Origin of the sequence: Paenibacillus sp. J53TS2 (assembly GCF_018403305.1) — a bacterium.
Classification (GTDB): domain Bacteria; phylum Bacillota; class Bacilli; order Paenibacillales; family Paenibacillaceae; genus Fontibacillus; species Fontibacillus rhizolycopersici.
Window position 1 is genome coordinate 56,906 of the sequence record NZ_BOSK01000010.1, and the last position, 57,671, is coordinate 114,576.

At 50.9% G+C, this 57,671-nt stretch carries 51 protein-coding genes (2 of these 51 running past the window's edge); 44 read left to right on the top strand and 7 right to left on the bottom strand.

The genetic code is table 11. From position 1 onward, the window contains the following. The 18 genes from purK to KJS42_RS19255 form a co-directional block, all read left to right on the top strand. Positions 1–431, top strand: partial view of a 5-(carboxyamino)imidazole ribonucleotide synthase gene (purK, locus tag KJS42_RS19170; protein ID WP_244868549.1) — the final stretch only. 790 nt of this gene lie to the left of the window's left edge; the window shows 431 of its 1,221 coding nt (coding positions 791–1,221); its start codon lies beyond the left edge, outside the window; it ends in the stop codon at positions 429–431. Next, on the top strand, positions 428–1,723 hold the full coding sequence (gene purB / locus KJS42_RS19175; RefSeq protein WP_155606689.1) for an adenylosuccinate lyase: 1,296 nt from the start codon (positions 428–430) through the stop codon (positions 1,721–1,723). The genes purK and purB overlap by 4 nt, the downstream gene beginning before the upstream one ends. 35 nt (positions 1,724–1,758) lie before the next feature. Further along, positions 1,759–2,658 carry a phosphoribosylaminoimidazolesuccinocarboxamide synthase gene (locus KJS42_RS19180; RefSeq protein ID WP_213623822.1) on the top strand — a complete coding sequence of 300 codons (900 nt, stop codon included), beginning with the start codon at positions 1,759–1,761 and terminating at the stop codon, positions 2,656–2,658. Positions 2,659–3,280: 622 nt separating this feature from the next. Then, a complete protein-coding gene (gene purS, locus KJS42_RS19185) occupies positions 3,281–3,526 on the top strand; it encodes a phosphoribosylformylglycinamidine synthase subunit PurS (RefSeq protein WP_155606687.1) in 246 nt (81 codons plus the stop codon). A gap of 3 nt (positions 3,527–3,529) precedes the next feature. Continuing rightward, entirely contained in the window at positions 3,530–4,219 is a 690-nt protein-coding gene (purQ, locus tag KJS42_RS19190) for a phosphoribosylformylglycinamidine synthase subunit PurQ (protein WP_155606686.1), read from the top strand. Further along, positions 4,197–6,440 carry a phosphoribosylformylglycinamidine synthase subunit PurL gene (gene purL, locus KJS42_RS19195; RefSeq protein WP_193415746.1) on the top strand — a complete coding sequence of 748 codons (2,244 nt, stop codon included), beginning with the start codon at positions 4,197–4,199 and terminating at the stop codon, positions 6,438–6,440. The genes purQ and purL overlap by 23 nt, the downstream gene beginning before the upstream one ends. After that, positions 6,425–7,906: an amidophosphoribosyltransferase gene (purF, locus tag KJS42_RS19200; protein WP_155606684.1), complete on the top strand. Its 1,482-nt coding sequence runs from the start codon at positions 6,425–6,427 to the stop codon at positions 7,904–7,906. Before purL ends, purF begins: the two co-directional genes overlap by 16 nt. Before the next feature lie 352 nt (positions 7,907–8,258). Continuing rightward, positions 8,259–9,302, top strand: a complete 1,044-nt coding sequence (gene purM, locus KJS42_RS19205) for a phosphoribosylformylglycinamidine cyclo-ligase (protein WP_213623823.1) — start codon at positions 8,259–8,261, stop codon at positions 9,300–9,302. Continuing rightward, positions 9,302–9,919: a phosphoribosylglycinamide formyltransferase gene (purN, locus tag KJS42_RS19210; RefSeq protein WP_213623824.1), complete on the top strand. Its 618-nt coding sequence runs from the start codon at positions 9,302–9,304 to the stop codon at positions 9,917–9,919. Before purM ends, purN begins: the two co-directional genes overlap by 1 nt. A 131-nt stretch (positions 9,920–10,050) precedes the next feature. Further along, positions 10,051–11,598: a bifunctional phosphoribosylaminoimidazolecarboxamide formyltransferase/IMP cyclohydrolase gene (gene purH / locus KJS42_RS19215; RefSeq protein WP_213623825.1), complete on the top strand. Its 1,548-nt coding sequence runs from the start codon at positions 10,051–10,053 to the stop codon at positions 11,596–11,598. A gap of 491 nt (positions 11,599–12,089) precedes the next feature. Then, positions 12,090–13,361 (top strand): phosphoribosylamine--glycine ligase, encoded by a 1,272-nt coding sequence (gene purD / locus KJS42_RS19220; RefSeq protein ID WP_213623826.1) that lies wholly within the window; start codon positions 12,090–12,092, stop codon positions 13,359–13,361. Positions 13,362–13,476: 115 nt separating this feature from the next. Next, entirely contained in the window at positions 13,477–13,710 is a 234-nt protein-coding gene (locus KJS42_RS19225) for a hypothetical protein (protein ID WP_155606681.1), read from the top strand. A gap of 138 nt (positions 13,711–13,848) precedes the next feature. After that, the gene (ilvA, locus tag KJS42_RS19230) at positions 13,849–15,111 is read left to right on the top strand and encodes a threonine ammonia-lyase IlvA (RefSeq protein WP_213623827.1); all 1,263 of its coding nucleotides are present in this window, start codon (positions 13,849–13,851) and stop codon (positions 15,109–15,111) included. A gap of 405 nt (positions 15,112–15,516) precedes the next feature. Next, a complete protein-coding gene (locus KJS42_RS19235) occupies positions 15,517–16,497 on the top strand; it encodes an ABC transporter ATP-binding protein (RefSeq protein WP_430148148.1) in 981 nt (326 codons plus the stop codon). Further along, positions 16,490–17,248 carry an ABC transporter permease gene (locus KJS42_RS19240; RefSeq protein ID WP_213623829.1) on the top strand — a complete coding sequence of 253 codons (759 nt, stop codon included), beginning with the start codon at positions 16,490–16,492 and terminating at the stop codon, positions 17,246–17,248. The genes KJS42_RS19235 and KJS42_RS19240 overlap by 8 nt, the downstream gene beginning before the upstream one ends. A gap of 47 nt (positions 17,249–17,295) precedes the next feature. Then, positions 17,296–17,670 carry a GntR family transcriptional regulator gene (locus tag KJS42_RS19245; protein ID WP_193415733.1) on the top strand — a complete coding sequence of 125 codons (375 nt, stop codon included), beginning with the start codon at positions 17,296–17,298 and terminating at the stop codon, positions 17,668–17,670. 18 nt (positions 17,671–17,688) lie between these two features. Further along, complete coding sequence (locus tag KJS42_RS19250; RefSeq protein ID WP_155606677.1) at positions 17,689–18,387, top strand: ABC transporter ATP-binding protein; 699 nt, start codon at positions 17,689–17,691, stop codon at positions 18,385–18,387. Continuing rightward, positions 18,384–19,142, top strand: coding sequence for a hypothetical protein (locus tag KJS42_RS19255; protein WP_155606676.1), 759 nt, complete (start codon positions 18,384–18,386; stop codon positions 19,140–19,142). Before KJS42_RS19250 ends, KJS42_RS19255 begins: the two co-directional genes overlap by 4 nt. Positions 19,143–19,216: 74 nt before the next feature. Here the strand turns inward: KJS42_RS19255 and KJS42_RS19260 are convergent, their stop codons facing one another. After that, positions 19,217–19,939: a DUF1129 family protein gene (locus KJS42_RS19260; protein ID WP_213623830.1), complete on the bottom strand. Its 723-nt coding sequence runs from the start codon at positions 19,937–19,939 to the stop codon at positions 19,217–19,219. 251 nt (positions 19,940–20,190) lie between these two features. Between KJS42_RS19260 and KJS42_RS19265 the strand changes: the two genes are divergently transcribed. The 3 genes from KJS42_RS19265 (at position 20,191) to KJS42_RS19275 (ending at position 22,288) form a co-directional block, all read left to right on the top strand. Next, complete coding sequence (locus KJS42_RS19265) at positions 20,191–20,412, top strand: hypothetical protein (RefSeq protein ID WP_193415731.1); 222 nt, start codon at positions 20,191–20,193, stop codon at positions 20,410–20,412. Positions 20,413–20,557: 145 nt separating this feature from the next. Further along, the gene (locus tag KJS42_RS19270; RefSeq protein WP_213623831.1) at positions 20,558–21,382 is read left to right on the top strand and encodes an alpha/beta hydrolase; all 825 of its coding nucleotides are present in this window, start codon (positions 20,558–20,560) and stop codon (positions 21,380–21,382) included. Between the two features lie 117 nt (positions 21,383–21,499). Continuing rightward, the gene (locus tag KJS42_RS19275; RefSeq protein WP_155606672.1) at positions 21,500–22,288 is read left to right on the top strand and encodes a DODA-type extradiol aromatic ring-opening family dioxygenase; all 789 of its coding nucleotides are present in this window, start codon (positions 21,500–21,502) and stop codon (positions 22,286–22,288) included. A 101-nt stretch (positions 22,289–22,389) separates the two neighbouring features. Here the strand turns inward: KJS42_RS19275 and KJS42_RS19280 are convergent, their stop codons facing one another. Beyond that, entirely contained in the window at positions 22,390–22,872 is a 483-nt protein-coding gene (locus tag KJS42_RS19280; RefSeq protein WP_155606671.1) for a DoxX family protein, read from the bottom strand. Between the two features lie 227 nt (positions 22,873–23,099). Between KJS42_RS19280 and KJS42_RS19285 the strand changes: the two genes are divergently transcribed. The 4 genes from KJS42_RS19285 to corA all read left to right on the top strand — a co-directional run bounded on the left by KJS42_RS19285 (position 23,100) and on the right by corA (position 27,146). Next, positions 23,100–24,173, top strand: a complete 1,074-nt coding sequence (locus KJS42_RS19285) for a DUF3048 domain-containing protein (RefSeq protein WP_213623832.1) — start codon at positions 23,100–23,102, stop codon at positions 24,171–24,173. A gap of 193 nt (positions 24,174–24,366) precedes the next feature. Continuing rightward, positions 24,367–24,981 carry a DUF47 domain-containing protein gene (locus KJS42_RS19290; RefSeq protein WP_155606669.1) on the top strand — a complete coding sequence of 205 codons (615 nt, stop codon included), beginning with the start codon at positions 24,367–24,369 and terminating at the stop codon, positions 24,979–24,981. Between the two features lie 80 nt (positions 24,982–25,061). Further along, a complete protein-coding gene (locus KJS42_RS19295; RefSeq protein ID WP_155606668.1) occupies positions 25,062–26,051 on the top strand; it encodes an inorganic phosphate transporter in 990 nt (329 codons plus the stop codon). Between the two features lie 135 nt (positions 26,052–26,186). Further along, positions 26,187–27,146 carry a magnesium/cobalt transporter CorA gene (gene corA, locus KJS42_RS19300; protein ID WP_193415725.1) on the top strand — a complete coding sequence of 320 codons (960 nt, stop codon included), beginning with the start codon at positions 26,187–26,189 and terminating at the stop codon, positions 27,144–27,146. 43 nt (positions 27,147–27,189) lie between these two features. Here the strand turns inward: corA and KJS42_RS19305 are convergent, their stop codons facing one another. Continuing rightward, on the bottom strand, positions 27,190–27,693 hold the full coding sequence (locus KJS42_RS19305) for a hypothetical protein (protein ID WP_213623833.1): 504 nt from the start codon (positions 27,691–27,693) through the stop codon (positions 27,190–27,192). Positions 27,694–28,036: 343 nt separating this feature from the next. On the opposite strand from KJS42_RS19305, the gene KJS42_RS19310 reads away from it, so the two are divergent. From KJS42_RS19310 to KJS42_RS19335, 6 genes are all read left to right on the top strand, one after another. Continuing rightward, the gene (locus KJS42_RS19310) at positions 28,037–28,327 is read left to right on the top strand and encodes a YerC/YecD family TrpR-related protein (protein WP_059047100.1); all 291 of its coding nucleotides are present in this window, start codon (positions 28,037–28,039) and stop codon (positions 28,325–28,327) included. Positions 28,328–28,358: 31 nt separating this feature from the next. Then, positions 28,359–29,180, top strand: a complete 822-nt coding sequence (locus tag KJS42_RS19315; protein WP_193415882.1) for a sirohydrochlorin chelatase — start codon at positions 28,359–28,361, stop codon at positions 29,178–29,180. A 28-nt stretch (positions 29,181–29,208) separates the two neighbouring features. After that, positions 29,209–30,099: a diacylglycerol kinase gene (locus KJS42_RS19320; protein ID WP_213623834.1), complete on the top strand. Its 891-nt coding sequence runs from the start codon at positions 29,209–29,211 to the stop codon at positions 30,097–30,099. A gap of 687 nt (positions 30,100–30,786) precedes the next feature. Beyond that, a complete protein-coding gene (gene rlmD / locus KJS42_RS19325; protein WP_244868553.1) occupies positions 30,787–32,202 on the top strand; it encodes a 23S rRNA (uracil(1939)-C(5))-methyltransferase RlmD in 1,416 nt (471 codons plus the stop codon). Positions 32,203–32,965: 763 nt separating this feature from the next. Continuing rightward, positions 32,966–34,216 carry a flagellar filament capping protein FliD gene (gene fliD, locus KJS42_RS19330; RefSeq protein ID WP_213623835.1) on the top strand — a complete coding sequence of 417 codons (1,251 nt, stop codon included), beginning with the start codon at positions 32,966–32,968 and terminating at the stop codon, positions 34,214–34,216. A gap of 370 nt (positions 34,217–34,586) precedes the next feature. Further along, positions 34,587–35,156 carry an SF0329 family protein gene (locus KJS42_RS19335; protein ID WP_213623836.1) on the top strand — a complete coding sequence of 190 codons (570 nt, stop codon included), beginning with the start codon at positions 34,587–34,589 and terminating at the stop codon, positions 35,154–35,156. 61 nt (positions 35,157–35,217) lie between these two features. On the opposite strand, the gene KJS42_RS19340 is transcribed toward KJS42_RS19335, so the two are convergent. Then, positions 35,218–35,574, bottom strand: a complete 357-nt coding sequence (locus KJS42_RS19340; protein WP_155606583.1) for a putative zinc-binding protein — start codon at positions 35,572–35,574, stop codon at positions 35,218–35,220. Positions 35,575–35,918: 344 nt separating this feature from the next. On the opposite strand from KJS42_RS19340, the gene KJS42_RS19345 reads away from it, so the two are divergent. From KJS42_RS19345 to KJS42_RS19375, 7 genes are all read left to right on the top strand, one after another. Then, positions 35,919–38,990 (top strand): EAL domain-containing protein, encoded by a 3,072-nt coding sequence (locus tag KJS42_RS19345; RefSeq protein WP_213623837.1) that lies wholly within the window; start codon positions 35,919–35,921, stop codon positions 38,988–38,990. Positions 38,991–39,105: 115 nt separating this feature from the next. Continuing rightward, on the top strand, positions 39,106–41,253 hold the full coding sequence (locus tag KJS42_RS19350; RefSeq protein ID WP_213623838.1) for a sensor histidine kinase: 2,148 nt from the start codon (positions 39,106–39,108) through the stop codon (positions 41,251–41,253). A gap of 174 nt (positions 41,254–41,427) precedes the next feature. Further along, the gene (locus KJS42_RS19355) at positions 41,428–41,991 is read left to right on the top strand and encodes a CBM96 family carbohydrate-binding protein (RefSeq protein ID WP_213623839.1); all 564 of its coding nucleotides are present in this window, start codon (positions 41,428–41,430) and stop codon (positions 41,989–41,991) included. A 147-nt stretch (positions 41,992–42,138) separates the two neighbouring features. Further along, positions 42,139–43,122 carry an alpha/beta hydrolase gene (locus KJS42_RS19360; RefSeq protein ID WP_213623840.1) on the top strand — a complete coding sequence of 328 codons (984 nt, stop codon included), beginning with the start codon at positions 42,139–42,141 and terminating at the stop codon, positions 43,120–43,122. A gap of 112 nt (positions 43,123–43,234) precedes the next feature. After that, the gene (locus tag KJS42_RS19365; protein ID WP_213623841.1) at positions 43,235–45,598 is read left to right on the top strand and encodes an S-layer homology domain-containing protein; all 2,364 of its coding nucleotides are present in this window, start codon (positions 43,235–43,237) and stop codon (positions 45,596–45,598) included. Beyond that, entirely contained in the window at positions 45,583–45,717 is a 135-nt protein-coding gene (locus KJS42_RS23380) for an S-layer homology domain-containing protein (RefSeq protein WP_368858226.1), read from the top strand. The genes KJS42_RS19365 and KJS42_RS23380 overlap by 16 nt, the downstream gene beginning before the upstream one ends. A 225-nt stretch (positions 45,718–45,942) precedes the next feature. Next, on the top strand, positions 45,943–46,635 hold the full coding sequence (locus KJS42_RS19375) for a response regulator transcription factor (RefSeq protein ID WP_155606577.1): 693 nt from the start codon (positions 45,943–45,945) through the stop codon (positions 46,633–46,635). Positions 46,636–46,750: 115 nt separating this feature from the next. Here KJS42_RS19375 and KJS42_RS19380 read toward each other — a convergent pair whose 3' ends face one another. Next, positions 46,751–48,550, bottom strand: coding sequence for a chitobiase/beta-hexosaminidase C-terminal domain-containing protein (locus tag KJS42_RS19380; protein WP_244868550.1), 1,800 nt, complete (start codon positions 48,548–48,550; stop codon positions 46,751–46,753). A gap of 297 nt (positions 48,551–48,847) precedes the next feature. On the opposite strand from KJS42_RS19380, the gene KJS42_RS19385 reads away from it, so the two are divergent. The 3 genes from KJS42_RS19385 to KJS42_RS19395 all read left to right on the top strand — a co-directional run bounded on the left by KJS42_RS19385 (position 48,848) and on the right by KJS42_RS19395 (position 53,175). Further along, positions 48,848–49,594, top strand: a complete 747-nt coding sequence (locus tag KJS42_RS19385; RefSeq protein WP_213623843.1) for a carbohydrate-binding protein — start codon at positions 48,848–48,850, stop codon at positions 49,592–49,594. Positions 49,595–49,793: 199 nt separating this feature from the next. Beyond that, the gene (locus tag KJS42_RS19390; RefSeq protein WP_213623844.1) at positions 49,794–50,312 is read left to right on the top strand and encodes an effector binding domain-containing protein; all 519 of its coding nucleotides are present in this window, start codon (positions 49,794–49,796) and stop codon (positions 50,310–50,312) included. 250 nt (positions 50,313–50,562) lie between these two features. Next, positions 50,563–53,175, top strand: coding sequence for an S-layer homology domain-containing protein (locus tag KJS42_RS19395; protein WP_213623845.1), 2,613 nt, complete (start codon positions 50,563–50,565; stop codon positions 53,173–53,175). A 53-nt stretch (positions 53,176–53,228) separates the two neighbouring features. Here the strand turns inward: KJS42_RS19395 and KJS42_RS19400 are convergent, their stop codons facing one another. Continuing rightward, positions 53,229–53,876, bottom strand: a complete 648-nt coding sequence (locus tag KJS42_RS19400) for a glycosyltransferase (protein WP_193415712.1) — start codon at positions 53,874–53,876, stop codon at positions 53,229–53,231. 163 nt (positions 53,877–54,039) lie between these two features. On the opposite strand from KJS42_RS19400, the gene KJS42_RS19405 reads away from it, so the two are divergent. After that, positions 54,040–55,035 (top strand): tRNA dihydrouridine synthase, encoded by a 996-nt coding sequence (locus KJS42_RS19405; RefSeq protein WP_213623846.1) that lies wholly within the window; start codon positions 54,040–54,042, stop codon positions 55,033–55,035. An 82-nt stretch (positions 55,036–55,117) separates the two neighbouring features. Here the strand turns inward: KJS42_RS19405 and KJS42_RS19410 are convergent, their stop codons facing one another. Beyond that, positions 55,118–55,696 (bottom strand): TetR/AcrR family transcriptional regulator, encoded by a 579-nt coding sequence (locus KJS42_RS19410; protein ID WP_213623847.1) that lies wholly within the window; start codon positions 55,694–55,696, stop codon positions 55,118–55,120. Between the two features lie 108 nt (positions 55,697–55,804). On the opposite strand from KJS42_RS19410, the gene KJS42_RS19415 reads away from it, so the two are divergent. Beyond that, positions 55,805–57,229 (top strand): MDR family MFS transporter, encoded by a 1,425-nt coding sequence (locus KJS42_RS19415; protein ID WP_213623848.1) that lies wholly within the window; start codon positions 55,805–55,807, stop codon positions 57,227–57,229. 161 nt (positions 57,230–57,390) lie between these two features. Beyond that, on the top strand, positions 57,391–57,671 hold the 5' end (the start) of the coding sequence (locus KJS42_RS19420) for an ATP-dependent helicase (RefSeq protein ID WP_213623849.1). 1,858 nt of this gene lie beyond the right edge of the window; 281 of the gene's 2,139 nt are visible here — the first part of the coding sequence; its start codon is at positions 57,391–57,393; its stop codon lies off the right edge, out of view.

Genomic DNA, 57,671 nt, shown 5'->3' on the forward strand with positions numbered 1-57,671 from the left:
GCCTGCTGGCGGTGGAGATGTTCCTGACCGCGGAGGGCGAGCTGTTCGTCAATGAACTGGCGCCGAGACCACATAATTCCGGCCATTACACAATGGAGGCCTGCACGACTTCGCAATTTGAGCAGCATGTGCGGGCGATCTGCAATTTGCCGCTGGGTCCCGTGGAACTGCTGACGCCCGTCGTGATGGTGAACGTGTTGGGCGAGCATTTGGAGGACGTCCGCAAGGCGGTTGTGACCGGCACTTGGTATGGCGATGGCGAGGACGAGGGGTCAACTGGATTCCCGGCGATCCCCAAAGTACACTTATATGGAAAGCACGGAGCCGCTCCGAAACGGAAAATGGGGCATATCAACCTGATCTGCCGCGACGTAGAGGACGGGCTTCGTTGGATAGAGCAAACCAACATTTGGAGGAATGAACGTAAATGATCGAACGCTACAGCAGACCGGAAATGAGAGCGATCTGGACGGAGGAGAACAAATTCAAGGCCTGGTTGGAAGTGGAGCTCTGCGCCTGTGAAGCTTGGGCTGAGCTCGGCGTGATTCCGAAGGAAGACGCAGCGACGCTGCGCGAGAAGGCCTCGTTCGATATCGATCGGATCTATGAAATCGAGCAGGAAACTCGCCATGACGTCATCGCGTTTACCCGTGCCGTATCGGAAAGCCTGGGCTCCGAGCGCAAATGGGTGCACTACGGCCTGACTTCCACGGACGTGGTGGACACGGCGCTGGGGTATTTACTGAAGCAGGCAAATGAAATTTTGGAACGGGATATCGTGAATTTCATCGAGATTTTGAAGGATAAGGCCTTGGCCTATAAAGATACCCCGATGATGGGCCGCACGCACGGCGTGCATGCTGAACCGACGACCTTCGGCCTGAAGATGGCGCTCTGGCACGAGGAAATGAAGCGGAATCTGGAGCGTTTCCGCCGGGCAGCAGACAATGTCCAGTTCGGTAAAATCTCCGGCGCAGTCGGCACTTACGCGAACATCGATCCATTTGTGGAAGAATTCGTTTGCCGTAAACTGGGCACGAGCCCCGCGCCGATTTCGACGCAAACGCTGCAGCGCGATCGTCATGCCGAGTACATGTCGACATTGGCTTTGGTCGCAACGTCGCTCGACAAGTTCGCTACCGAAATTCGCGCCCTGCAAAAGAGCGAGTTCCGCGAGGTAGAGGAAGCCTTCGCCAAAGGACAAAAAGGTTCGTCGGCGATGCCGCACAAGCGCAACCCGATCGGCTGCGAGAACATCTCCGGCTTATCCCGCGTGATCCGCGGGCATATGATTTCGGCTTACGAAAATGTTACGCTGTGGCATGAACGCGACATCTCCCACTCCTCGGTGGAACGGGTGATTCTGCCAGACGCCACGATGCTGCTCAACTATATGCTGAACCGTTTCGGCAATATCGTGAAGAACCTGACGGTATTCCCGGAAAATATGAAGCGCAACATGGGCCGCACGTACGGCGTACCGTTCTCCGGTCGCGTGTTGACAAAACTCATCGACAAAGGTTTCAGTCGCGAGCAAGCGTACGATACGGTGCAGCCGCGGGCAATGCAAGCGTGGGAAACGCAACGCCAGTTCCGCGACATTATCGAGGAGACGCCGGAAATTACCGCGGTCTTGAGCAAGGAAGAGATCGACGATGCGTTTGATCCGTCTTGGCATTTGAAGCATGTGGATACGATTTTCCGGAAGCTGGGCTTGATTTAATCGAATAGAGTTTGGGATAGGGGAGGAGAACTTTCATGGCGGTACCGGCAATTTCCACGGCGGCGGATTTGGTGAATGCCCCGTTGCTGTACAAAGGTAAGGTCCGGGAGTTGTACGATCTTGGCGAGTTTTTCTTGATCGTGGTCACCGACCGCATCTCCGCGTTTGACTACATTCTGGCACCGGCGGTGCCGGACAAGGGGAACGTGCTGAACCGGCTGAGCGCGTTTTGGTTCGACAAGACGCGGCATGTGCTGGATAACCACGTGATTCATACGGACGTTGACCGGCTCGGGGACGTGATTCCGGCGGAGCATCGCGAGGTACTGCGGAACCGGATCATGGTGACCCGCAAGGCGGAGCGTATCGACATCGAATGCGTGGTACGCGGTTACGTGACCGGCGGAGGCTGGCGGCAGTATGAGCAGACCGGTGCGATTAACGGCATTCAGTTGCCGGAAGGGCTGCGCAAGAACGCAAAGCTGGCGGCGCCGATCTTCACCCCGGCGGCCAAGAACGACATCGGCCACGACGAGGACATCTCGTTTGCCGAGATGGCGGACAAAGTCGGCCGCGATCTGGCCGAGCAACTGCGGGACCGTAGCCTGGAGATGTACGCCTTCGCCCGTGACTACTGCGAGGAACGCGGGATTCTCCTCGCCGACTGCAAGCTGGAATTCGGACTGGTGGACGGCAAACTGATTTTGATCGACGAGATGTTTACGCCGGACGCTTCGCGGTTTTGGGCCAAAGAGAACTACGCGCTGGACATCGAGATCGACAGCATGGATAAAGAGCCGGTGCGGGCTTATCTGGCCGGTTCGGACTGGGATAAGAACAGCGAGCCGGACCCGCTCCCGGCGCATGTCGTCGAAGAAACGACGCGGCGCTACCGCGAGATCTACCAACGACTGACCGGAGCGGAGTTGGCGTAGGCGCAGGTTGCCGTCTCGCGCTAACGGACCCAACGGCCTTTATTAGGCTAGGTACCCGGGTTTGGCTCACATAACGGACCGAGGAGACCCTATTTGGGCCTGACAGTCTGATATGGAGTTGATCTAGGCAAAATAACGTCTGTGGAGTCCGTTAGCCCGGGAAATACCCGGGAAATGAGCAAATAACGTCGCTACGGTCCGTTAGGAGTTCGAGGGCTGGGAAAGAGGCCGTTTGCCAACGCGCCCAGTGCCCCAAGGTCTCCTTTAGCAGCCTTTTGAGGATTATCCCTTTTGTTCAGGAGGGGTAGGAGACAGGGAGCAAGAAGACAGGCGATCAAGCAAGCAAGAAAGAGAGCAAGCAAGAAAACCGGCGAGTTGAAAGCTAAGTAAGCAAGCAGGTAAGCAAGTAAGTAAGTAAGTAAGTAAGTAAGTAAGTAAGTAAGTAAGTAAGTAAGTAAGTAAGTAAGTAAGTAAGTAAGTAAGTAAGTAAGTAAGTAAGTAAGTAAGTAAGTAAGTAAGTAAGTAAGTAAGTATCCTTGCAGATCCATACGCAATGATGAGAACCATCCAGAACCAAGCGGCCGTGCCGCACAAGTCCAAACTTAGGAGGAACACGAGGAACATGATGAAAGCGAGCGTTTATGTCACGATCAAGCAAAGCGTACTTGACCCACAGGGGGTAGCCGTTCAGGGAGCGCTCCATTCCATGGGGTTCAGAGAGGTGGACAGTGTCCGCATCGGTAAATATATGGAGCTGACGCTCGACACGAACGATCGCTTCGAGGCGGAAGCCCGAGTCAAAGCGATGTGCGAGAAGCTGTTGGCCAATACGGTGGTAGAAGATTACCGCTTCGAATTGGAGGCCTAAACCATGAAATTCGCGGTACTCGTATTCCCCGGTTCCAACTGTGATATCGACTGTTACAAAGCGGTGGAAGAGTCGCTGGGTGAACCGGTCGACTATGTGTGGCACACGGCCACCGATTTGTCCGCTTACGACTGCATTCTGGTACCCGGAGGGTTCTCTTACGGCGACTATTTGCGGTGCGGGGCGATTTCTCGCTTTGCGCCGGTGATGGCGGAAGTGGCCAAGGCCGCGGAGGAAGGTAAGTATGTGCTGGGCATCTGCAACGGATTCCAGATCCTGACGGAAGCCGGTCTGCTTCCGGGTACGTTGCGCCGCAATGAGTCTTTGAAATTCCGTTGTCATGACACGGAGCTGCGCGTGGAGAACAACGATAATCCGTTTACATCGCTGTATGCGCCGGGCGATGTGATCACGATTCCGATCGCGCACGGCGAAGGCAACTATTATTGCGATGAAGCAACGCTAGAGCAGTTGAAACGGAACAATCAGATTATTTTCCGATACGTTCAAAATCCGAACGGCTCGGTGGACGATATCGCTGGCATCTCCAACGAACGCGGAAACGTCGTCGGCATGATGCCGCATCCGGAGCGGGCGGTAAGCTCCTTGCTTGGTTCTGAGGACGGCAAGAAGATGTTTACATCCATTTTGAAAGCTTGGAGGGATCGGCATGAGTCAGCAAGTGTCCGCTAAGGAACCAAATGCAGAACAAATTGCGGAGCAGAAAATTTACAAACAGATGGGCGTTTCCGACAGCGAATACGAACTGATTTGCGGGTTCCTCGGGCGCAAGCCGAATTATACGGAAATCGGCGTGTTTAGCGTCATGTGGTCCGAACACTGTGCCTACAAAAATTCGAAGCCGCTGCTGCGGCGGTTTCCCACCAGCGGTCCACGCGTGCTGATGGGGCCGGGCGAAGGCGCTGGGATCGTCGATATCGGCGACAACCAAGCGGTTGTATTCAAGATCGAAAGCCATAATCACCCCTCGGCGGTGGAGCCGTACCAAGGCGCGGCGACGGGCGTGGGCGGGATTATTCGCGATATTTTTTCCATGGGATCCAGACCGATTGCCCTGCTGAACTCACTCCGATTCGGCAAGCTGGAAAGCGACCGGGTGAAGTATTTGTTTGAGCATGTGGTGTCCGGGATCGCGGGGTACGGGAACTGCATCGGGATTCCGACGGTCGGCGGAGAAGTCGTGTTTGATGAGAGCTATGACGGCAATCCGCTGGTCAACGCAATGTGCGTGGGACTGATTGATCATGACAAAATCCAACGCGGTGTCGCTAAGGGCGTAGGTAACCCGGTGTTTTACGTGGGTCCTCCAACCGGCCGCGATGGCATTCATGGCGCTACGTTCGCCTCGGAGGAGTTGACGGAGGAATCCGAAGCGAAGCGGACGGCGGTGCAGGTCGGCGATCCATTCATGGAGAAGCTCGTGATGGAAGCCTGCCTCGAATTGATAGACACGGGCATCGTACTGGGCATCCAGGACATGGGTGCGGCGGGGTTGACCTGTTCCAGCGCGGAAATGGCCAGCAAAGCCGGGAATGGTCTCGAACTGTATCTCGATCAGGTCCCGCAGCGTGAGCAAGGCATGACTGCCTACGAAATGATGTTATCGGAATCGCAGGAGCGGATGTTGTTCGTCGTTGAGCCGAAGGATGAGACGCAGGCGCGGGAGATTTTTGAGCGTTGGGGAGTCATCTGTGCAAAAGTCGGCAAAGTCACGGACGATGGACGTCTGAAGCTGTTCCATCACGGAGATTTGGTTGGCGACATGCCGGTTACGGCGCTCGTGGATGAATGTCCGATCTACAACAAGCCGTCGGAAGTGCCGGCTTATTATGAACAAAACGCATCGGTAGATACAACCCGCTACGAAGAGGTGCGCGATTTGGGAGCGGCGCTGGAGCAAGTGCTGGCATCGCCTTCCGTCGCGAGCAAAGCGTGGGTATACAACCAATACGATTACATGGTGCGTACGAGTACGGCTGTTCGTCCGGGTTCGGATGCTGCGGTGGTGACGGTTCATGGCACGCGTAAGGCGCTGGCTATGACGACCGACTGCAACGGACGGTTCGTGTACTTGGATCCGGAAGTTGGCGGGCGGATCGCGGTCAGCGAAGCAGCGCGCAACATCGTCTGCTCCGGGGCGGAGCCGCTGGCGATTACCGACAACCTGAATTTCGGCAGCCCGGAGAAGCCGGATATTTTCTGGCAGATGGAACGGTCGGTTGACGGAATGGCGGAAGCTTGCCGCGTGCTCGATACGCCGGTCATCGGCGGGAACGTCAGCTTGTACAACGAGAACGCCAAAGGCGCGATTTACCCGACGCCGGTCGTGGGGATGGTCGGCCTGGTGCATGATACGGATCATATTACGACGCAAGGATTCAAAGCGGCTGGGGATGTCGTGTTCCTCTTGGGCGAGACGAAAGCGGAGCTGGGCGGCAGCGAGCTGCAAGCCATCGTGCATGGTGTCGTGGAAGGACGACCGCCGCAACTTGATTTGGATGTGGAGAAAAAACTGCTTGGCGCAGTGCTTGCGGCGATCCAAGGCGGGCTCGTGCGTTCGGCTCACGACTTGTCCGAAGGCGGCCTCGCCGTTGCCTTGGCTGAATCGTGCATGAGCGGCGGAATCGGCGCCAAGGTTGACGTCGCGAGCGAGCTGCGTTCCGATTTTGCGTTGTTCAGCGAATCGCAGTCGCGGATTCTGCTGTCAGCTTCGCCGGAGAAGGCGGAGACGCTGGAGAAGCTGCTCGCGGAACGCGGCGTGCCTACAGCGCGGATCGGGGTCGTGGAAGGTTCGGAACTGAGCGTGTCCGTCAATGGGACGGAGGTTCTGAGCAAACCGGTGGAGCAGTTGAAACGCGTCTGGGAGGATGTCATTCCATGTCTGATGCAATGATGCCAGCGCAGAGACTTTGGACCGGAGACTACTATAACGAAGGGGCAGGGCACGCGGATCCGTTCGATACGTTGCGCGAGGAATGCGGCGTGTTTGGCGTATTCGGCCATGCCGAAGCGGCTTCCCTGTCCTACTACGGACTGCACGCGTTGCAGCATCGGGGTGAGGAAAGCGCGGGAATTTGCACGACCGACGGGGCGGACTTCAATTATCACCGCAGCATGGGACTCGTTAAGGAAGTGTTCGACCGCGATAAGTTGTCCTCGTTGCGAGGCGACCGTTCGATCGGCCATGTCCGCTATTCGACGAGCGGGGACAGCAAGTTGACGAACGCGCAGCCCCTGATTTTCAAATACCGCGACGGCGATTTGGCGGTAGCAACCAACGGCAATATCGTGAATGCGCCGAAAATCCGCCGCCAGCTCGAACAAAGCGGCTCGATCTTCCAAACGACAAGCGATACGGAAGTGATCGCGCACTTGATCGCCCGCTCGCCGAAGGATTTCGTCGAAGCGGCGAAGGACGCGTTGGGTCAACTGGTTGGAGGCTTCGCCTTCCTGCTGCTGACCAACGATAAGCTGATCGCCGCCAGCGATCCGAACGGCTTGCGTCCGCTTGTCATGGGACGACTCGGCGATGCGTACCTGTTCTCGTCCGAGACGTGCGCGTTCGAGGTCGTCGGCGCGGAGACGCTTCGCGAAATCCAGCCGGGCGAAATGCTGGTGCTGGACCGGGACGGCCTTCGCGAGGAGCGTTACGCCGAGCCGGCCCGCAAGGCGCTTTGCGCGATGGAGTACATTTACTTCGCGCGTCCGGACAGCGACATGAACGGCTCGAACCTGCATGCCAGCCGCAAGCGGATGGGGCAGGTGATGGCGCAGGAGTCGTTCGTCGACGCGGATGTCGTGACCGGCGTTCCGGACTCCAGCATTTCCGCTGCCATCGGCTATGCGGAGCAGACCGGCATCCCTTACGAGCTGGGCCTGATCAAAAATAAATATACCGGTCGTACGTTCATCCAGCCGAGTCAGGAGCTGCGCGAGCAAGGCGTGAAGATGAAGCTGAGCGCGGTGCGCCGTGTCGTGGAGGGCAAACGCGTGGTGATGATCGACGACTCGATCGTTCGAGGCACGACCTCGCGGCGGATCGTTAATCTGCTGCGCGAAGCCGGTGCGACAGAGGTGCATGTTCGCATTACCTCGCCACCGTTCAAGAACCCATGCTTCTACGGCATTGATACGCCGGACCGCGGCGAGTTGATCGCCTCGTACAAAACGGTGGAAGAAATTTGCCGGGAGATCCATGCGGATTCGCTGGAGTTTCTAAGCCCACAGGGGCTGATCCAGGCGGTAGGTGGAGAGAACGCCAAGGATTATAAAGGCGGCCTCTGCATGGCTTGTTTTGACAACGATTATCCAACCCGGACGGATTTCGACGGGGAAGAGAAGTTTGGCTGCACATGCTAGTGGGTGGAAGCCTAAGCTGAGTGCTGCTATTTGTGGGTTGCGGCTGAAGGCAATGGAGCGTTTCGATGTTGCATTTTACTGAATCTACGAATTGTATTCGATTTTTCGTGCATATCTCACGGTTCATGTTATTAATTGTTTGATTAATACATGTTCAAAAAGTCAGGTTTGGAGCACCAAGAAGGTTGGATGAAGCTAGGGGCTGAGTAGCGCAGCGTAGCCAGAGGCTACGTGAGCAACGGAAGGCCCGGCTGAATTCAAGATTCGACGCCGAATAACCTTCACTGACTTACTTCGTGATCGAAAGATGACTTTTTGAACTACCTCTAATCCAAAGGAGTGGGTCCCTCTCGTGTCTGAAGCATACAAGAAAGCCGGCGTTGATATCGCGGCCGGGAATGAAGCGGTTGAGCGGATGAAAAAACACGTCAAACGGACGTTCCGTCCGGAAGTGATGACCGACTTGGGCGGCTTTGGCGCTTTGTTCGGACTGAATAAGGACAAATACACGGAGCCGGTGCTCGTCTCGGGAACGGATGGCGTAGGCACGAAGTTGAAAATCGCCTTTGCCATGGATAAGCACGATACGATCGGCATCGACGCGGTGGCCATGTGCGTGAACGATATCGTGGTGCAGGGGGCAGAACCGCTCTTTTTCCTCGATTATCTGGCATGCGATAAGGTCGTACCGGAGAAAATCGAGGCGATCGTCGCGGGTATCGCAGAAGGCTGCAGCCAATCGGGCTGCGCGTTAATCGGCGGAGAGACGGCCGAAATGCCGGGAATGTACAGCGAAGGCGAATACGACATTGCCGGTTTTACCGTCGGCGTCGTCGACAAGAGCAAAATCGTGAACGGCAGCCGCATCGCTCCCGGCGACACGGTCATTGGACTTGCGTCCAGCGGGGTGCATAGCAACGGGTTTTCGCTCGTCCGAAAGCTCCTGCTGGAAGAAGCGGGCTTCGCATTGACAGACAAACTCCCTGAACTGGATGGTGAGGTGCTGGGCGATGTGCTGCTGACGCCAACCAAGCTGTACGTCAAGCCGGTGTTATCGTTGCTAGAGCAGGTGGACGTGAAGGGCATGGCTCACATTACAGGTGGCGGATTCATCGAAAACATCCCACGCGTGCTGCCGGAAGGGGTAGACGTGGAGATCGCCTTTGGGTCTTGGCCGATTTTGCCGATTTTCGACTTGCTGCAAAAGCAGGGGAACGTCAGTCCTCGGGATATGTTCACGACGTTCAACATGGGAATTGGGTTAGTGATTGTCGTGGCTGAGGATCAGGTGGAGCAAGCGATCGCAGCGCTACAGCAAGCAGGCGAAACGCCTTACGTCATCGGTAAAGCGACCGAGGGACAAAGGGTAGTGACTTTTGCGGGGGCGGACGTCTAATGGGCGCCAAGTATCGGATCGCCGTGTTTGCCTCGGGGCAGGGCAGCAATTTTCAAAACTTGCTGGACGCTTCGCGGACGGGGGATCTGGATGCCGAAATTGTGCTGCTCGTTTGCGACAAGCCGCAAGCCTTCGTCGTCGAACGGGCTCGCCGGGCTGGCGTCGAATGCTATCTGTTTAACCCGAAGTCGTACGCGCGTCGCGAGGATTATGAAGCGAAAATCGCCGCCGAGATGGAAAAGCGCGGCGTCGATTTGGTGGTGCTGGCTGGTTATATGCGGCTGCTTACCTCTGTGTTGGTAGAGCCTTATGCCGGCAGGATGATTAATATCCATCCGTCTTTGTTGCCTGCTTTTCCGGGGAAAGACGCAATTGGTCAGGCTTGGGAATACGGCGTGAAAGTGACAGGAGTTACGGTGCATTTGGTTGATGGCGGAATGGATACCGGGGCGGTGATTGCGCAAACGGCGGTGGATATTACACCAGACGATACGCTGGATTCGCTCGAAGCGAAAATCCATGACGCGGAACAACGCTTATATCCGCAGGTCGTGTCGTGGTTTGCTACAAACCAAGTGCGGTTGGAAGGCAGAAAAGTCACCATTCTGTCGGAATAGAAACCTTTTGAACGCGCTTGATTGCAGGATTTTCGGAGGAAATGGATCGCTTAAGGAACATGTGGAGAGGTTTCGATATTTCCCGAGAAATATCGGGGGCATGATTCGCCAAAATAAAGGAGGAGCCGATTGTGAGTATAAAAAGAGCGCTCGTGAGCGTGTCGGATAAAACGGGCATCGTGGATTTTTGCCGCGAGCTGTCGCAGCTAGGTGTGGAAATCATTTCGACAGGGGGCACGAAAAACCTGCTGGCGAAAGAGGGAGTGCCGGTCATCGGCATCTCCGACGTAACCGGGTTCCCAGAAATCCTCGACGGACGTGTCAAAACGCTGCATCCTGCGGTTCATAGCGGGCTGCTGGCGGTTCGCGACAGCGAGGAACACCAAGCGCAGATGAAGGAGTTGGGACTGGATTATATCGACCTGGTGGTCGTGAACCTGTATCCATTCCAGGAAACCATCGCCAAGCCGGACGTCACTTATGAAGACGCGATCGAAAATATCGACATCGGCGGCCCCACGATGCTTCGTTCTGCCGCGAAAAACCATGCGTTCGTCAGCGTTGTTGTCGACGCCGCCGACTATGGGACGGTGTTGGATGAGGTGCGTGCGGGCGGCGATACAACGCTTGAGACGCGCAAACGGCTTGCGGCCAAAGTTTTCCGCCACACGGCGGCTTATGATGCCCTGATTTCCGACTATTTGTCGAAGGTAAATGGCGATCCGTTGCCTGAACGGTATACCGTCACCTACGAAAAGATCCAAGACCTGCGTTATGGCGAGAATCCGCATCAAAAAGCGGCATTTTACCGCAAACCGCTGGCGGCGGCCGACACCTTGACCGGAGCAGAGCAGCTGCACGGGAAAGAGCTCTCCTACAATAACATCAACGATGCTAACGCGGCACTGCAAATCGTCAAGGAATTCGAGGAGCCGGCAGTCGTGGCCGTCAAGCATATGAATCCTTGCGGTGTCGGAGTTGGCGCGAGTGTGCTCGAAGCCTACCAAAAAGCGTACGAAGCCGATCCGGTGTCGATCTTCGGCGGAATTGTTGCGGCCAATCGCATCATTGATGCTGATACGGCGATGCTATTGAAGGAAATCTTCTTGGAGATTATTTTGGCGCCGGGCTTTACGGATGAAGCGCTGGAGATCCTTACGAAGAAGAAGAATATCCGCCTGTTGAAGCTGGGTGGCCTGGAGTTGGGCGCGAGCCGCAGCAGCCAGTTCGTTGTCACCTCGATCGATGGCGGCATGATCGTACAGGAAAGCGATGTGCATTCGCTGAAGGAGTCTGACTTGACGGTCGTGACCGACCGTAAGCCTACCGATGCGGAGTTGAAGCAACTGCTGTTCGGCTGGAAAGTCGTTAAGCATGTGAAGTCTAATGCGATCGTGTTAGCAAAGGACGATATGACGGTTGGCGTCGGCGCGGGGCAGATGAACCGCGTGGGTGCGGCCAAGATCGCGATCGAGCAAGCGGGCGACCAGGTGAAGGGCAGCGTTCTAGCCTCGGATGCCTTCTTCCCGATGGGCGACACGGTAGAGGCGGCCGCCAAGGCCGGAGTTACCGCGATCATACAGCCGGGCGGCTCCGTGAAGGATGAGGAGTCGATTAAAGTCGCGAACGAATACGGGATCGCGATGGTCTTCACCGGCGTGCGCCATTTCAAACACTAAGCCGGAGTCAGACGGCAGACCGCTGCGGCGGCCTGCCGTTTTTCGCGGGTTCGCGGTGAGGATGCTGTAGAAGAGCACTGACGGGCTAGGCTGACAGGCCGACGCTGGCGGCAAGCCGATGGGCAATGGCTGCGTGGTGACATGCAATCTGCCCAACGTTCTGACGCAAACAATTTACCGGTAAAACCTACCGTTAATGCTGAGATAATGCGGGGATTAGCCGAATTAGCTGTAAAACCTGCCGTTAATTTGAGCGAAAAGGCCGCCAACCTGGTCAAAGGCATAATTTAGCGGCACATTTTCCAGTTAATTGTGCTCAGATGCGGGTAGGATGCCAAATTAACGGTAGAATTTCCAGTTAGTTTGGTCTGCGGACCTAGGTGGCAGGCGAGAGGATCGTTCATTAGCACAGATGACCTCGAACTAGTTACCTACAGTAGATTTAGGTTAACAACCATTCAATGGAGATCCCTGAAACGAAGGAGGAGACTATGGATATTTTGGTGATTGGCGCCGGAGGGCGCGAGCACGCGATTTGCTGGAGCTTGGCGAAAAGCCCGAAGGCCGGGACGATTTATTGCGCCCCAGGAAACGCGGGCATCGGGGAACTGGCAGAGCTGGTACCGATTCAAGTGAATGAATTCGACAAGCTGGCCGCTTTTGCTGAAGAGAAGCGGATTGGCCTGGTCGTCGTCGGTCCGGACGATCCGCTTGCGGACGGGATTGTGGACGTGTTTGAGGCCAAGAAGATCCCGGTCTTTGGTCCGCGCAAAAATGCCGCGCATATCGAAGGTAGCAAGACTTTTATGAAGGATCTGCTGAAAAAATATAACATCCCTACCGCCGCCTACGAGAAGTTCGACAATTACGAGCAGGCCCTAGCTTATCTCCAAAGCCGCCCGGTGCCGATCGTCATCAAGGCCGACGGGCTTGCGGCAGGTAAAGGTGTGACGGTTGCTTTTACCCGCGACGAAGCGGAAACGGCGCTGAAGAACATCATGATCGACAAAGTGTTCGGCGAATCCGGCAGCCAGGTCGTGATCGAGGAATTCCTCGAAGGGCAGGAAATGTCGATCCTGGCGTTTGTCAATGGGGAAACGGTCCGCCCCATGGCCGCGGCGCAGGATCACAAGCAGGTGTATGACGGCGACAAAGGTCCGAATACCGGCGGCATGGGTACTTATTCCCCGCTACCGCATATCGCGGATTCGATCATTGAAGAGGCAATTGAAACGATCATCAAGCCGACCGCCAAGGCCATGGTTGCCGAAGGACGGCCGTTCCACGGCGTATTGTTCGCCGGCTTAATGATCGCACCGGATGGTAAACCGAAGACGATCGAGTTTAACGCTCGCTTTGGCGATCCGGAGACCCAGGTTGTCTTGCCCCGGTTGAAAAGCGATCTGCTCGATATTTTTCTGGCTGCCGTAAACGGGACGTTGGATCAAGCGGAGATCGAATGGAGCGACGAGGCGGCGGTCTGTGTCGTGTTGGCTTCCGGCGGATATCCGGCTTCGTATCCGAAAGGGTTGCCGATCCGCGGTCTGGACGAGGCGAAGGCTGCGGGTGCGCTGGTGTTCCATGCCGGAACGGCTAGGGGGAAGTGCGGCGAACTGGTCACGAACGGCGGGCGCGTACTTGGCGTTGTGGGTCTCGGCAAGACGATTGCTGAAGCCCGGGACAAAGCGTACGAAGCGGCAGGATCTATCGCGTTCGAAGGCAAGCATCAACGTACGGACATCGCTGCGAAGGCATTGGTTTAGATCATTAGCTAGGGTGCCATACAAGGATAATCCGCTTCCGATTCGTGCATGTTAAGGGATATTGGGGATAGATCAACGGATTCCCCGCAATTCTCTATCGGGAGGCGGCATCACCATGAGCGATAAAATGAAGGAAATGCTACCGGTTTCACGCGAAGAAGTGGAAGTCGACGGCGTATACCGGGACGAACTGGGACGCGAGGAATATTTGCAAAAGGGCGAGGAATTCCCTTCCGACCCGGTGTACGGCACGATGGAATGGGAACTGAGCGAGCTCTCCCAAGAGAAAAACTCCAAAGGCCATACCGATGACCGCTTATTACACAAAAAAGCGAAAAAAGAAGGTTAACCAGACGCCCTTCCAAAGCGGGATGTTTCCCGTTGGAGGGGCGTTTGCCTGCCGCCGTGCAAAATAACTTGAACCGGAGGCGGTTTCAGGTGTAACTTTAATAGAATGAGAGAACTGAGTTAAAGCGAGGAGAAATAGATGAATCAGGCGGAACGACAAACGGTAGGCATGGAAGACATCGTCAAAGCGCATCACATACTGAAGGAAGTGGTGATCCGGACGCCGCTTCAGCTCGATGCGACCTTATCAGCCAAATACGAATGCAGCGTTTATCTAAAAAGAGAGGATTTGCAGGTTGTTCGCTCCTTCAAAATTCGTGGGGCGTATAACATGATTCGCAGCCTGCAGCCGGAGGATCTGGAGAAGGGTATCGTATGCGCGAGCGCCGGTAACCATGCGCAGGGCGTGGCCTTTTCTTGCAATGCGCTAGGGATTCAAGGGAAGATCTATATGCCAAGCACGACGCCGAACCAGAAGGTCAAGCAAGTCAAACGATTTGGCGGGGAACATGTGGAGGTCGTTCTGATCGGCGACACTTACGATGATGCCTATGCGGAGGCGATGAAAGCTTGCCGGGAAGGCGGTATGACGTTCATTCATCCGTTTGACGATCCGAAGATCGTCGCGGGGAACGGGACGATTGGTATGGAGATTATGGAAAGTTTGACGGCACCGGCTGATTACGTCTTTGTGACCATTGGCGGCGGCGGGTTGGTATCCGGTGTAGGAACGTATTTCAAGACGGTTAGCCCGGAGACGAAGGTCATCGGGGTTGAACCGTCCGGTGCGGCTTCCATGACGGAAGCTTTGAAGCAGAAGCAAGTGGTGACGCTGGAATCGATCGATAAGTTCGTCGACGGAGCCGCGGTCAAACGGGTTGGCGACTTGAATTACGAAATTTGCGCGGACATTCTGGATGACATCGTCCAAGTACCGGAGGGCAAAGCATGCACAACGATTCTGGAGCTGTACAATGACAGCGCCATCGTCGTGGAGCCGGCCGGGGCGTTGCCGGTCTCCGCGCTGGATATGTACCGCGATCAGATTCGCGGGAAGACGGTCGTTTGCGTGATCAGCGGAGGCAACAACGACATCGACCGGATGCAGGAGATGAAGGAACGTTCGTTGATTTACGAAGGGTTGAAGCACTACTTCCTGATCAACTTCCCGCAACGTGCCGGAGCGCTGCGCGAGTTCCTTGAAGAGGTGCTGGGTCCCAACGACGACATTGCGCGGTTCGAGTATACCAAGAAGCATAATAAGGAGAACGGTCCCGCTTTGGTGGGCATCGAGCTGAGCGACAAAGCGGATTACGAAGGGCTGGTTGGCCGCATGACCGCCAAAGGGATCGCCTATACCGAGCTCAACCGGGATTTGAATTTGTTTAATTTGCTGATTTGAGTTTTAGCAAAAAATAGTATGGCGAGAAGCCCTCTTCGACAGAAGTCGAGGAGGGCTTTTTTGGTGTGCAGCTTCGTGTATAACGGAACGTAGAGACCTTATTTGCGAGGGAAAAGCCCTCGCCGATTTCTAACGGAACTGAGAGGCGTTATATGGTTCGAATCGCGGTGGTTATGACGGTTTTGTACCCCATAAGGTCACCTCGTTCCGTTAGCTTGGGAAACCGCGCGGGAAATTGAAAATAACGTCACGACGTTCCGTTAGCGTTGACGGAGATTGCCGAATCAGAGGCTCGCCCTGAATATTTTTAAATTAGGCTTTACAATACCAACACACTAGTGTACTATTTAACTATGACACCGATACATTGAAGGAGTGAATGGAATGAACGCGCAGTTTCAGCATATGGAAAACACCGTGCCTGGATTAGACGCGGCGGGTAACCTGCCGGGACGGGAACCGGTCGTGTTATCAGTAAAGCAGGTTACGAAAAGAATCGGCAGCAAACCGATCGTCGATAAGTTGTCTTTTGATATTCGACGGGGAGAAATCGTGGGTTTGTTGGGACCAAACGGGGCCGGGAAAACAACAACGATCCGCATGATCGTCGGCCTGATCGGCATGACGGAGGGCGACGTTCAAGTGAAGGGCGTCAGCGTCCGGCAGCATTTCGCCAAAGCGATCGCCCACGTTGGCGCGATCATTGAGAATCCGGAGTTCTACCCGTATATGACAGGGTACGATAATCTGAAGCAATATCAGCGGATGAGCGAAGGGATCACGGAAGAGCGGATTCAAGAGGTTACCCGACTGGTCGGCTTGGAGAAGGCGATGAACAAACGCGTGAAGGCTTACTCGCTAGGCATGCGTCAACGGCTCGGCATCGCGCAGGCCTTGCTGCATCGTCCGTCGATCCTGATTCTCGATGAGCCGACGAACGGACTGGATCCAGCGGGGATCCGGGAAATGCGTGACTATCTCAAGCGCATCGCCTCCGAGGAGGGCATTGCCGTCCTCGTGTCCAGCCACTTGCTGGCGGAGATGGAGCTGATGTGCAGCCGCGTGGTCGTCATTCAGGAAGGGAAGCTCGTGACGGAACGTACTCTCGGCGAAGCAGCGGAGAAGGCGGAGGAACGGGTGAACGTGACGTTCCGGGTCGGCGATACGGAAGCCGCGAAGGCTAGACTCGTTCGGATGGAAGAAATCCGTATGATGGGAGTATCTTCGGAACGGGGAGAGGTGACGATCTCGGTTCGCGACAGTTACATTCCGCGCGTAGTTGGCGCGCTGGGCAGCGAAGGGATCGCGATTTACCGGATCGAGGAAGTCAAAGCGTCGCTGGAAGATGAATTCCTGAAATGGACGGGAGGAAACCAAATTGCGTAGTTTTACCAATCTTGTCGTTAACGAATGGCTGAAGATGTCCAAGAAACGCAGCTTTCTAGTCCCCTATGTACTAATTGCCGCGTTTATCGCCGGGATGCTATATATGATGTACAATTACTCGGATCAGTTGCCGTCGTTCCTTGAATTTGCCGGGATGGCGATATCCAGAAACGGTTTAGGTCAAATGCTTACTTTGCTGGTTATCATCTGTACGGCGGGCATCGTGGCGAAGGAGCACAGTCTCGGAGCCATCAAGCTGCTGCTGATCCGCTCGCAAAGCCGCAGCCGGATTTTAGCCTCCAAATACGTAGCCGTGCTGTTGTTTATTTTGTCGATCTTCGTCTTTACGCTTGCGATAGCCCTGCTCGGCGGAGGGCTGGTATTCGGATTCGGCGGTTCGCAGGAGAACAGCTGGAACGATGTCCTAAGTGGAGCCTTATATCAAGTCATTTATACGCTCGTCTATGTTACGATCACTTTCCTTGCCAGCATCTTAACGCGTTCATCGGGAGCGACGATCGGCATCGGGATGTTCCTCGTTGTCCTGGAGGAATTGGTTGTCGTCTTGCTTTCGAGATATGAGTTCGCAAAATACTTGATCTTTGCTAACGCCGATTTGTCGGTTTACACGAATGGGAATCCACCGATGCCCGGCATGACGTTGACCTTTTCCTCCGTGGTGATCGCCGCTTATTTAGTCTTGTTTCTCGCAGTCAGCTTTGTTACGTTTAAAAAACGAGATGTCGCTTGACCGAATGATTCACGTTAGCGACATCCGGCGGAAAGGAGCCATGAAAGGTGAGCATCGAATTTGACAATAATCTGCCGATCTATCTGCAAATTATGAACTATTTAAAAAGAGAAATCGTCACCGGCAGATTGAAGGCCGGCGATAAAATCCCATCCGTACGCGAACTTGCAGCTGAGCTGCAGATCAACCCGAATACCGTGCAGCGGACTTTTCAGGAATTGGAGCGTGAAACCGTCGTGGAAACGAAACGGGGACTCGGAAGATACGTGACAAGTGAGGAATCGAAAATTATGAATATTAAAAAAGAAATGGCCGGGGAACTGCTTGACCGTTTTATTGGGGGAATGCAGGAGCTGGGTTTTACCAATCAAGATATTGCAGCGCTGGTCGCTGACGCTATGAAATCGGACGATCAACACTAGGGAGGAGGGCAACCAGCAATGGAACAATTATTGGAAGTGCAAGGCGTATCGAAATCGTACGGCAGCAAAAAAGCGTTGCACGGGGTGTCCTTCAGCATCGGTAAAGGGAAGATCGTCGGCCTGCTCGGCACGAACGGCAGCGGAAAAAGCACGTTGATGAAAATCGCCGCCGGCCTGATCCACCCCTCTGGCGGTAAAATCACGGTAGACGGAACCCCCGTAGGGTTAGCGACCAAATCGCTGGTGTCATTTATGCCCGATCGTCCTCTAACGGAATCCTGGATGAAAGTACGGGACGCCGTGGGATTTTACCGGGATTTCTACCCGGATTTCGATGAGCAGAAGGCTCGTATGATGCTGGACTTCATGAACTTGCATGAGAAGGAAAAGATCAACGCCCTATCCAAGGGCATGAACGAGCGGCTTCAACTGACGCTGACGTTGTCGAGAAATGCGAAACTGTATTTGCTCGACGAACCGATCGGCGGGGTGGACCCGGTGGCCAGGGCCAAAATTTTGGACGCCATCGTGGAGTTCTATAATGAGGAGAGCAGCCTGGTAATTTCCACCCACCTAGTGCGGGATATCGAGCGGATTTTCGATGAGGTGATTTTTATCCGGGGCGGCGAGGTTGTCATGCAGGAGGAAGTGGAGAACTTGCGGATCCAATATGGCAAAAGCGTCGATGACATGTTCAGAGAGGTGTTTGCAGAATGATGAAACTATTGAAGTACGATATCAAGCAAAATGCCAATACCTTGTTGGGGTTGGCCGCTGTCTTGGTGATCGTGCAAGGCTTGCTATCGATTGCGGGTAATCTTCGCCATTGGGATCCAGAAGCCATCTTCGTCTTAACCATCGTGCTTTATCTTACGGCCGCAATCATCATGATCGTCCAGGCATGCAAAACGTTCGCAAGCAGCATTAAGGCGTATCATCGTCGGTTGCTCCCGCTACATCCCATCTGGACGATCTTGTCCTCGCTGCTGTTCAGCTGGCTTGTGGCGCTGATGATCGTGGTCATTATCGGGGCACATGCGGCGTTGTATCTTTCGCTGGCTCAGGTTCCCATCGATTTCGTGAGCATCGAGTTGGTTGGCGTGAAGGACGTGATCTTGATGGTCTTAAGTATCATCTGGGTGTATACGCTGCTGATCCTAACGATTTTTATCTCCATCACGATTGGCGCCAGCGTGAGCATTCAGGGCAAAGCTGGAACATGGGTCGGCATTATCTCCTTTTTCTTGATCCAAAACGGGATCTCTTGGCTGGAAAGCCTGCTTTTTGGAGGGAATGATACGACGATGCTGAATTACGGAACGATTCGTATTGGAACCTCGGAGGAGATCCGTACGGGAACCGCGGAAGCGGTGAACTTCATGTCTCTCGGTCCGCTCCTGTTCGAGGTTGTTCTGGCTGGCCTGATGATTTACGTCATCTCTTATCTGCTCCGTAAACGGGTTCAAATCTAAGATCTCACGAAAAAACCGCAGAGGTCGCGCCTTCCTTCCTTGAAGGGGGCGGACTCTGCGGTTTTTTGAATGGATTAACTCTTCGAGCGGCGTCCGAAGAAGAAGATTTGCCCGGCCAATCCTACTACAAATACGATCAGGCTATCCCAAGGGGATACGGTGAAGGCCGGCATGATCCGGTTCAGCAAGGTGCCAACGATGATCAGCACGGCGGCTACCGCGATATAAGTACCGAATGCCCGGAGATTGAATCCCCCGGGGCCGGAGGAAGGCCCAACTCCCGGTGTTCCGGATTCCTCCTTGCCGTCCGCAGCTTTGGAGCTGTTGCCCAAGAAGCGGGTGACCAGTTCGATGAGCACGATCGACAAGCCGGCGATGATCAGCAGCGAGGAGCTGCTGATCTGCGTATATTCCAGTTCTCCGCCAAACCATTTGCTGAAAAAACCGGTGATCATATAAATAAAGAAGACCCAGGTCAAGGCTACCCAGGGAATCATCGTATAATATTTGATTTTGTCCTTCAGGGTCCGGGGCTTCCGTCTCTGCACATCCTCTTCCATCTCCGCGCAATACGCCTTCGGATCGGCTCCGAAAAGTTCTGTCGCCGAGACTCCCTTGGCTTGGTTCTTGACGATTTGCCGGGCCAGGTCCAGCAGGATCTCTTCCCCTTTGGCTTCAGTAAGCGAGCTTGCGCCGGAACGGAAGTACAAGACCATCTCCCCGAAATACGCTTCGTTATCCGGCGTCATTTGCTGCCGCAACCGTTTTGTCTCGCCGATCATTTCGTGGATATACATGGTAGTATCTCTCCTCCCAGTTTCTTCCGTAGTATACTGCATAGTTTGTCCGATTCGCAAGGGACCATGGCAGGGCTGAATCGGCAGTGGAACAGAACTAATGGATTATGAACATTCCTTGAACAAGGAATAAAAAGCGTCCGATCCTCCAAAAACTACAGCATAAGTACAACGGCAGGTGTCGGCGAAAAAGGTGAGAACTGTTGCCATGAAGCGGCCTGTACATTTATCAGTTGCGGGAGGCAGAGCCAGTGGGAAAATATGAATCGGAGCTGACCCGGAGGTATTTGCTGAACAGCAACTCTCGGGGCAGCCTGGAAGAAGTCGTGACGAATGATACCGCCGAGGATGGCGACATGTTGTGTGGAGATGACGAGGCCTGCGACGAAGGTCATATGGGCAATCACCAATTTATGAAAGACTGGGAGGGCCGGGTCACGACCCATTCTTATTTCCGTCAATCTTATGAATAGGGATTAGTGCATCCCGTTGGCGATCCGATTGACACTCCGGTTCCGGTAATGATAAGATAAGTTTAAATCACATTAAACTTATCGGATTTTACTGGAATACTAAACTATACGATTCATTGCCGGAGTACGGGGAGGAGACGGGGATATGGAAAGACAGATCGTCATCAATCATGGAGAAGAACAGCTTGCGGCCAGCATACATTACCCGGCCGAGAACAAACAAGGGGGGCGCTGCAACCGCGCTCCCCTAGTCGTCATCTGCCACGGATTCGTAGGCAGTCGCATCGGCGTCGATCGTCTATTCGTCAAGACCGCAAGGGAACTGGCGGCAGACGGGTTCCTTGTGCTTCGTTTCGATTACCTCGGCTGCGGCGAGAGCAGCGGGAATTACGGCGAGCAAGGCGTCGAATCGATGATCGCCCAGACCCGGACGGTACTGGACTATGGTCTCGGGGCTTTCGATATCGATCCGACGCGGGTGACGCTAATCGGGCATAGCCTCGGCGGGATGATCGCACTCTTGACCGCGAACCGCGACCGGCGCGTGAAGAACCTTGTCCTATGGTCGGCCGTTGGCTATCCGTTCAGCGATATCGTTAAAATCACCGGGCGCGAGCTGTACGACCGGGCGGTGAAGCACGGGGCCGCGGATTACTTGGGGTTTGGGTTGACGCCAAATTTCTTCGATTCGCTTGGCGAGTTTCAGCCGTTCCAGGAAGCGGTGAAATTCAACGGCGACGTATTTGTGGTGCATGGGACTTCGGATGATACGATTCCGGCAGATTACGCCTTCTTGTATCAAAAGGTGTTCTGGATGCGGCCCGAGGGGCGCTGCGATAAAGAGATTATTTTTCAGGGCAATCACACGTTCTCGTCCGGCGAGCACCAGCATCAAGTGATCCGGAAGACGAAGGAATGGCTCGGTGGTCTGGAAGCCAAGCAAACCGAATGGCAACATTGGATGATATAAGTTAGCTGGGGGAGAAGGCATGCACCCGACTCGGATACACAAAAACTGGTAAAATCCTTCCGGGATGGATACAATGAAGATGTAACCATTTTTTGGCGTAGGGAGGTTTGGGAGCTGATGTCTCAGCCTGCATTGTTTATTGCACACGGATCGCCTACTTTGGCCATTGAGCAAAACGCGTATACGGAATTTCTACGTCAGTTGGGCCAAGAAACGCTGGAGCTACCCAAAGCCGTTGTGATTTTCTCAGCTCACTGGGATGATCCAGTACAAGGGGTCACGACCGACACGAGGCATACGACGATGCATGATTTCTACGGTTTTCCGGAAGAAATGTATGCGATCGAATATCCGGCTCCGGGCAGTCCCGAGCTGAGTGAAGAAATTGAGGCGATCTTTCGAGCGCACAACTTGCCGTATAAGCCTTCGGAGGGTAGAGGACTCGACCATGGGGCCTGGGTTGTCTTGCAGCTGTTGTTTCCGTCTGCTGAGATCCCGGTAGTAGCGCTATCCGTGGACGCCAAACGCGAACCTGAAGAACAATATGCCATCGGCAAGATGCTGGCCGAGCTACGGCATCAGAACATTCTCGTCATCGGCAGCGGCGGATTGGTCCACAATCTTCGCCTTCTGGATTGGGAAGCGCGGGAACCGGAAGCCTGGGCGGTTGAATTCGACGATTGGGTGGGTCAGCAGCTTCAGAGCTGGGACTTGCGTCAGTTGTTTGATTATGACCACAAAGCTCCGCATGTGCGAATGGCGATACCGACTTACGGACGAGAGCATTTTGCGCCGTTGCTGTACGCCATGGGGGCTGCGGACGACGAGCGCCAGGCTGTGAAGCTGTTTCAGGATTATCAGTACGGCAGTCTTAGCTTAAACTGCTGGAGGTTCGGTGGCAGTTAATGGATGGAAAACTTCTTCCGGCTAACGAAGAGACCGGTCCTAATAAATAAAGCGCAGAACCCAAGGTTTGGGGTCTGCGCTTTTTTCTGGCTGGAGCGAGGTCAACGCCGTCGTCCGAAGTTCTTACGGAAGTAAGGCTGGATGAAGTAGTCCAATCCGATCCGCCCGGCATTCGAACCGGCCACGACGATAAAGATTTGGAGCAGCAGCAGCAGCGGGTTCGAGCTCACCGTACCCGAGAACAAAAAGGCAAAATTCATGACCATGCCGAAGAAGGCAGCCAGCCAAGTAAAGGTGCCGAGGATGAGACCAAGTCCGACGAGGACCTCGCCATAAGGTACCAAGATATTAAACAAGCCGACGTTCGGTACGGCAAAGTGTTCAAGGAACGAAGCCCACCAACTCGAAACGGCTGGGTGTTCGCCGCCGCTCTTCTCCAGGGCTCCCGTCAGAAATCCAGCGGCATCAAAACCGCCGGTCACTTTCCCCCACCCCGAGGTCAGCCATTCATAACCTACGTAAAGTCTTACCAGCAAGAGCAGCACAGAAGCAATCGTACTCTCCCTTAACCATTTTACGATCATATCTACATCTCCTTTCCGCTATAGGCGGTGACAGTGTTCGTTCTTTTTCGTGGAAATTTTCTCCTATCCTTTAGTATTCATATTAGGGTCTAAATTTAAAACATTCAATTATTATTTTAAATTTTATTCAATATCGGATTCGTCATGGAAAGAAGTGAGGTTCTGGCTTCCCCCAGATCGGCGATTCAACGTATAATGTAGAAAACTCAGGAATTATGACGGAGGATATGCCTTTGAAATCATCGAAGTTAAGTTGGCTGCTGCTTGTATCGCTGCTCGTCGTTTTGCTCTCCGCCTGCGGGAAGAGCGGGGAAACGGTCCCTCCTGCGGACGGCATTGCTCCGCCGCAAACGGCGGTTCCGGAGGAGACCACGCCGTCCGAACCGGCGACTCCCGCTTATACCGCCCCGCTGACGGGGCTGCCGCTGGAGGAGCCGCTCACTCGCAGACCGCTCGCCATCATGATCAACAATGCGCCGGCGGCCCGCCCGCAATCGGGCTTGATCGATGCAGACGTCGTCTATGAGGTGCTGGCCGAAGGCGGAGTCACGCGGCTGATATCGATCTTCCACAGTCAGCCGGACAATGCCAAGATCGGTCCGATCCGCAGCATCCGCCCTTATATGATCGATTTGGGCGAAAGCTACCGCGGCGTGCTGGTGCATGCCGGAGCAAGCAATGATGCCTATGCGATCCTGCAAAGGCAACACAAGGAGGATCTGGACGAGATCACGAATGCGGGCTCTTTCTTCTGGCGGGACAAGTCCCGGAAAGCGCCGCATAATTTGTATTCCAACGTGGAGAAGCTCCTGGAAGGTGCCGCCAAGCGCGGGTATGCGACGGAGGAGACGGCAGTACCTGCTTACACTTTTTATAAGGAAAACGAACAACCGAATTCCCTGGAGACAGCCAACAACGTGGAGATTAAATTTCAACTGGACAATTACCGGGTAAGTTACTTATACGATGCCGCGACCGGACAGTATAAACGGTCCATCAATGGCGAGCCGCATACCGATCTGGAGAGCGGAGAGCAATTAACTGCCGCGAACGTGATTGTCATGGGGGCGGACCATCAGGTGTTGGACGACGTAGGACGGTTGGATGTCGGCCTGTCGCTTGGCGGTGAAGCGATGTTGTTCCAACAAGGCAAAGTGACTCGGGCCGAATGGATCCGCAAGGACGGTGACATCATCCGCTTCATCAAAGATAACGTGGAGCTGCCAATGGTGCCGGGCAAGACATTCATCCACATCGTACCGAATACCCCCGATTTCTCCAGTCATGTTAAGGCGGAGTAAAGGCGGGAAAGGCAGATCTTGTATTTTTAAGGCGATGGAAGGATAACTCTGACAGAATAAGGGGAATTATAAGCACATGATCGTGAAATGTTTGCGACATTATTTCCTATCTGTTAAGCAGTTGTGATAAGATATTCAAGGTTGTGTAAAAACGACCGTAAGAAATACCTTATGGAGAGAAAAGGGGATACTGATGCGAGTGAAGAAGAAAGATATCTTTTTCCAGACGTTAGAGGATATGGCGGATACGATCGTGCATTCGGCTGATTATTTTGCCCAGCAAGTGGCGGAATTCAAGGACGTTGAAGCGTTCGCCAAGAAGATGAAGGAATACGAATCCAAATGCGATGAATACACCCATAGAATCATCGTAGAATTGAACAAAACGTTCATTACCCCCATTGAACGGGACGACATCATGCATCTAATCACGGCGCTGGACGATGTGATTGACGGGTTGGAAGCTTCGACTTCTCGATTCTTCATGTATCATTTGACCGAGCCTGACGAATATATCGCCCGGTTCGCGGAAATTCTGCGCAATTCGGCATATGAAATCCAAAAGGCGATCCATTTGCTTTCCCAGAAAAAGCTGCTTGCGATTCGTGAATATACGATCCGTCTGAACGATCTGGAGAATCAAGGCGATGAGTTGCTGCGCATCTGCATCAAGGAACTGTTCATGAAGGTGACGGATCCGATCGAGCTAATCAAGAAGAAAGAGATCTACGAACGATTGGAAACGACAACGGATGCCTGCGAAAAGGTAGCCAACATGCTGGAATCCATCATCATGCGTAATTCTTAAGAACTTCACTCTATATTTGATATTCGGGAGGTTAGAATTGCGCGGATTTACATAGAGAACACCATCTGTGCAAAAAAGCTATGGATACGAGTTTACTGATTATTCTTATCGTTATCGTGCTGGCGCTGGGGTTCGACTTCATCAATGGCTTCCATGATACGGCCAATGCGATCGCGACCTCGGTCTCAACGCGCGCGTTGAAGCCGCGGACGGCGATTATGATGGCAGCCGTGATGAACTTTCTGGGCGCGATCTTGTTTACCGGCGTCGCCAAAACAATCGGGGGCAGCGTGGCCGATCCAGCAAAGCTGGATAACGGTCTGGAAGTCTTGATCGCTACCTTGCTGTCGGCAATCATTTGGAACTTAATTACGTGGTGGTTTGGGATACCGTCGTCTTCTTCCCATGCACTGATCGGCTCCTTGGCTGGGGCCGTGTATGTTGGCGCAGGACCGGACAAGCTCAACTGGAGTGGGTTTACGACGATCGTTGAAGGTCTGGTCTTCTCTCCGCTGATCGCTTTCGCCATTGGTTACATCGTCATGTTGGTTTTAAAGTGGATCTTTGCCAGACGCAGCCCGCATACCGTAAATAAAGGCTTTCGTTCGCTGCAGATTGTGACTGCTGCGCTGCAAAGCTTCACGCATGGTACGAACGATGCGCAGAAAGCCATGGGGATTATCACATTCGCCTTGGTGACGGCCGACTTCCAGGATCATATGGAAGTGCCGCTTTGGGTTAAGCTCGCCGCAGCAACAGCGATGGCGCTGGGAACCTCAATCGGCGGCTGGAAGATCATCAAAACGATGGGGACGAAAATTTTCAAAATCGAGCCGATCAACGGTTTCGCTGCGGATATTTCGGCCGCATCCGTTATCTTTGGAGCGACATTGTTCCATTTACCGGTCAGTACGACGCATGCGATTACGTCGGCGATCCTCGGTGTAGGTTCGGCTAAACGGTTCTCCGCCGTACGTTGGTCTATGGCCGGACGTATCGTCATCGCTTGGGTGATTACGATTCCGATCGTGTTTATCATGGCCGGAGCCATCTACAAGCTGCTCTTCTAAGAGGAAGTTCAAAAAGTCGTCTTTTGATCACGAAGCTGGACAAGAAGTGGATTCGACATCGAATCAACCTATTTTAGGAATAACGACGAAAGCCAATCTGCCGAGGATTGGCTTTTTTTGAGGAGGCGGCGTATTATGATCAGGGTCATGGGGATGACGCGGGACCATCAGGTTTTGACGGACCTTCCGTTGGAGCGGATCAAAGACGGGCAGTTCGTGTGGACCTGGGTTGATTTGGACGCTCCTACGTCGGAGGAAGCCGAGGTACTCGCGAGTTTTTTTCATTTCCATCCGCTGGCGATCGAGGATTGCTTGCATGTGCTGCAACGGCCGAAAATGGACTATTATGAAGATTTTCAATTTCTGGTGCTGCATGCGATCGATGAACAAACGCTGGATACCGTAGAAGTGGATCTGTTTATCGGAGATGACTGTCTGGTTTCGTTTCACCAGCGACGGCTGGACGAAATGGATGAAGCGTGGAACAGTATGCTGAAACGGGCTCATGACCGTAAGGTCTGGGTGCACGGGCCATATTCAGCGGCCTACATGGTAATCGATAGTCTGGTGGACCATTATTTCCCTTGCGTATATTCAATCGAAGATGAACTTGATGAATTGGAGAGTAAAGGCAGCAGCGAGTCGGTCGAGCAATTGATGAACCAGGTATTCGACCTGCGCAGCCGGCTGCTCAAGTTGCGCCGGACGATCGTGCCGATGCGTGACCTCATGTACCGCATCCTGAATTCGCAGCATGTCCAAGGGGACAAGGAGCCGCGGGCTTATTATGCGGACATCTACGACCATCTGCTCAAATTGTCGGAGATGATCGATGCTGATCGGGAAATGACCGCGGATTTACGCGACTCCTATATTTCGCTGAATTCCAATCGGATGAACGGCATCATGAAGACGTTAACGGTTATCACCACCGTCTTTATGCCGCTGACGCTGATCGCCGGCATTTACGGGATGAACTTCATTAATATGCCGGAGCTACAGTGGAAATACGGGTACTTTGCCGTCATCGGGCTGATGGCCGCGCTTGGCGGCTGGATGATTCTCTGGTTTAGTAAACGGGGCTGGTTTAAGTAAGTTGACTCGCGAGCGTGTTGCTGAAAGTAAAGCCGCCGCCGAGTTAACGGCGGCGCTTACCCGATTTGCCGGATTTCCCGGTCGACGAGCGTTTTCCGCTGCGGCTGGTTCCGGTACGGCTTCCGCTCTTCTTGCGGGTCGATTTGCTACGGCGTGGCCGGGAATCGTCCATCCGGCCGGTTCTACCGCCACCGGATTTGCCTTTGCCTCCGGGCAATAAAGCGGTGAACAACTTCGCCATCGGGGCGAACTGCTGCACGGTTTGCATCACCTTTTGCACTTGGCCCATCGTGGCCAAGATGCCGTCGATCCCGCCCATCCGGTCGACGATTCCTTTCAGGTCGCCTAAACTGGGCAGCGATAATCCGCCGCCGGATTTCGGCGTTGCGGCGGCCGGCGCTTGGGTTGGTGCGGGGGACGGCGGGGAGTAAGGGACCAGCGAGGAAGCCTCCGCTTTGATTTCGTACGGATTCACCCCCGGGTAGTAATGGGTGTACGGATAGAACGGGGGCACCGGACCTTGGCGTGAATCATAGTTTTGGGGCATGGTATCACTTTCCTTTTCGGATATTTTGTCGGGCAGGCAGACGATGAAGGCCCGTTTCCTTCTTGTCCGCCCATCCGAGACAAGACCTAGGTTTGGAGCGGTATACGCCGTAGGGGACCCGCTCATTGGAGTCGGCGTTATTTTCCCTAGCTAGGCGTTTGTATTACTATACTGTATGTGCCCGCCGGGTCTTGCGTATGGACGAATGTCCCGGTTCTGGTGGGCGTTCGCGGATTTTGGGCGTTCTTTCTGTGATGCGTGAAACCGTTAATGCTTGAAAAGGAGTACGCCACTCGGGTACAATGAGGTTGTGGTTACAGTAACGGTAGGGGATGATAATTCAGTGCAACTGAAGAAGTTAAACGACAAAACGATCGATCAATTATTCGAAGCCATCTTAACGTTAAAAGACATCGAGGAATGTTACGTTTTTTTTGATGACCTGTGTACCGTAAATGAAATCCAGTCTTTGTCGCAACGTCTGGAAGTGGCCCGTATGTTGGGTAAAGGCAACACATACAACCAGATTGAAGCGGAAACCGGCGCGAGCACGGCGACGATTTCGCGGGTGAAGCGCTGCCTGAACTACGGCAACGACGGCTACAAAATGGCGCTGGATCGTTTAGGGCGTTAAGCCTATGACCAAGGAAATACAAGCACAGTCGATGGTGCCGGATGCTGGCCGGGAGGCTCTTCAAGCGGAGCTCTCCCGGAAACCGGGCGTGCTGGTGATCAGCCACGGTTCCCCGGACGAGCATTGGGTGGCCCTCGTGGAGGCGGCGGTATCGGAAGCGGCGGGTGATTTGCCTGCCGGACTTCCGCTGGCCTGCGCTTTTCTCGAAACCGTGGAAGGTCGCCTGATTCAGGATGGCATCGATCGACTGGAATCTCAGGGAGTGACGGATATGATCGTCATTCCCTTGTTCGTGTCCTCTGGGAGCACACATATCGATGAGATTGCTTATGCGCTTGGCGTGAAGGATACGCCGGAGAAGGAAACCGATCTGGAACGTTTTCGGGTTTCCGCTCGGGTGTTTTTTGGCGATCCTATCGATGAGGGGCCGCTCGTCGCCAAGATGGTATGGGACAAGGTGAAGAGGCTGTCGTTGCAACCGGAGCGCGAAGTGCTGCTACTCGTAGGACATGGCAGCGGGCACCCAGGATTTTTACAGCGGTGGGAACGCGGCATCGCTTCGTTGGCAGCACAATGCGGAGAACTCGCCGGGTTAGCGGGCGGGGCTGATTACGCGCTGCTAAATCCGGACAACATCCGTTCGAAGGTGCAGTATTGGTCGGAGCAGCGGGGGATGGATGTGATCATCGCGCCGCTCTTCTTAAGCGCCGGATATTTTACGAAGGTGACGATCCCGTCGCGGCTGGAGGGGTTGCCGCATCGGTATTCGGGGGATGCCTTGTTGCCCCATCCTTTGGCGGCTCGCTGGATGTCGCAGCAAATATTGAATATAATGGGATCATTGACATGTTGACATTTTGAGGTCAGGTGGCGTTTGTAGAATGAAAAGAGCTAGGTTGATTTATAATCCAACCTCGGGAAGAGAAGAAATGCGGCGCCTTCTGCCGGACGTGCTGGAGCGACTGGATCAGGGCGGCATCGAAACGTCGTGCCATGCGACGACCGGGGAAGGCGATGCGACGCGTGAAGCTGCTCTGGCGGTGGAACGCGGATACGACATCATTATCGCGGCCGGCGGCGACGGGACGCTGAATGAGGTCGTCAACGGCATGGCCGGGAAGAGCAACTTGCCGCCGCTAGGGGTGTTTCCGCTGGGCACGACGAACGATTTCGCTCGCGCTATGGGAATCTCCCGGCGCTGGGAGGATTATTGCGACTTGGTCATCGAGAATCAAACGAGACCGATTGATATCGGCCGGGTGAACGGCCGGCATTTCATCAACATCGCCGGCGGCGGCTCGCTCACTGAGCTGACTTACGAGGTGCCTAGCCGGCTCAAGACGATGATCGGGCAACTGGCCTACTACATGAAGGGCATCGAGAAGATGGCCAGCCTCTCGCCAACCACGCTGATCATCGATGCGGAAGGCTACGAGACGATGGAAGGCGAGTTCATGCTGTTCCTGATCGCCAACAGCAATTCGGTGGGCGGCTTCGAGAAGTTGGCGCCGGGTGCACGCATCGACGACGGGCTGCTCGACGTGATCGCCGTCAAGAAGTGCAATCTGGCGGAATTCATCCGCCTGGTGACGATGGCGCTACGAGGCGATCACTTGGGCGACTCGCACGTCGTCCACTTCAAGACGCGGCGCATGGAAGTGACCTCGCCCGGCCGCGTGCTGCTCAATCTCGACGGCGAGCTGGGCGGCGAATTGCCCGGCGTGTTCGAGATTTTGCCGCAGCATTTGCGGATTTTTGCTGAGGGTGAATGAGGGAAGAGATTAAAGATTAAAGATGGTTGAGACGATCCCCCGCCGGGTTGGCGGGGGATTTGGCTTGGGTGGGGCGTGCACGAAGGTGATAACCAAGGATAACGTAAACTGAACTCTGTACGGCGAGTTATATGGGATCCCATGGGATGAGCTAAGGAGTCTCGCATGGGGGTTCGAAACAAACGAAGTGGAAATTCTACAGTTATTTTATGGAGAAGACGAGCCGGGCGAGAATGAGATGGAAATCGTACAGTTAATATCGGGGTTTTAGGCGAGAATGGGTTGGATGCGCCGAATTAAGTGTAGGATTTCCAGTTATTTTTGCGAAATCGGGCAAAACGGGGTAAATTAGATGGAGGATTTACAGTTAGTTAGTTTCAGAGCGCTACAGGAACTATAGGAGCTACAAGAACGATGAACAGGCGGTCTTCCCTCGATGGCGGGGGTTAAAGTATATAGGTAGGACTACGTTGGATGGAAACAAATTTGAGGAACCGGTTCAGTTGAACATAGAAGGAGAACATGATGAAGAAGCAACGGAGTAACAACGGTCGTCCCGGTGGCGGTCGGATGGGTGGGGCCCGAGGACAAGAAAACTTGGCTAGTGGCGATCGAAGTGGTCGCGCTGGGCGAGGCGAAGCCGGAGGCAGTCTTAAATCGCGGGGGCGTGCGGCGGTGGCCGATGCGGTGATCGCCGGCGTTCCCGTAGCGAAAAACGATGAAGTCGTGATTGACATCATCGGGATGAACCACGACGGCGAAGGCGTCGGCCGGGCCGAGGGCTATACGCTGTTTGTGGCAGGCGCCTTGCCGGGCGAGAAAGCCCGGGTCAAGGTGCTGAAGACGAAAAAGCAGTATGGTTACGCCAAACTGCTGGATGTGGTTGAGGCAAGTGCGGACAGGGTGGCTCCGCCCTGTCCGATCTACGACAAGTGCGGCGGCTGCCAGCTGCAGCACTTCGGCTACGATGCGCAGCTCACGTGGAAGCGTCAGCACGTCGTCGACGCGCTGGAGCGGATCGGCAAGCTGCGCGTAGCGGAGGGCGCGCCTGCGGGCGGCGACCATGCCGTCGTCGTGCGGCCGACGCTCGGCATGGCCGAGCCTTGGCGCTACCGCAACAAGGCGCAGGTGCCCGTCGGCGTCACCGACGGTGCGTTGGTCGGCGGCTTCTACGCTCGCGGCAGCCATCGCATCGTCGACATGGAGACATGCCTCATCCAGCACGAGAGCAATGATGACGTCGTTAGCCGCGTCAAAGCGATCGGCCGCCGCCTCGGCATCACCGCCTACGACGAAGAGACGGGGAAGGGCCTGCTTCGCCACGTCGTGGTGAAGGTCGGCTTCCGCACCGGCGAAATGATGCTGGTGCTGGTTACGAATGGTGACCGGATCCCTCATGAGGACGAGTGGATCGCCGCGATTCGCGAGGAGATGCCGTCCGTCGTGAGCATTTGCCAGAACGTCAATACGCGGCAGACGAATGTCATCTTCGGCGACGTAACTCGCGCCCTATGGGGGCGCGAAGTGATCTTTGATTCTATCGGCGACGTGAAATTTGCGATTTCGGCGCGTTCTTTTTACCAAGTGAACCCTCTCCAGACGGAAGTTCTGTATGGCAAAACCGTGGAGTACGCCGGTCTATCCGGGCAAGAGACGGTCATTGATGCCTACTGCGGTATCGGCACCATCTCCCTGTTCCTGGCGCAGCATGCCAAACGGGTGTACGGTGTGGAGATCGTCAAAGAAGCGATCGAGGACGCCCGCGTCAACGCCGAACTGAACGGAATGAGCCACGTCACCTTTGAGGTGGGGGCCTCGGAAGACATCATCCCGGCTTGGAAAGAACAGGGCATTGAAGCCGACGTTATCGTCGTCGATCCGCCGCGCAAAGGCTGCGACCCGCGCCTGCTGGACACGATCCTCGAAATGAAGCCTGAGCGGGTCGTGTACGTGTCGTGCAATCCCGCGACCCTGGCCCGCGACCTGCGCCTCCTGGAGGACGGCGGGTATCGGACGGTAGAAGTTACTCCGGTGGATATGTTCCCGCATACGGTGCATGTGGAGAGTGTGGCGTTGTTGGTGAGGGATTTTGTTGAACTCTAATAAACCCCTGATATTCATAATAAACCTGTGCTAAAAATCAAATAAAGACGAGTTGGGGAAGGGATGAATGGAGAACTGGCAAAAACCAGATCCATCAAAATACCCCTTTGGTTAGTGAAGATCCTGTTATTAATGAGAAAAGGCATATATTGGTTACAACTCCTATTGTTAAGAGAAGGTGACGGTGATGAAGTTCGGGAACAATTTCCTGGAGCGTCGTAGAGTATGCCGGCATCTCCCCAACTAACGTAGACGAAATTCGGTGGTTATAAGTGGCTGCAGACAGTAACGAAAACATCGATGTGAACTTTATTGTCAGACCAGTTTGGAGCCCCGGTATTTATGATATAGAGATTGCGATGAAGTACATCAACCTTAAACAGTACAAAGCTAGCTAAACAGCCTGCTCCCATCGGAGCAGGCTGTTTAGCTGTGAGTCTTAGAATAAGTGTTAGGTTTAGATAATAACAGTAAAGTCGGCCGAACTGGCTTCGTTTACTGGAATCGTGCTTGTTTCGTTATTGCCCTTACTTATAAATTCGAACTTAAAGTTTTCTTTATGTTCCATATAAGGAACAATCTATTATGATATATTACTGGTAATATTTACAGGCTTCTGACGAAGAATCGCTGGCTGTTAAGGGGATGGTATATGCGTCAAGAAGCTGCGCACCTCGTAAATTGCGGGGGTGAAACCATAGCCAACTTAGGTTGAAGCAGAGATGATCATTAATATTTTGCGACAGTATGGAGGGGTAGATGGATGGCGTTATCGATTAACTCGTATAACTTGATGAATCCGGTTAGCAGAACGACGTCTTTGAGTTTCCAAGCTTCCGATAGTCTGGGTGCGAACCCATCGCTATTCTCGAAGTTCGTTTCGAAGAGCAAATCATATGAGCAATATATCAAGACAGCGGCAACCGGGATTGCGAATTTTATGAAATCTGCGCAGGATATGCAAGCATCGGCACAAAAGTTAATGCAGAAGGAAAATTCACTTTTCCAAACAAGGATGGCGGAATCATCGGATAGCAAGAAGGTTACCGCAACTGCATTGGCCGGAGCTGCGAGCAAAACTTATGAACTTAACGTGAATGCGATCGCGACTTCTCAAACGAACAGTGGAACATTTCTGTCTAAAGTAGACCATTCCGTTGTAAGCAAGGGCATGAATCAGTTCAACATTACGATAGGCGGCAAGACAACGAAGGTATCGGCTGCCATCTCGGATAACGATACGAACGATCAAGCACTGACCAAGCTGAAAGATGCGGTCAATACAGCGAAGACGGGTGTAACCGCCCATATTGTAACGGATGATAAGACAGGTAATAAGAAGCTTGAGTTAAGCAGCGACAAGACAGGAGTGGATCAGGCTTTCAGGGTTGAAGATGTTACCGGCAACGCGATGTCGACAACCGGTGTTCAGTATGCTACGCAACTAGCGTCGAATGCTTCCTACAGCGTGAATGGCGGCGCTACTCAAACCTCGCAGTCGAACACGATTGATCTGGAAAAGGGCAAAGCTACGGCGACACTAATCGCTCCATCGATGGAAGCTGTGAACATTCAAATCAAACCGGACGAAGGCAAAATCATCGCGCAAGTTAAAGATTTGGTGTCGAGTTACAATTCGATGCATGAGCGTTTGAAAGAAGCCGGTGGAGTTATGAATTCGTCTGTCCGAAAAAGCATGGAATCGTTAGTCAGCTCATCTTCCTATGAGCGAATCGGTATTCATCGTAACGGTGATGGTACTATCAAACTGGATGAAGAGCAGCTTAGGAAGAGCTTAAGCTCAAATTTCGAGCAAACAACGAAAGCGATTAGCGGCAACTATGGTCTAGCTGACCGTTTATCATCAGCAGTGGAAAGATACAATGAAGTCCCGGCAAGCAGCTTGCTAAACTCGAAGGCTCGCCAGATCCAGCAATTCGCGATGTACCAGTCATCGATGCAAATGGCTATGCCAACACAGGAAAACGGGTGGTTCGTGAATACGCTGTATTAACTCGATACAGCCCACCTCAACGGTGCATTCGGAGTGTGCCAAGTTTACATTAATCCTAAATAGTCTACCTAAGAGTCGCGAAAAACTCAGGGATTCACTCCTGCTTTTCCTCGGCTCTTTTCTCTGTTTTTAATGGGAAGGGACGATATGGCTCGGGGGTATTTGTTCCCAACATAGATCCTTTTAGGGGGACCACTTGTAATAATTTGATCAAGAACAACTCTCGCATTTCCAGTATAATGATAGCAACGCCAACACATCTCATAGTGAGGGGGTTGCGTAACTCATGAGATGCGCAATATATATTCGTGTTTCGACAGATAAAGAGGAACAAAAATCGTCTTTAGAGAATCAGAGGAGTTAGAAAATCATGTCTTGGAGTAAATTGAAGCAACAACTGGAGGGTTTTCTCAGTCCAGCGTTAATTGGCAGGGTCGAATACCGAGCCCCCGCTTACCGCTATTTACCTGATAAATCAGGTACATGTTATATCACGGTAAATAAAAAGAACGTACTCAATATGAGAGATAAAACGAACTTGATCCGATGGTATCAAACCGAGCTGGAGATCAAGAATGATCCGGAATTCCAAGTTCCTGTAAGCAGTGACGAAATGGAAGCGGTCAGAAAAGATACCAAGGGGAAAGTGCCGGAGGATCGCTTAATCGTCATAGCCAGAAGCAAAAAAAGTACGGAACATGCAAAAGAGCTTTTGTCCGCACAGGCTGCATTAAGTAAATCGAATTTCAACGTTGTGGCTAATACATTTTTGACTACTCCTATAGAGGAGAGTCTGGAGAGCAATGATATCTTATTGAATATTCTAGCTTTAGTGGACAAAAGAGTTGGAAAGAAGCGGATCTTGAATATGTCCGAGAAGATGAAGTTAAAGCATCCGATTGTCCAGTATTTCTATGAATTGCGGCGCAATACCTTGTGAAGGTTGATCCCCGCGAATGACTAGAGATGGCCTAGAGGACGAGCAATTTTGATTTTTGTTGTTACTTGATCCGTTCGAGAATCAGATGATAGGCATTCTGAACATGCTGGGGATTGGGATCTTCTCCAAGACGCTTGGGCACATCGAATTTTGATAAATCAAAATGATGCTTGGGTTGGACGTCATGCCTGGCTAAACAGCTTTTGCAGCAGGCCAACGGGCAACCGTCAATGGCAATGATGTCACGTCCGGACTTTGCTGTTCTCACTAGCGGCTTTACGTCACCTCCGACACCAGCAATGCAGGACATTTCGGCGATCATTTCCCGATCCATTTTAATCGCAACTTGGTTAGCGGTTTGAGCAGCCGAGGAACATCCGGAGCAGGAGTAGACTAGAGGCAGATCATTTTTATTCATGGGTATCCCTCTCCATTCAACAAATTAATTGTCAGTATAATCCGGGATGACGGGTTGAATAGTGAGGCGGGTCACTATTGGATTGAGGATCTTCGGTTGCCGCTTGTTGACAATGGATTTGAAGCCGTGAGTCTCAAGGCTCGCACGACGCTCGATCGTGAGCCGAAGCCTATCCTATCACCTCTACCTATCACGCGGTGGAGGTTTTTTTATGCGGACACGGATCATTCAAACTACCGATGTAATCGGAATATATATTTTTGCCGAAATATAGGTATAGATTCATTTTAGTAGGTTTCCCTTAGACAGACTTACATCGGACAGAATTTGTGGAGGGATCCATCATGTCATTACCCTATGTTTATTCGCTAATTTTTTTTATCGCTTTTGCTATTTATTTTATGATGGGGATTTATACGATTTCTCTCAACGCGAAGAGGATGTTAAATCGCCTATATTTTGTTGCCTGTATAGCTCTTGCTGTATGGGCATTTTGTTTCTCCATCGCCAATTCAGCGCAGGATGCGGAGATCGCTCTCTTTTGGCGCAGGCTGGCATCCATCGGTTGGGGAACCGTATATAGCATCCTCCTGAATTTTTATCTCATCGTGACGGAAAGGAAGGCCCTGCTGAAGAAAAAATGGCTGTATGTGCTCTTGTACCTGCCTGCGTTGGTGAACGTTTTGGCATTTGGTTTGAGTGATGCGGCTAAGGGACAGTACACCCTAGTTCAGACTCCAGTAGGCTGGGTGAACGTTTCAGCGAACAGCTGGGGGGATTGGTATTTTAACCTGTACTATGTTTTATATACGACGGTGGGATTGTTGCTACTCTGGAATTGGGGGAAGCGGACAACAGACCGGGTGAAAAAAAAGCAGGCGTATCTATTCATGTCCTCCTATATCATCGCTATGATCTTGGGCACGATGACAGATATGATTGTGAATACCTATACTTCTTATACGATTCCTCAGTTGGCACCTGTGATCGTACTTTTACCGACCACAGCAATTTTCTATGCAATCCAACGGTATGGCCTTATGGGGCAAGAAAAAAGCGATCGGGTTGAACCCGGAAAAATCTTAAGCGAAGTGAATATGAATCGATTTATCAAAATAATGTCATTCGTGTGCATCCTTGGAGGCATGTTGAATTTCGCGTCACAGTATTTTTTCAACCAGAAGCTTCCCCATCTCAACACGATATTATTATTCAGTTGTTTCCTGTTCGCCGTAGGAGCTGTATTGATCCTCATTAAATCTCTACCTATTCACGAGGGCATTAAAGAGTATAGTTTTGTTCTGATTATGCTCATGTCCATCCTTCTAATCTCGGTTAACTTTATCGAGACGGCCAGTATTACCGTATGGGCTGCCCCGTTTATTGTGATCATGCTCTCGGTGCTGTTTAACAAACGTTTGATGATTTTTTGGATCGGGATTTCGATCTTGGTTATGCAAGTCTATATTTGGGTGAGAATTCCGAAGTCCCTCGTCCAGGTTGACGGTTCGGATTATCTGACGAGAATTGGCATCTTATGTATCACACTTTGGTTAGCCTATTTCGTCAACCGAGTCTATATCAAGCGGCTTGAAGAAAATGAAGAGCAGATCCGGTTTCAGAAGATGGTCTCTCGATTTTCGGGTAATTTTGTTAAGGTCACCGAATCGGATTTGGATGAGAAAATCGACGACCTGCTAGAGCTGAGCGGAAAGTATTTTCATGTCGATCGGACGTATTTCATCCATTTATCTGAAGGTCAGAAGATCCATGAATGGTGCAGCGAAGGGATCGAATCCACGGCAGACCGTATTCCCGAGTTGCGTGGCGAGTCTTTTCCTTGGTGGATGAACGAGATGCTAAAGACGAATGTGGTGAATGTTACGAATGGGGACATGCTGCCATCAGAGGCCTGTGCGGAAAAAGAGATGTTCCACGCTCATCATTTGAAATCGTTGGTGTCCATAACGGTAACCAATAAAGGCAAAATTCTAGGTATGTTGTTCTTCGCATCGGTTAAAGAGGCAAAAATCTGGGGGAGAACCCATCAGGAATTGCTGAGAATACTGTCAAATATATTGTCCGACGCACTGGTCAAAGTGGAAGCTGAAAAAGAAATAAGCCACATGGCGTATTATGACGCCTTGACCGGGTTTCCCAATCACACTTTGTTCAAGAAACAGTTGGAGCAGACTCTTCAACATGCGAATGAAACCGGTAAACGCGTGGGAGTTCTTTTTATTGATTTGGATTCATTTAAAACCGTGAACGATACCATCGGCCATCTGGGCGGAGATGAGATGCTGAAACAGGTGACCCACCGGCTATCCGGATGTTTGCGACCGCAGGACATGGTATCGCGTTTTGGCGGAGATGAATTCCTGATCCAACTTGCCGAAAGGGAACGAGTAGAAGATATTCTTGCCATCACGGATACGATCATGAAGACGATCTCTCAGCCTGTGATCGTCAAAGATCAGGAGTTCTTCATTACAGCTAGTGCAGGTATCGCATTATATCCTACTGATGGCGAAAGTACAGAAGAGTTGATTCGAAATGCCGATCTGGCAATGTACGCTTCGAAAGAAAGAGGGAAGAATCAATTTACTTTATGTTCTTCGGCCATGAAAGAGGAAGTGCTGCAAAAAACGCAGCTGACAAACAGTCTTTACAGGGCCTTGGATCGAAATGAATTTGTTCTCTACTATCAGCCTCAGGTGAATGTTCAAACCCAAGAAATTGTAGGTCTTGAAGCTTTAGTTCGTTGGAATAACCCAGAGTTAGGGTTGATTTCGCCAGCTACCTTTATTCCTTTAGCAGAGAAAACGGGGCTCATTATTCCGATTGGACAGTGGGTTCTAGAGACCGCATGTCGGCAGAACAAGCTGTGGCAGGAGATGGGGTTGCCGCCTGTTCGTATGGCAGTGAATCTCTCGATGGTCCAATTCCAGGATCGGAATCTGTATCGTATTGTAAACAGAACGCTTCGTGAAACGGGGCTGGAATCGAAGTACTTGGAGCTTGAAGTCACTGAAAGTACAGCAGCAGATGGGGAAGATGCGATTATCCAAGTGCTTCATCGTTTGAAGGAACTCGGAGTCACCCTCTCCATCGACGATTTTGGATCCGGTTATTCCTCTTTGAGCCGATTGAAGACATTGCCTGTAGATCGGATCAAAATAGACATGCAGTTTGTACGCGGCATATTACAAGGGAATGAAGACGAAGCGATCGCAAAAACGATCATTCAACTCGCAAAAAACTTGAAGCTGAGCGTGATCGCCGAAGGCGTCGAAAGCAAGTCGCAATTTGATTTTTTCAATCAATACGATTGTGACGAAATCCAGGGGTATTATTTCTTTAAACCGATGCCAACAGCTGAAATCGAGGCGATTTTGGTGAGCCGATCGCAGTGATGCGTCCATTTTATCCTCCGCAGATATTCGCAGGGTACATTTTCCTATAATGATGTTATGATCTAAATAATTAGCATGTTTATGTCGCATTTTGTAGATTGGGGTCGGATTCGTCATGAGGGGTATTCTTCGATTCGGTTCACGAAAGATTTTGCTTTATGTAGCTGCTGCCATTGTTGTTGGTTTGGTGGCAAGTTATGCCGTTATCCCTGCGCCGGATTCCCCAAAATTTCAAAGTGAAGAAGGCATTCTAGATTTAACGCAGGTTCGCATCAGTGAGAATCCGCAAAAGTTAAATGGGGAGTGGGAGTTCTATTGGCAAGAGTTGCTGTCGCCTGAGGACATACAGAATCGCTTAGCCAGGGACGGAAGTCATGGCCGCTGGATCCATATCCCAAGCTCCTGGCTGGGCTATCGGCTAGATGACCAGCAGCTGAACGGTACAGGGTTTGCAACCTATCGGCTGGTCATCCAGCTTAGCGAGCAGGATCGAAACGAGCGGCTTGCTCTGCGGCTGCCGACCATTTTTCATGCGTATAAATTGTGGGTGAATGGCGAGCTGCTGGCCGAAGTCGGTGTCGTTGGTCAGGACAAGCGCAGTGTGACACCGCAACTCGCAACGCGGCTGGTGTTCTTCCAGCCCGAAAATGACACGGTGGAACTGGTGATGCAAGTATCCAACTTTCATCATAAACGAGGCGGCATCACCAAGTTTATCGAGTTGGGCGGCAGTGATGTGCTAACGGTCAAGACCCATCTGAACATCGCGGGTGAAATGTTCGTGACCACAAGCCTGCTGTTGATTGGCATCTATCACCTGCTACTGTTCGTACTACGACGCAAAGACAGGGCTCCCTTGTATTTTGGGTTGTTCACCTTGTTGTTTGGCATCCGATCCTTGCTGGTTGGCGAGCACTTGCTTACCCAATTGTGGCCGGCGTTTCCATGGGAAATTCAATTCAAGATAGAGTACCTGACCCTTTGCAGCGGGGGGTATATTATCACCAAGTACTCGAATAGCATTTTTCCGAATTCCGTGTCGCGATGGTTTCGTCTTGGCTCGGAAATCGTAACGGGTGCACTCTGTCTAGTTGTTGCGGTATCCCCTGCACTTTTTTATACCAAATTATTAACGGTAATCGGTGTGGTCGTTGTTCTGCACATGGTGTATCTGATGGTTGGGCTGGTTCAATCGGCGGTACGGCGTATGGAGGGAGCGCTATTTTTCCTATTGGTGTCGATGGTTGCTTTGGTTACGGTCATCAATGATTTTCTATATTTCAATGAATCGTCACCCATCGGGAACACTTCTCCGCTGGGTTTGTTGGTGTTTACGATCGCGCAGATGTTTCTGCTTTCTTCCAGATTTACGAGGGCGGCAACTAACGAAGAAAGGATTGCACGTCAATTACAGGACGCGAACAACAAGTTGACCGAAATGAATATGAATTTGGAACAGACCGTGTTGGAGCGTACGCAAGCCTTATCCGTAGCTCATGATGATCTCCGCTCATCGTATGACCAGTTGCTTCTATCCGAGCAAGGGAGAAAAAAGCTCCTTGCCTATATTACGCACGATCTGCGTTTGCCGCTGTCCAGCATGCTTGGGTATGTCGAAGCTGTGCGGGATAGGGTCAAGCCGGAACGCGATGAACAGTACTTGAAATATATCCGGGATAACACGATAAGGATTAACCGCATGATCGAGGAGTTGTCCTTCTTATCGCATTTGGAGACAGGACAAGTCTCGTACCGAATGGAGCCGGTCCATATCGTTCACTTCTTGCGTGGGTTTTATGAACAATATGAGCTAGTTGTGCGCGACGCGGGGCTTAATTTCATGCTGGATGTCGGAGTTGCGGAAGACCAAGGACCTGGCTCTTCTGTTGTAGAGCTGGATGCGCAAAGACTGGAGCAGGTATTGTTCAATCTGGTGTCGAACGCAATGAAGTTCTCCTCTAGAGGTGGTGCGGTACGTATTGCACTAGCCGTGAAAGAGGAGAATGAGATCCGCAATGCAATCATTAGTGTGCAAGACACTGGAATGGGTATCCCGCCAGAGCAGCTTGAGCAAATCTTCAATCGCAATTACAGGGTTGATCGACCGGGCATGGAAAATGGAGTAGAGGGAAGCGGGCTCGGGCTGGCGATTTGCAGGGAGATCGTGCAAGCACACGGAGGGACGGTTCGAGCGGAGAGCGACGGCGAAACGGGGTCGATCTTCTATGTATCGCTTCCATGCATTCAAGAAGACAGAAGGTGACGACGGGAAGGACACGTACAAATAAATGATGATACTCGATGATGCCCCCCATATGAGTGAGGTGCGATGCAAGCACAAACTTAAAGATTTCTTTGAGTTTCCCAAATCGGCAAGTCTACCGTGATAGTATAGTGGAGATCTTTGACGAGTCTTGTAGGTTTCGGGGGGGCGGGTATGTTAATAAAGATGATTAGACTTTTATCCTTCTCTGATAAAGGTGCTTCTGCGAAGGAAGTTACGATCCGTGCCGACTTCGATAAGCTTGATGACTTTGGCACAAATTATGCAGGTGGAATTCAAGTGGGCAATACATCTGTAAATTATATCGGATCATTGCCTCATGGAAAGTCAAGAACGGCGCTCCGATTTGAATTGCCCCCTCAGGTGAAGGAGATCCGAAGAGCAACCTTAAGGGTGTATGTAACGGGTACATTGAATACGCCATCTGTTAAGTTATATGGTACGGATACGGTTGATTGGACGGATGATACGGATGCATTTCCTGATGGTTCGATCGCTATCCCCCTTACAGGTGAGGAAGAAAATAATCATTTTGAGTCTGGGAAATGGAAGGAATTTGTCGTTACTGATTATGTGAAGGATCAATTGAAACGTGCACAGAATGAGTATGTTTCCTTCATTTTTGAAGGCAATTCATCTGGCGATGGACACAGCGAAATCACGATTAAATCGACTAACAATGCGAATCAAAGGCCTGAACTTGTCCTTGTGAGTTAGGGTTGGTGAGTCATAGCGGCGTAGGGATACCTTCCTTGCGTCGCTTTTTGATTACCTAAAAAGTAAGTTTTTTATAAGAATTGATTAAGAAAAAGGAAAGTTCCACTAGATATCATTTAACTAACGATGAAGGGAGAGGTTAAACCAATGAAAAACAGAAAGAGATTTAAATTTTGGAAAGTAGTAAGGAATATTCTTTTCGCTATCGTAACCGTATGTGTGGTTTGGTTCATGATCCATCTTGTGATGACGAAGTATGAACAACAAAAATATCCGGCAAGAGGGGAATTCGTTGAAGTAGAGGGTAAGCAAATGCATGTTTATACAAAGGGAGAAGGGGAAAATACGATCGTTTTACTAAGCGGACTTGGAACTCCAGCACCCGCAATGGATTTTGAGCCTTTGATTAATGAATTGTCAAAGACAAATAAGGTGGTCGTCGTAGAGGCGTTCGGATATGGATGGAGCGATACAACCAACAGGGGGCGAACGGTGGAGAACATCGTAGAGGAAACAAGGGCTGCATTGCAACAATCCAACATCAAAGGCCCTTATATCTTGATGCCTCATTCCATTTCCGGAATTTATAGTATGTATTATGCCAATCGGTATCCTGATGAGGTGAAAGCTATCATAGGCATAGATTCTACCTTACCTCAAATGATGGAGTATTTCGGTGAATCTGCTTTTCCTACGATGCCTAACTATATGAGCTATCTGGCGCCATCGGGTATTGCAAGATTCATGGTATACTTCCAACCCAATGAAGTTCTGCCGCATGCAGAGAAGGGAACCTATACAGAAGAAAACCTCAGAATAACAAAGGCGATCTCTGCCTGGAAAACCTACAACAAAAATGTAGTTGCCGAAATGAACGAGTTAAAGAATAACGTGGATAAAACCAAGAATATGACATTACCGTCGGATCTGCCTGTTATGATCTTTACTCCTAAGGAAGACAATGTATTTGGCAAATCAAAAATCAGTTTCTATCAAACCCAATTGCAACATGTAAATATGAATCAACTCGTAGTTCTAGAAGGAGAGCACTATTTACATTGGATGCAGTATAAGGAAATGAGCAAATATGTGAATGGGTTCCTCGACTCCATGTCTGGAACGGTTCATTGAACTTGGTTGCCAAAGCACCTTGCAAGAGCAAACTTAAAGTTTTCTTTAGGTTTCCTAAATGGGCAATTCTACTATGCTAAGATATAGGAAAATATTTGTTGGGAGAATTTTCATGAAAAGATTATTTTCTAGTCTTATCATTTTCACGATGTTTAGTATGTTTTTTTCGTCAGGGGACATAAATGTCGCAGCCTCCACGGGTGAGGATCCCAGGTTTGAAGCAATTCATATAACGGATACGACAGCTACTTTAGAATGGGACCCCATTGATGGGGCAGTAAGTTATTCATTACAAATTAACGGGACGGCACTCTTTGACTTTACGCCAAACAAGTTCCGTCATGATGTGACAGGTTTGAACCCTAACCTGGCACAAACAGCGATTCTATTTTACAAGGATGCGGATGGCGGGACCTTCCAATTAGAAGAGTATGAGTTTACCACGGAACCCTTAATTATAGCGCCTCCAACTAATCTAAGGGTCTTGAATGTAACAACGAATAGTGCAGAAATCCATTGGGTAGGACATCCATATGCAATAGAATATTATATTTCTGTCGATGGCGTTTATGCAGGAAGAGCAGAGAGCAGTCCTTATTTGATGAATGATTTAACAGCGAATACTACCTATAACGTTGAAGTGGTTGCATCCAATCTCCTCCAGAATTCGCCTGCGGCTGAAATCGAATTCACAACCGGAAGTTCTTGGCCGGATGCTTCGGTCGTGAACTTGAGAGCAGAGGCTGTAACAGCTACGACTGCAACATTAGTGTGGAATGAAATTCCTACTGCCACGGAATACCACTTATCGGACGGTGAGGATTTTGAGCAGAGTGTGACTGCTGTTACTTATGGGCTTACAGGGCTATCCCCGAATACAAGCTATACCTTCTCATTGATTGCTAGTAACTCGATAGAATCTTCAAGTGAATATACCTATACGTTTACCACTGCTCCAGCGACACCTGCCGCACCAACAGGCTTGACGGCAACAGCGGGTGACGCAAAAGTGAGTCTTGCATGGAACTCAGTAACGGGTGCGGGGTCCTATAACGTGAAGCGCAGCACAACGTTAGGTGGTTCTTACACTACAATAGCAGCCAATATAGCAGCAACGACCTACACAGATACAACAGCAGCCAACGGAACGACCTACTACTATGTAGTCAATGCGGTGAATCCAGGATTGGAAAGTACCAATTCCAACGAAGTGAGCGCGAGGCCGGCTGCAACCGTTGTTGGACCCACACAGCCAGGATCAAAAGACGATTCATCCAATCCATCCGGTGAAAATAACAGTCCGGTCCTAATCCCGAAACCACCAGGAGTAGAAGACGGTTCAACCAAGCGAACTGATGACAATAACAGTACGGTTATATTAAAGGTTACCTCTACAATAGAGCAGACCGCAGACGGTAAATCCGTTTCGAAGATCACCGTTGATCCGGTTGATTTGCAAAAAGCGATGGATGCGATGAAATCAGCTTCAGGCACGCCGAAAGTTGTGATTCAAGTACCTGGTAACACGGAGTCAACGAATTTTCAGCTTAACGCTACAGTGGTTGCCGGTATCCAAGCCCAAGTTCCATCCGCTGTGATTTCTGTACAATCTGATAGCGTGACTTACGATCTTCCTGCAGAAGTTCTCGATATTCCGGCTATCGCGAAGAATATGGGAGCAGAAGCGGAAGACCTTAATATCAATATTACCATTGATAAAGTTACCGGTGCGACCGCTGCGGAAATTGAAAGGGCAGCGAAGCAATCCGGACTACAACCGATTTCTGATCCGGTGGACTTTAATGTAACAGTAGAATCACCAACAACTGGCCAATCAACATCGATAAATGATTTCGGAAACACCTATGTAACCAGAACAATCCATTTAGCCCCAACTTCAAACAATGCAACGGGTGTCCTATACAATCCAGGTACGGGTGCATTTTCGTTCGTTCCGGCTACCTTTGAAACGAATAACGGGAAAACTGTAGCGACGCTTAAGCGTAATGGCAACAGTATTTACGCCGTTATTGAATATACCAAAACCTTCGACGATTTGAGCGGACACTGGGCCAAAGCAGATGTAGAATTGCTCGCATCCAAACTGGTGGTTGAAGGAGTATCGGATGATCGTTTTGCACCGGAAAGTCAAATTACCCGCGCTGAATTTGCATCGCTCTTAGTACGTGCAATGGGGATCTCGGAAGACAACACTTCTAAATTCCTGGATGTGAAACCTTCAGATTGGTTCGCAGGAGCGGTCAATGCAGCAGCCAAAGCAGGATTTGTTGATGGTTTTGAAGATGGCACCTTTAAACCAAACGCCAATATTACCCGTGAGGAAATGGCGGTGATGATTGCTCATGCTATGAGCTTCGCAGGCCAACAGCCAGCTGCCGATGTAAAGTCCTGCCCGTATTTACTGACAGTCCACTCGTCAGCAGTTGGGCTACAGATGCCATCGCTCAATCTGTAGATGCAGGCGTGATTAACGGCAGAACGGCTACCACCTTCTCGCCTAAAGAGAATGCAAGCCGCGCAGAAGCTGTGGTGATGCTGAAGCGGATGCTTCAAACCTTACAGTTTATCAACTAGAAATGAAGGCTATAATCGTAAAGAGGGGCGGCAAGCCCCTCTATTTTGTTACTTGCGTGCCTAGAGGCGAACATTTTTAGCGCAGGCTTAAAGTTTTCTTTATATTTCACAAATGGGTTGGCCTACCATGATAAGATAGGTTTGACTCCAGATACCAAGCAGAGATTACCGGGATGCTGTTTCTATTGCTCCCTTGCATTCGAGAAGAGGGAAGGTGACGACGGGATGGACACGTACAAAATTATGATCGTCGATGATGACCCCCATATCTGCGAGATTGTTCAGGCCTATTGCGAGCGAGAAGGCTTCATATCAACCTACTGTCATAACGGGGCAGAAGCTAGGATGCTGCTTACGTCGTTCGAACCAGATTTGATTGTACTGGATGTACTGCTGGCTAATGAAAACGGCATTGATTGGTGCAGGAACGTACGGGGTTACACCAATGCGCCGATTGTGTTTCTGAGCAGTCATGAAGAAGACGAGGTGAAAATCAGTGCACTATCCGATGGCGGCGACGATTATGTGACCAAACCGTTCAGTCCTGGAGTCCTCATGGCCAAGATCAAGGCTCATCTTCGCAGAGTGTCGACGGGTAGAAAGGAGCAACTGCTGGAGTTGCCGGGTTTGACGCTCGACTTCTATGCACAGTCCGTCATCATGGGGAGTGAGACCATCTTTTTATCGAAAAAGGAGTTCAGTCTGCTGTCCTTTATGGCACAAAACGTGAATCGTGCCGTCAGTGTCGATGCGTTGTTTCAGCTCGTCTGGGGAACGGAGAGTCTGGAGGATACGAGAACGGTCGCTGTACACATCAGCAATTTACGCAAAAAAATTGAGATTGACCCTGCTCATGCGGAGCGAATTGTTACGGTTCGGGGGACCGGATATATGCTGGTTGCCAGAGGCGGGACGTAAGAGCAAACCTAGCGATAAGATTGGTAAGTAAAGGCGGCGTAGGGATGATCTCCCTTACGCCGCTATTTTTCTAGGGTATATTGTTTCCTTGCTATGATTACGCTCTGCTTCATCCTTATATTGCTAGGAATAGGTCCACAACGTCTTGAATATCTTGTTTCGTAGACATAGGCGTTCCCATAGGATTGGTTCTGGATTCCTGATAAGCCAAACTAAGTTCATCTAAGATTGCATCCAGATTTGAAGCATCCACTCCGGTGATGCCGGCGCTAGCGAATACTTCTACGGTTGGGCGAGATCCTCCACCGAGGGGATTCAAATAATCATAGATTGCAGTTACCATCATTTCTTTAATCGTCTCGTTAACAATCGCTTGAATGTCAGCCAATGTTCTTGGAAGTGGTAAATGTGTTGTTACAGCAGGGTCCAAGTAGTATTGGACGCTGTAGAGGTTCACAGATGTGACCCCCGTAACACCTGCATCTGCAAACGTCGATTCATCAACGCCGGTCCAATCCCCGGATTCCGCTGCTTCATTGATCAATTGTAGTGGCGTTTTGGATAGTGCAGGCGTGACATTACCGGTATATTGAAGGGTTGCGGTTGCCGGCGGCGTTGCCGAATCTGTCGCGCTAATCGTAAAATCATACGCACCGCTCACGCTTGGGGTTCCGGTAATTGCACCTGTACTTGGATTCAAAGTCAGCCCAGTAGGCAGTGCGCCACTTGTTACTGCATAAGTAATGGCTCCCGTTCCTCCAGACAGCTTCGCTACGCTGCCACTATAGAGTTGTCCTTCCTTTAAAGGAGGAATGGAGACGGGTAAAACGATAGGCGTTGTGACCGTGTAATCAAATCTAGCCACCGAACTATTCTTTGATCCGTCCTTCACGGCGATTGCCTTGATCGTTGTATCGCTTGTAATGGTGATCGGAACCGTATACAGTGTGCTGGATGTGGTTGGTTCACTTCCATCCGTCGTATAATACACCGCCGCAGATACGGTTACCGTAGTTAAAGTGACTTGCGTCCCCGATGTCACAGCGCCACTTGCAGGCGTAGCCGTTGGAGTCGCAACAGTAGGCTGTACTGGCTGCTGCGGAGCTGGAGAGGATGAAGACGAATCTGGCTGTGTAACTGGAGAGGAAGATGGCCCTGCTTGTTGTTTCTTTTCTTCTTCCGCTTTCTTCAGTTCTTCTTCCTTTTTCTTCTCTTCTTCGATCTTCTTTTGTTCTTCCTCTTGTTTCTTCGCTTCAACCTGTTCTTCAAATTTCTCCTTGGCTTCGTAAGCGCCCTCAACGAGCTGACCGCGTGTTGCAGTGGTCTTCCCGCCGAACGTCCCGTCCGCTCCGTTTTCCAACAATTTTTTTTCCAACGCTAAGGCGACATACCCTTTTGCCCAGTCAGATACCGTCGTATCACTTACGCCCGGTGTTGCCTTGGCCTCCGCATCCTTTCCCAGCCCGCGAATAAGAAACGTAGCTAGCTGCTCCTTGGTTACTTCACCCGCCGGATTGTAGCTGCCCTCCCCATATCCGTCCGTAATGCCCGCGGCTTTCACTGCTTCGATATAAGGCAATGCGTAACCATTGGCAGGGTCATCGGCTTTGACGTCGGAGAATGAAGATGACTTTAAGTCTTTATCCACATCCAAATTGAAAATCAACGCCGCAACCTTGGCGAATTGCGCTCGGTTCATTTCATCCTTGAGGCCGAAGGTGCCTTCAGCCACACCTTCGAATATACCCGCGGATATCATCTCATCGAACTTGGCTTTCGTTGCCGCGTCCAGATCCTTCAAGTCCGTAAAATCGGCTGAAGTCTTCGTAGCAGCAGCTGCGTGATTGGCCAAGTAATCGGCGGAAATGAAGCAAAGCAGCATGGTCATCAATATGCCGACAACTTTTTTCTTCATCAAATGCCCTCCTGTCATGTGATAAATGTCATTATCCTTATTTCGGTTATTTTATCATAGTACTTTAGTCTATCTGTGAAACTTAAAGAAAACTTTAAAATCCACTTGCAGACAAGGCACATTGGGAAAAACGGGACCTGGGAACCATTGGAGTTATTTTCATATTTTTGTATGATCAGAAATGTAATATATAGATTAATTCGTCAGCATATGAAATATTTAGAAGATAGTGCGGTTACACATCTGCGGTTCGTCTCCCGGGTGAGCCACAGATCCTAAATAAAAGGAGGTATAAAAATGACTCGTAAGAAGGTCTCTTTTAAAACCGTATCCCTTTTGGTAGTTTTAACCGTATTCCTATCCACATTTTTAGCAGTTTTACCAGCTAGTGCGGCCTCGAGAGGAGCTTGGGCTCCAAATACTTCATATGCAGTAAACGATACAGTAACCTATAACGGAAGCACTTATACTTGTATTCAGGCACATACATCCCTCGTAGGTTGGGAACCCTCCAATGTTCCTGCTTTATGGGGGAGAAGTGGCGGCGGTGGAACTACACCAACCCCAACACCAAACCCAACACCATCACCAGTAACAAAGCCTGCAGAAGTTCCAAATCACATATGGACCTATGTCATGAATGCAGACAATGCCTATGGTAAAGGCGGAGATTTTGCTTTATTGCTGAGTGCTGTGATTAAAAAGGAAAGCAGCTTTGGGGCAGGTTTGCTGGGCAGCCCCTCAGCCGGCGACGGATTGATGCAGGTTGAACCCAATACGCGTAACGCTTATTTATCTCCATTTAGTGCTAAATTTGGCCATGCCTATAATCACAGCAGTGAACAGGATCAGGTGTATATGGGCGCATTGATTTTGAATGAGAAGATGGTTAGATTCGGCAACATCTATAACGGCTTATTGCACTATAACGGAGGCGATTACTGGTATCCTGGGGCTACAGATTCCTATGGCCGTCCTATTCTGGCCGATCAATATGCAAATTCGGTGTACGTGACGTATAAAGGTTATGGCGGCAGGAACTAAAGCATGAATGATAAACAAGGTCCACCGACCGTAAGGTTCAGGTGGATCTTGTTTTTGATCCTCCTTGGCGCCATAATTCACGAATCTCTCATAAAAAGATCAGCCGCAGTCAAGCGTTCGTTGAGAAAATCGATTATCCTATCCGTAGAGACTTTTCTCATCTATGATTTCTCATCATATATACCCGTGGGAGGTTGCTATGGGAATCAAAGTGGATTTTGAAGTTCAACCTTTTAAAGCCGTCCGGTTTATCGGCAAAGAAGTCGTTGTCGGCAAGTACAACCCAGTTCCGGAATTATGGGAAAAGATCTTGCACGACGGGACCAACGATCTGCTCCAAAGTTTGCCTGAGCGCCTATCTCCTAAGGGAGACACGATCGGGTGGATGGGGGAATACGATCCCCAGACCAAAGAGTTTGTCTATATCGCGGGGATATTAGCTAAGCCGAATGCTGCCGTACCGGACGGATTTTCTTACCGCGACATCCCTGATTGTCTGATGGGAATCGGCTGGATCCAAGGAACGACGTCCCATCTGGAGAAAGGTGCGCATGGGAAAACGGAGAAGATCATGAGGGCCAACGGGTATGAGCCGGATTATTCCGTCGTCGGCATCTCCATGGAGTATTATTCCTTCGAGAAGTATGCCAATATCCAAGAGGATGGGATGAACCTCTTTACGTTTGGCTATTATTTGCCTTGCAAAGAAATGGCTTAACCCATCAAGAGAATGCGTCCAGTGGACGGATTAAGATTAGAATCAAAGTAACTGTAAAGCAGAACCGCCCATTTGGGCGGTTCTTTTACGTTAGGCCGATGTTCGATAAGGGATCGGTCACTGACGGATCATCCTCCCGTATAAAATTTTCTTTAAATTCGCGACATTTAGAAATTAAAATGATAGAATTGATCGATGTCAAGGAACAGTTTATACCAATTTTGTCCGATTGAGAGAGGGGACATCCGGTTTGTACAGAAGAATGAGAAAATGTTTATTCGTAGTTATGATCCTAGGGTTGTTGTTACCAGGGTACATAACCTCCAGAGCCTTTGCCGCTTCCACAACGGCAACGATTGTGCTCTCTAAGAGCAGTTTGAAGAGTGGCGATACTGCCACGGTGACGATCACGTTCTCGGAACCGGTAACCGGAGTCTCACTTTACAACCTGTCGGCACCAAACGCCACCCTGGATAACCTCTTTACGAGCAACAATATCATCTATAACGCAACTTTAACGCCAAATGATGATACCTACGCCCCCACGAATAACATCACGCTTAACCATACGGGAACTGATTCTGCCCAATCAGGCAACTATATCGTCGATACAGTTCAGCCAACGGTGACGAGTATGTCTGTTCCTGCGAATGGCACCTATGCTGCAGGACATACCTTGTCTTTTACGGTGCATATGAGTGAGTCGGTAGCCGTTACGGGGACTCCAAGTATTGGGGTGGTTATTGGAGGAACGTCTGTTAAAGCTTCCTATGTAAGCGGTACGGGGAGTACTGAGTTACTCTTCAGCTACACGGTCCAAGCAGGACAAACGGATGCAGACGGGATTACTATAGGAGCTTTGTCGCTGGATGGCGGTTCTATAAAGGATTCCGTTGGCAATGATGCGGACAGAACGCTAAACAGTGTGGGCAGTACATCGGGTGTGTTGATCGATGCCATTGCCCCGACGATCTCCGGCTACACTTTAGGAGCCGGCAATGCCTATTTGGACCTGACGTTTAGTAAAGGCATTTATACGGAGAGTACCGGTACAGGCTCAGTCACTCCAAGCGACTTTCGGATAAACTTCCACCGAAATGGAGGAGGTGCCTCCGCGGTCTCTATTGATTCTATTAAGAGATTGGATGGAGGAAATTTGATTGGCGGGGAGACTTCCATTCGCGTAATGCTTGATATAACGGGTATTCCTGACGGTAATGAGACCCTAGAACTCGTGCCGGCAGATGGACTATCCCTTTATGACCAGGCAGGGAATGCCGTAGAAGGTACACAATCGTCTGGAACGGTAACGCTTCAAGATACACGCGTCCCATCCATAAATCCTACCAGTGCAAGCTTTGACAAATTCGCCGGAGCCGTGGCGAATAAGGATGTTACGACAACCTTGACGCTAATCGGCAACACGCTGACCCGCATTACAAACCGTGCAGTGACACTATCGGAAGGAACAGACTATACCGTCGCGGGGAATGTGGTGACGATCAAAAAGTCCTATTTAGCGTCACAACCGACGGGAACGACCTACTTAACGTTGACTTTTAGCGGCGGTTCGACACATACGCTCGCAATTACCATGGTCGACTCAACACCTACGTCAACGCCAACACCGTCACCAACACCGTCACCAACACCAACGGTGCCATCGCCTGAATTGCCAATGATCAATCAGAACGGAGTGTCGTTGGACCCGGCTTCCATCGACATCACGAAGGCATCAGTGACGCTTCAAATGACGCCAAAGGATGGCGTAGCTTACTTGATCATACCGGCCAGCATTTTGACGCACTTGGAAACAAAGAATGCGGCATTCTTCTTCGAGAGTAAGACGCCATACGGCAGCTATCAAGTGCCGGTAAATCTGGCTTCCCTGATTCCAGAACTACCCGAAGTATTGGCCAAGAACAACCTGAAAGCTGAGGAAATTAGCTTCAAGATCACGTTGACGGACAAGTCTGGCGACAAGAGCATGCAATCGGCAGTTGCTACCGGTTTGCCTTACGGTAAAGTGTTGGGCACGGAGGTCGATTTTCACATCGATATTGTGAACACAAAAACGGGGCAAATGGTTGGAACCGCGGATAAGTTCACCAAGGCGTTGACACGGGTGATCCCCATGCCTAAAGACATGGTGGACATGCCGGTTCAATGGGGGGCATTCCGCTTCAACGAGACGACGAAGCACTTCGAATTTGTCCCTGCAAAGAAAGTACAAATTGAAGGCACATGGTATACACTAATCAGTTCGAATTCCAACAGCATGTATGTTGTAGTGGAAAATAAGACGAGCTTTGCCGATGTGCAGAAGCATTGGGCGAAAACCTTCGTTGAGCTAGCTGCGGCAAAAGGGCTTGTTGACGGAATGGGCGGAGACAAGTATGACCCCAACAAAGCGGTAACAAGAGCGGAATTTGCCGCCATGCTGGTTCGTGCATTAGGACAAGGTGCACCTTCCGGCAGTACATCGCCCTATGACGATGTGAAGTCCGGCACTTGGTACTTCGAAGAGATCATCAAAGCGAAGGAGCTTGGACTATTAGACTTTGTTCACGACGAGAGCTTCAAGCCAGACCAGCCTCTGACTCGCGAGGAAATGTCTAGCATGCTGGCAAAAGTCGTTGAGTTTGAGAAGTTGCCGTTGACCAAGGAATTTGTTAACCTGGACGGCTACGAGGATTTGGGAAGCATGGATGCAGCCCATCTGGAGGACGTTCGCTTGATGGTCAAGCTGCAAATCATGACCGGTACAGGTCCCCGCTCGTTTAGTCCAAAGGCGGAAACGACGCGAGCTCAGACGGCGGTTGTGCTCATTCGGATGTTGCAAACTTTGGGAATGACGAATTAAAAGCCAGAAGACACCCGCAATCCCTCCGGGTGTCTTCTCCATGTTGTCTTCCCCTAGAACTTTTCCGGGAACTGCTTCACGATGCCTTCTGTCAAGATATCCGCTAAATGAATCAAGTGAATCTCGTTTTTGTCGGTCGCGGCGATATCTGCTTTCCAGTCGCCTTTGAGGCAGTTCACGACGATTTCGGTAATCAACTGCAGATGGGTGTACATCATATCCTGTATCGTTTTAAACGCCCAATTGGGATTGGCGTTGCTTAGAAATTTGGCAATTACGTCCGCGTTTCGATGCCAATCGGCATCCCACTTCTTCACGTCCGCCTGATTGCCTGCTTTGGCAGCAGCTACGATTTGGACCGCGATCTGAATATGCTCTTTCAACAGCTCAGCCAGCTGATTGCCGGCGGCTTCCCCATAATACGGCTTGATTACATCGCCGATTTCCTGCTGGTTACGCAACAGCCGATCCAACACGTCTTTCTGATCAGGACGATCCGACATGGCGCTGACAATATAGCTTCGCGTCCAAATCGTATGGTCGATCCAAACTTTTTGCATCTCCGTTTTCAACTGCACCATCTTGGGGCTAAGGCATGTCGAGGGATCCTTTTGAATCGCCCTCGCATCTACAGATACGGGCTGCACGATGCTGCATATGAGCCCCAAAGTTAACAGTAAAGCCGGGAACCATTTCTTCATCCTCATCTTGCTCCTCTGTGGTTAGGAATTTTCGTGGTCTGTCATAATATGATTCACAATTTCCATATTCATGCATTTGGATTGGAGGAAACTGGGGATGCTTAAGCGAGGGAGAGCCATTATAATAGAGTATTAGGGACAACGAGAGGATTGGAGTTAGAAGATGACGAATCATTTTTGGCGTGATTTACCACGACCTTTTTTTATACTTGCACCGATGGAAGATGTGACGCATGTCGTGTTTCGTCATGTCGTAAGTCAAGCGGGAAGACCGGATGTCTTCTTTACGGAGTTTGCCAATACAGAAAGCTATTGTCACCCAGAGGGGAATCATAGCGTACGGGGTCGTTTGCTTTTTACCGAGGACGAACAACCTATGGTGGCACATATATGGGGCGATAAGCCGGAGTATTTTGCAAAGATGAGTATCGATATGGCGAAGCAAGGATTCCAGGGAATCGATATCAATATGGGTTGTCCCGTTCCTAATGTAGCCTCCAATGGGAAGGGGAGCGGCTTAATTATTCGTCCAGAGGTTGCCGCAGACATCATCCAAGCCGCAAAGGCAGGAGGATTGCCCGTAAGCGTCAAGACGAGACTTGGATTCAATCAAGTGGATGAATGGGAGGACTGGCTGACCTATATTTTGAGGCAGGATATAGCGAATCTTTCGATCCATTTGCGTACACGAGAGGAACTGAGCCAAGTCGATGCGCATTGGGAACTGATCCCTGAGATTAAGGCGCTTCGTGATCGGGTGGCCCCGCAGACCCTGCTTACGATCAACGGCGATATTCCGGATCGGCAAACAGGTCTGAAGCTGGCTGAACAGTATGGCGTAGATGGAATCATGATCGGACGAGGTATTTTTAAGAATCCATTTGCCTTTGAAAAAGAGCCGAGAGAACATAGCAGCACGGAATATCTTGATCTGTTAAGACTACAGCTGGATCTCCATGATCAGTACTCCGAACAACTGGAGGTGCGTCCCTTTAAGGCGCTTCATCGTTTCTTTAAGATTTATGTCAAAGGGTTTCGGGGGGCAAGTGAATTAAGAAATCTGTTGATGAGCACAACGTCTACCGATGAAGTACGTACGCTTCTGGACGAGTTTGCTCAACAGATGGAAGAGATGCCAGGAAGACAAGAATCAACTTAACGATGGCTATAACTTAAACAGCTGTTCACTAAAGCCTATTAATGGCGAAGTGAACAGCTTTTTTTATACCCGAACTTATGATTCACATCAATAACGGCAAAAATATGTCATCCAAGATTTCCTCAATGGTTTCCCTGGAGACGGGTTCGGAGGTGATGAGCAGTTCATGACGGACAAGATCCACCGGCAGCCTTGTAATGCGCGGCGTGATTTTCTCAGGATGGATTTCTCCTCTCTCAGCAGCTCGATTCAAAAGAGTCGTCATTGAGTTAGTTCTCCGAACATTTAAAATTTCGGAGAAAGGGATGTCTGAGAGGACGGACATAAGGCCATGAATGGTTTTGGGTCCAATTTGGTGCAGCATGTCATTCAACTGATTTAGCACGAGGAGTAAATCGCTGCGTAGATTTCCGGTATCCGGGAGTTCCTCCGAAACAGCCGGTAAATGGTGTACGATGGCCGCCAGGACAAGCTCCTCACGATTTGGCCAACGTCGATAAATGACGGGCTTACTGGTTTGAGCGCGGGCGGCAACCCCTTCGATCGTAAGGCTATGAAAACCAACTTCCATCAGCTCGTCCCATGCGGCTTGAATAATGGCCGCCTCCAATTCTGTTCCTCTTCTTCTCGTCGATATTTCTCCTTCGTTGACCTTATTCATAAACGAACGAACCTCCAATAAAATACGTTGCGTTTCTTATTTGTTTATTATATCATGAATTCAAATAAGAAACGTTAAGTTTCTAATATGGTTAAGGAGTGGAATGAAATGGATAAACCAAGCGAACTTGCAGCTAACCCCCAAATAGACCCAGCCGTGATGAAAGTGGCATGGATTCTGCTGATAGGGCTGCTTGCCCCTTTATTCGATACTACCATAATGAACGTAGCCATCGATACCCTTGGAACTGCGTTACACGCTTCCGTTACAACGATTCAGTGGGTCATGACGGCATATTTACTTGCCATAGGGATGGTTATCCCTATTTCCGGCTGGGCGGTTGAACGATATGGTGGAAAGACAATGTGGTTATTGGCTTTGAGTTTATTTATGGCAGGTTCAGTATTATCCAGCTTGTCCTGGAATGTGGGAAGTCTCATTGCCTTTCGCGTGATTCAGGGTTTGGGCGGGGGGCTGATGATGCCCATCATGCAGACGATGATTGTTCGCGCAGCGGGTGGAGAGAAATTAGGCAGGTTAATGGCGATTGTGGGTTTACCGGTTCTGATCGGTCCGATTCTCGGCCCCGTTTTAGGCGGGATGATAATCCACGATCTGAATTGGCGTTGGATTTTTTATGTGAATATTCCGGTTTGCTTGATTGCGTTATTCCTTGCCGTTAGGGGTTTGCCCAAAGACGATGCCGCCAATCAACCTCAAAAGCTGGATCTGCCTGGATTATTGTTATTGTCTCCTGGTCTCGTGTTGATGATTTTTGGGCTAACCAAAGTCAGCTCGGAGCAGGGGTTCTCTCAAAGCCCCGTCCTTGTTCCGATGATTACTGGACTTCTATTTCTGATGGCCTTCGGTTTGTATGGGTTAAGAAAATCTCATCATCCTCTCATCGACCTACGGATATTTAAGAGCAAGTCCTTTACGGCGTCCTCCTGCCTTCTGTTTATATCGGGACTCTCCACTTATGCAGGTATGTTATTATTACCTCTCTACTATCAACAGGTACGCGGAGAGAGTGTGCTTGCTTCAGGGTTATTATTGATCCCTCAAGGCATAGGGATGTTATTGACGCGTTCACTAGCAGGGAAGCTAACCGATACCATCGGCTCACGTTGGGTGGTGCTCTGCGGTACTCTCCTGACATTACTCGGAACCCTCCCCTTTGCCTTGGGTGCAGCCGACACCAGCGAGGTTCTGCTCGCAGTATCCCTGATTGTTCGTGGCGGAGGACTTGGAGGCCTTATGCTCCCTATAATGGCAACCGCCTACGAGGGATTAGCCCAAGAGTTGATTCCGCATGCCAGCAGCGCTACCCGGATTCTCCAGCAAATTGGAGGCGCTTTTGGCGCTTCTGTTTTTGCCGTCATTTTGCAAAATCAAATCAAAACCGGATCCACTCGTGATATCACCATGCTGAATACGGCTTATCATCACACCTTTATGTGGTCCGTGGGGTTTACGATCCTATCCCTTCTGTTTATCGCCTTCTTGCCTAATAAAAGAGCAACCCAGAGTTAAACGCCAGAGGATACCCGGAGACGCTCTTGATCAGAACAGAGGTTTCCATATTCAGGCCAAAGGCAGGCACGTAACGGTTGTTCCGTACCTGATCGAAGGGTATAATGACCGGAGGAGCTTGAAAGCTATCTATCTATGAACGTTCGAAAGGGTCAGTCATCATGAGCATGGAATTAAATAGAATTCAGAAGCAAGCGGTCCTTCATACCGAAGGACCTTTGCTTTTGTTAGCTTCCCCTGGATCGGGGAAGACAACGACGATCATTAAGCGGATCGGATACCTGATCGAGGAGAAGAGGGTTCCCCCTGGAAGGATCAAAGCCGTGACCTTTAGCCGAGCATCGGCAAGCGATATGAAGGAGCGATTTCAATCTTTTTATCCACATCTCGCGCCCGTTGATTTCTCTACGATCCATAGCTTGGCTTACGAGGTGGTGCGGGA

What these genes read in the sequence shown, in the direction of transcription:
- KJS42_RS19415 (WP_213623848.1), top strand. Translation starts at nt 55,805, where the DNA reads ATGGATAAACCAAGCGAACTTGCAGCTAACCCCCAAATAGACCCAGCC.
- KJS42_RS19280 (WP_155606671.1), bottom strand. Translation starts at nt 22,872, where the DNA reads ATGATCGTAAAATGGTTAAGGGAGAGTACGATTGCTTCTGTGCTGCTC.
- KJS42_RS19410 (WP_213623847.1), bottom strand. Translation starts at nt 55,696, where the DNA reads ATGAATAAGGTCAACGAAGGAGAAATATCGACGAGAAGAAGAGGAACA.
- KJS42_RS19315 (WP_193415882.1), top strand. Translation starts at nt 28,359, where the DNA reads ATGGTGCCGGATGCTGGCCGGGAGGCTCTTCAAGCGGAGCTCTCCCGG.
- KJS42_RS19235 (WP_430148148.1), top strand. Translation starts at nt 15,517, where the DNA reads ATGGAAAACACCGTGCCTGGATTAGACGCGGCGGGTAACCTGCCGGGA.
- KJS42_RS19390 (WP_213623844.1), top strand. Translation starts at nt 49,794, where the DNA reads ATGGGAATCAAAGTGGATTTTGAAGTTCAACCTTTTAAAGCCGTCCGG.
- KJS42_RS19375 (WP_155606577.1), top strand. Translation starts at nt 45,943, where the DNA reads ATGGACACGTACAAAATTATGATCGTCGATGATGACCCCCATATCTGC.
- KJS42_RS19340 (WP_155606583.1), bottom strand. Translation starts at nt 35,574, where the DNA reads ATGAATAAAAATGATCTGCCTCTAGTCTACTCCTGCTCCGGATGTTCC.
- KJS42_RS19380 (WP_244868550.1), bottom strand. Translation starts at nt 48,550, where the DNA reads ATGAAGAAAAAAGTTGTCGGCATATTGATGACCATGCTGCTTTGCTTC.
- KJS42_RS19350 (WP_213623838.1), top strand. Translation starts at nt 39,106, where the DNA reads ATGAGGGGTATTCTTCGATTCGGTTCACGAAAGATTTTGCTTTATGTA.
- KJS42_RS19295 (WP_155606668.1), top strand. Translation starts at nt 25,062, where the DNA reads ATGGATACGAGTTTACTGATTATTCTTATCGTTATCGTGCTGGCGCTG.
- purL (WP_193415746.1), top strand. Translation starts at nt 4,197, where the DNA reads ATGAGTCAGCAAGTGTCCGCTAAGGAACCAAATGCAGAACAAATTGCG.
- KJS42_RS19360 (WP_213623840.1), top strand. Translation starts at nt 42,139, where the DNA reads ATGAAAAACAGAAAGAGATTTAAATTTTGGAAAGTAGTAAGGAATATT.
- KJS42_RS19250 (WP_155606677.1), top strand. Translation starts at nt 17,689, where the DNA reads ATGGAACAATTATTGGAAGTGCAAGGCGTATCGAAATCGTACGGCAGC.
- KJS42_RS19260 (WP_213623830.1), bottom strand. Translation starts at nt 19,939, where the DNA reads ATGTATATCCACGAAATGATCGGCGAGACAAAACGGTTGCGGCAGCAA.
- purN (WP_213623824.1), top strand. Translation starts at nt 9,302, where the DNA reads ATGGGCGCCAAGTATCGGATCGCCGTGTTTGCCTCGGGGCAGGGCAGC.
- KJS42_RS19355 (WP_213623839.1), top strand. Translation starts at nt 41,428, where the DNA reads ATGTTAATAAAGATGATTAGACTTTTATCCTTCTCTGATAAAGGTGCT.
- KJS42_RS19225 (WP_155606681.1), top strand. Translation starts at nt 13,477, where the DNA reads ATGAGCGATAAAATGAAGGAAATGCTACCGGTTTCACGCGAAGAAGTG.
- purQ (WP_155606686.1), top strand. Translation starts at nt 3,530, where the DNA reads ATGAAATTCGCGGTACTCGTATTCCCCGGTTCCAACTGTGATATCGAC.
- KJS42_RS19345 (WP_213623837.1), top strand. Translation starts at nt 35,919, where the DNA reads ATGTCATTACCCTATGTTTATTCGCTAATTTTTTTTATCGCTTTTGCT.
- KJS42_RS19275 (WP_155606672.1), top strand. Translation starts at nt 21,500, where the DNA reads ATGTCTCAGCCTGCATTGTTTATTGCACACGGATCGCCTACTTTGGCC.
- purF (WP_155606684.1), top strand. Translation starts at nt 6,425, where the DNA reads ATGTCTGATGCAATGATGCCAGCGCAGAGACTTTGGACCGGAGACTAC.
- KJS42_RS19290 (WP_155606669.1), top strand. Translation starts at nt 24,367, where the DNA reads ATGCGAGTGAAGAAGAAAGATATCTTTTTCCAGACGTTAGAGGATATG.
- KJS42_RS19305 (WP_213623833.1), bottom strand. Translation starts at nt 27,693, where the DNA reads ATGCCCCAAAACTATGATTCACGCCAAGGTCCGGTGCCCCCGTTCTAT.
- KJS42_RS19180 (WP_213623822.1), top strand. Translation starts at nt 1,759, where the DNA reads ATGGCGGTACCGGCAATTTCCACGGCGGCGGATTTGGTGAATGCCCCG.
- purB (WP_155606689.1), top strand. Translation starts at nt 428, where the DNA reads ATGATCGAACGCTACAGCAGACCGGAAATGAGAGCGATCTGGACGGAG.
- fliD (WP_213623835.1), top strand. Translation starts at nt 32,966, where the DNA reads ATGGCGTTATCGATTAACTCGTATAACTTGATGAATCCGGTTAGCAGA.
- KJS42_RS19255 (WP_155606676.1), top strand. Translation starts at nt 18,384, where the DNA reads ATGATGAAACTATTGAAGTACGATATCAAGCAAAATGCCAATACCTTG.
- KJS42_RS19385 (WP_213623843.1), top strand. Translation starts at nt 48,848, where the DNA reads ATGACTCGTAAGAAGGTCTCTTTTAAAACCGTATCCCTTTTGGTAGTT.
- KJS42_RS19335 (WP_213623836.1), top strand. Translation starts at nt 34,587, where the DNA reads ATGTCTTGGAGTAAATTGAAGCAACAACTGGAGGGTTTTCTCAGTCCA.
- KJS42_RS19405 (WP_213623846.1), top strand. Translation starts at nt 54,040, where the DNA reads ATGACGAATCATTTTTGGCGTGATTTACCACGACCTTTTTTTATACTT.
- KJS42_RS19320 (WP_213623834.1), top strand. Translation starts at nt 29,209, where the DNA reads ATGAAAAGAGCTAGGTTGATTTATAATCCAACCTCGGGAAGAGAAGAA.
- corA (WP_193415725.1), top strand. Translation starts at nt 26,187, where the DNA reads ATGATCAGGGTCATGGGGATGACGCGGGACCATCAGGTTTTGACGGAC.
- purD (WP_213623826.1), top strand. Translation starts at nt 12,090, where the DNA reads ATGGATATTTTGGTGATTGGCGCCGGAGGGCGCGAGCACGCGATTTGC.
- KJS42_RS19285 (WP_213623832.1), top strand. Translation starts at nt 23,100, where the DNA reads ATGCCTTTGAAATCATCGAAGTTAAGTTGGCTGCTGCTTGTATCGCTG.
- KJS42_RS19270 (WP_213623831.1), top strand. Translation starts at nt 20,558, where the DNA reads ATGGAAAGACAGATCGTCATCAATCATGGAGAAGAACAGCTTGCGGCC.
- KJS42_RS19400 (WP_193415712.1), bottom strand. Translation starts at nt 53,876, where the DNA reads ATGAAGAAATGGTTCCCGGCTTTACTGTTAACTTTGGGGCTCATATGC.
- ilvA (WP_213623827.1), top strand. Translation starts at nt 13,849, where the DNA reads ATGAATCAGGCGGAACGACAAACGGTAGGCATGGAAGACATCGTCAAA.
- purS (WP_155606687.1), top strand. Translation starts at nt 3,281, where the DNA reads ATGATGAAAGCGAGCGTTTATGTCACGATCAAGCAAAGCGTACTTGAC.
- KJS42_RS19365 (WP_213623841.1), top strand. Translation starts at nt 43,235, where the DNA reads ATGAAAAGATTATTTTCTAGTCTTATCATTTTCACGATGTTTAGTATG.